Source organism: Pseudomonas sp. CCOS 191 (genome assembly GCF_001007005.1).
GTDB lineage: Bacteria > Pseudomonadota > Gammaproteobacteria > Pseudomonadales > Pseudomonadaceae > Aquipseudomonas > Aquipseudomonas soli.
The window spans coordinates 54,621-110,052 of record NZ_LN847264.1; the positions used below are offsets into that span (position 1 = coordinate 54,621).

Consider the following 55,432-nt stretch of genomic DNA (forward strand, 5'->3'; position numbering starts at 1 on the left):
TACCCACAGCGGGCCACGCATGTGCTGAGCCTGATTCGTCAGAGCCGGGGCGGTGAACTGTACGACAGCCGCTTCGGTGCGCGGATGCGCGGTGAAGGGGTGTTCGCGGACTTGCTGGCGCAGCGCTTTCGCAAGGCGGCCAGGCGGCTGGGGTTCGAAGGACGGGAGGAGTTGGCGCTTGATTGCAGCGCCTTCTGTCCTCCCGGTGCACAGATGGCGCTGTTCTAGCCAGCGGCTCGTTCAATCGGGAAGTCGAGCTCTATAAGTACAACTAAAGCAACCCAACAATTTCACTCATGAAGCTTGGCATCTGATGCTTTTTTGCTATTATCCAGTTCTCCCCTCGCCTATCCAGAACGCCCGTTCTAGAGCCTGCGCAATTAAGTTTCAGTTAAGTTTCCTACGCTAGCGTGAGTCATGAGTCAGCGGTGACTGTGATTATTTACCTGTGCGCGTCATCTAAATCCCCGCGTCACCCTGATCTTTCCCCGGTAACATGGAATTCACTTTCAAACCGTCCAGAGGATGAATCATGCCCGTCAAGGACCCATCCAAGGTTGTCCCGGCCGCACCCGCCGAAAGCGCCGATGCCGCCCTCAAGCATATCGTCGACGGCTTCCTGCGGTTCCACACCGAAGTCTTCCCCGAACAGCAAGAGCTGTTCAAGAAACTGGCCACCGCGCAGAAGCCGCGGGCCATGTTCATCACCTGCGCCGATTCGCGCATCGTCCCTGAGCTGATCACCCAAAGTTCGCCGGGCGACCTGTTCGTCACCCGTAACGTCGGTAACGTCGTACCGCCGTATGGGCAGATGAACGGCGGTGTGTCCAGCGCCATCGAGTACGCGGTGCTGGCCTTGGGCGTGCACCACATCATCGTCTGCGGTCACTCCGACTGCGGCGCCATGCGTGCGGTGCTCAACCCGCAATCGCTGGCCAAGATGCCGACCGTCTCCGCCTGGCTGCGCCATGCCGAAGTGGCGCGGACCGTGATCGAGGACAACTGCTCCTGCGGCAGCGAGCACGAAAGCATGCAGCTGCTGACCAAGGAAAACGTCATCGCCCAGCTGCACCACCTGCGCACCCATCCTTCGGTCGCGTCGCGCCTGGCGGCGGGCCAGTTGCACATCCATGGCTGGATCTACGACATCGAAACCAGCCAGATCGAAGCCTACGATGCCGCCAGCGACCGCTTCCTGCCGCTGACCGCAGGCGAGTCGATCCCTTCTGCCACACCGAGAGGCCGCTACTAAGCGACCCCAACACGCTGAACAAGCCTTGATTGCCGGCTGCACCCGATGGGTGCGGCGCGGCCTTCGCCTGCCTTGAATCTTCCTGAATGCCGTGCCGGCAGTCCCGCTGGCGGCCCACGCCTGCGCGTCGTTCAGGCTTCCCCGTGCTAGCGGCCAGCGGAATGGCCGTGAATCTAGAAAGGAGCTACATGGTGAACATGACACAGATAAAGGCGGCCCTGCCGCGTGAGTTGCTGGCTTCGGTGGTGGTCTTCCTGGTGGCCCTGCCCTTGTGCATGGGCATCGCCATCGCCTCGGGCATGCCGCCCGCAAAGGGGCTGATCACCGGGATCATCGGTGGCATCGTCGTGGGCTTCCTCGCCGGCTCACCGTTGCAGGTCAGCGGCCCGGCGGCGGGCCTGGCGGTGCTGGTGTTCGAGCTGGTGCGCCAGCATGGCGTGGCCATGCTCGGGCCTATCCTGCTGCTGGCCGGCCTGCTGCAACTGCTGGCCGGGCGCTTGCGCTTGGGCTGCTGGTTCCGGGTCACCGCGCCGGCGGTGGTGTACGGCATGCTTGCCGGGATCGGCGTGCTGATCGTGCTGTCCCAAGTGCACGTGATGTTCGATACAGCGCCCCAGCCATCGGGCGTGGACAACCTGCTGGGCTTCCCGGCGACGCTGGCCTCGGCGCTGCCGCTGGAAAGCGCAGGCGCCGGTTGGCAGGCCGGCGCGTTGGGCCTGGGCACCATCGCCATCATGTGGGGTTGGGAGCGTTTACGTCCGCAACGCCTGCGCTTCATTCCCGGTGCATTGCTCGGTGTGGCGGCAATGACCGCTGTCAGCTTGTGGCTGGCACTGCCGGTCAACCGCGTGCAGGTGCCTGCGGATCTGTCCGAGGCCATTGACTGGCTGCGCCCGGACGACCTGCTCAAGCTGGCCGACCCGACCCTGCTGGTGGCGGCCTTCGCCTTGGCCTTCATCGCCAGCGCCGAGACCTTGTTGTCCGCGGCGGCAGTCGATCGCATGCACAGTGGCCAGCGCTCGGATTTCGACCGAGAGCTGTCGGCGCAGGGTATCGGCAACATGCTGTGCGGCGTGCTCGGCGCATTGCCGATGACCGGTGTGATCGTACGCAGTTCGGCCAATGTCCAGGCCGGTGCGCAGACTCGCGCCTCGGCGATCCTGCATGGCCTGTGGTTGTTGGCGTTCGTCGTGGCGCTGAGCAGTGTGCTGCAGCAGATCCCGGTGGCCAGCCTGGCCGGGGTGCTGGTCTATACAGGCGTTAAACTGGTGGACTTGAAGGCTTTCCGTGGTCTTGGCCGCTACGGGCGGATGCCGATGTTCACCTATGCGGCGACGGCCCTGGCAATCATCTTTACCGACTTGCTGACCGGCGTGCTGCTGGGCTTTGCCCTGACCCTGCTGAAACTGGCGCTGAAGGCGGCCCGGCTGAAGATCAACCTGGTGGCGCTGGACGAGCCGGGGCACATGGAGCTTCGCCTTGGCGGCGCGGCCACCTTCCTCAAGGTGCCGGCGCTGACCCAGGTGCTGGATTCCGTGCCGGAGGGAACCACGCTGCACGTGCCGCTCGGCAACCTGAGCTATATCGACCATTCCTGTCTGGAGCTGCTGGAAGACTGGGGGCGCAGCGGCGCAGCCAAGGGCTCGCGGCTGGTGCTGGAGCAGCGGCGTCTGAAGCGGCGGGTCGAGGGAAGGTTGCGGACTACGGCGGGGGTTGGCGTCTAAGAGGGCCGCCTAGCGGCCCATCGCCGGCAAGCCGGCTCCCACAATGACGGCGCCGGTATCAAACCCTGCGTTGTACTTGTGGGAGCCGGCTTGCCGGCGATGAGGCCAGTCGAAACACTCTGGATTCAAGCTCAGGCCGACTGGCTCAACTCCACGCCCAGCCGGCGCGACAGGCATGGCCAGCGTTTCCAGGCCTCTCCGGTCTCCGGGTTCGACAGCTTGTCGCGATAGCGCTCCACTGACTCCACGGCGAAGCTCTCGTCATCGAGCATCTCGTCCACCGAGTGATGCACCACCTCATCCAGCTGGTTGGCGAAGGTCTCGCCGATCAGCTGGTGGGCGATCAGGTTGGCGACCGTGGTATCCACCGGAATCAGCGGCTGCTGGAAATGGCGGATATACAGGTCGTTGACCTCCTCGACCAGGCGATGCGCCAGGTAGGCCTCGTCCAACAGGCAATCCAGCCCGACCTGCCCCGCCATCACGCTCGGTGGCTGCAGGAAATAGGCCTCGGCAATCTTCAGCACCGGCTTGATCTGCGATTCGATGCCGGCCTCGAGGGCCACGGTGTGCGCGGCTTCGAGCAGTTCTGGAACCTCGTTGATATAGGCGCCGACGAAGCGGGCCAAAGTACCCTGGGCGTCCTGCTGGGGTAGGTGGATCGAAGGGTGCAGGTGTGGCAGTTGCTTCTCGAGACGGCTTTTCAGTTGGCCTGTGCGGCTCTCATGTTGATGGGCGTTTTCGATCTGCTCGCGTACAGCAGCGATGTTCATGACAACTCCAGGGACAAGGCGTTACAAACGGAAGACACTAAGTTAGCTTGCTTACGAGAATCGCTAAGACGCATTTGTTATATCTCTTAGGCACGTGTAGGAAATTGGCTATATCAATGTGCCATTATTGTGTCCCGGCCCAGTATCCATGCGCCTTTCAGCGCAAACGTTTGGTTGCGTGAAGATCATTTCGATCCCTGCGTTGCGCCCCATTCGTCGGTGTCTATACTCCGCTTGAAACGTGATTCGTTGATGAGGCCCGACTGCCTTAAGCAGGGGGCTCGGTCGTCGAAGCCAGGCAGTCTTGGCCACCGTTCCCCCCTTTGTCGTAGCAGGTCGTCCACGCCTCCGGGACTACAAGAACGATAAGGGGAACCCGCAATGATGCGACATCCACATGTCTGGATGGGCCTGTTGCTGTGGTCATTGTTTGGTCAGGCACAGGCAGCATGGACGGTGAACATGGCGCCCGGGGCGACGGAAGTCTCCCACGCGGTGTTCGACCTGCACATGACCATCTTCTGGGTCTGCGTGATCATCGGTATCGTGGTGTTCGGCGCGATGTTCTGGTCGATGGTCGTCCACCGCCGTTCCACCGGGCAGCAGGCCGCGCACTTCCACGAGCACACCTGGGTCGAGATCCTCTGGACCGTCGTGCCCTTCCTGATCCTCGTGGCCATGGCCATCCCGGCCACCAAGACCCTGATCGACATCTACGACGCCAGCGACTCGGACATCGATATCCAGGTCACCGGCTACCAGTGGAAGTGGCACTACAAGTACCTGGGCCAGGACGTCGAGTTCTTCAGCAATCTGGCCACCCCCGCCGAGCAGATCCACAACAATTCACCGAAGGACGAGCACTATCTGCTCGAAGTCGACCAGCCGCTGGTGCTGCCGGTGGGCGCCAAGGTGCGCTTCCTGGTGACCGCCGCCGACGTCATCCATTCCTGGTGGGTGCCGGCCTTCGCGGTCAAGCGTGATGCCATCCCCGGCTTCGTCAACGAAGCCTGGACCCGGGTCGAGAAGCCCGGGATCTACCGTGGCCAGTGCACCGAACTGTGCGGCAAGGACCACGGCTTCATGCCGGTGGTGGTCGAGGTGAAATCCAAGGCCGACTACGACACCTGGCTCGGCGAGCGCAAGGCCGAGGCGGCCAAGCTCAAGGAGCTGACCAGCAAGGAATGGACCCTCGAAGAGCTGGTGGCACGTGGCGACAAGGTCTACCACACCACCTGCGTGGCCTGTCACCAGGCCGAGGGCCAGGGGTTGCCGCCGATGTTCCCTGCCCTCAAGGGCTCGAAGATCGCCACCGGGCCCAAGGAAGCGCACCTGGGCATCGTCTTCCACGGCAAGCCGGGCACCGCCATGGCGGCATTCGGCAAGCAGCTTTCGGAAGTCGATATCGCCGCGGTGGTCACCTACGAGCGCAACGCCTGGGGCAACAACAAGGGCGACATGGTCACGCCGAAGGACGTGCTGGCGCTCAAGCAGGCCGAAGCGCAATGAGCCGGGCTACCCGCGGCAGTCAGTGGATTGCAGGAGACAGGACATGAGTGCAGTGATCGACGACCACGCCCACGGTCATGAACACGCCCACGGCCCGGCCAAGGGCCTGATGCGCTGGGTGCTGACCACCAACCACAAGGACATCGGCACGATGTACCTGTGGTTCGCCTTCACCATGTTCCTGCTCGGCGGCTCGTTCGCCATGGTGATCCGCGCCGAGCTGTTCCAGCCCGGCCTGCAGATCGTGGAGCCTGCGTTCTTCAACCAGATGACCACCATGCACGGGCTGATCATGGTGTTCGGCGCGGTGATGCCGGCCTTCGTCGGCCTGGCCAACTGGATGATCCCGCTGATGATCGGCGCGCCGGACATGGCCCTGCCGCGGATGAACAACTTCAGCTTCTGGCTGCTGCCAGCGGCGTTCCTGCTGCTGGTCTCGACCCTGTTCAGCCCCGGTGGCGGACCGAACTTCGGCTGGACCTTCTATGCCCCGCTGTCGACCACCTACGCCCCGGCCAGCGTGACCTTCTTCATCTTCGCCATCCACTTGATGGGCATCAGCTCGATCATGGGCGCGATCAACGTGATCGCCACCATCCTCAACCTGCGCGCCCCCGGCATGACCTTGATGAAAATGCCGCTGTTCGTCTGGACCTGGCTGATCACCGCGTTCCTGCTGATCGCGGTGATGCCGGTGCTGGCCGGCGTGGTGACCATGATGCTGATGGACATCCATTTCGGCACCAGCTTCTTCAGCGCCGCCGGCGGCGGTGACCCAGTGTTGTTCCAGCATGTGTTCTGGTTCTTCGGTCACCCCGAGGTGTACATCATGATCCTGCCGGCCTTCGGCGCGGTCAGCTCGATCATCCCGGCGTTCTCGCGCAAGCCGCTGTTCGGCTACACCTCGATGGTCTACGCCACCGGGGCGATCGCCTTCCTGTCGTTCATCGTCTGGGCCCACCACATGTTCGTGGTCGGCATCCCGGTGGTGGGCGAGCTGTTCTTCATGTACGCCACCATGCTGATCGCCGTGCCCACCGGGGTGAAGGTGTTCAACTGGGTCAGCACCATGTGGGAGGGCTCGCTGACCTTCGAGACGCCGATGCTGTTCGCCATCGCCTTCGTCATCCTGTTCACCATCGGCGGCTTCTCCGGGCTGATGCTGGCCATCGCGCCGGCGGACTTCCAGTACCACGACACCTACTTCGTGGTCGCCCACTTCCACTACGTGCTGGTGCCCGGGGCGATCTTCGGCATCTTTGCCTCGGCCTACTACTGGCTGCCGAAATGGACCGGGCACATGTACGACGAAACCTTGGGCAAGCTGCACTTCTGGCTGTCGTTCGTCGGCATGAACCTGGCCTTCTTCCCCATGCATTTCGTCGGCCTGGCCGGCATGCCCCGGCGCATCCCCGACTACAACCTGCAGTTCGCCGACTTCAACATGGTCTCGTCGATCGGCGCCTTCATGTTCGGCGCCACGCAGATCTTCTTCCTGTTCATCGTCATCAAGTGCATCCGCGGTGGTGTGCCGGCACCAGCCAAGCCCTGGGACGGTGCCGAGGGGCTGGAGTGGTCGATCCCTTCACCAGCGCCTTATCACACCTTCCAGACGCCGCCGGAAGTGAAGTAGGAGCTCGCCCATGGACGGCTTGTCGCTCAAACGCCTGGTCAGCCGCCTGCTGATGCTGACCGTGGTGATGTTCGCCTTCGGCTTTGCCCTGGTGCCGATCTACGACGTGATGTGCAAGGCCTTCGGCATCAACGGCAAGACCGGCGGGCAGTACGCGGGCACCCAGGTGAGCGACCCGACCCGTTCGGTGCGGGTGCAGTTCATGTCGACCAATGCCGGCGACATGAGCTGGGAGTTCCACTCCACCGCCGACCAGATCGAGGTCAACCCGGGGGCCGTGAACCAGATGATCTTCGTGGCCCGCAACCCGACCAACCAGCCCATGAGCGCCCAGGCCATCCCCAGCATCACCCCTGCCGAGGCCGCGGCGTACTTCCACAAGACCGAGTGCTTCTGTTTCACCCAGCAGGTCCTGCAGCCGGGCGAGCGCATCGAGATGCCGGTGCGCTTCATCGTCGACCGCGACCTGCCGGAGTCGGTGAAACACCTGACCCTGGCCTACACCCTGTTCGACATCACCGCTCGCCACCCCCCGGTCGCCCACGCCGCGACCGAGGGCGCCCGCTGAGGGAAGGAGATACATCATGGCAAGCCACGAGCATTACTACGTACCGGCGCAGAGCAAGTGGCCGATCATTGCCACGATCGGCATGTTCATCACCGTGTTCGGGCTCGGCACCTGGTTCAACGACCTCAAGGCCGGCCACCCGGAGTCCCACGGACCGCTGATCTTCTTCGTCGGCGCGCTGTTCCTGGCCTACATGCTGTTCGGCTGGTTCGGCGCGGTGGTCAAGGAAAGCCACGCCGGGCTCTACAGTGCGCAGATGGACCGCTCGTTCCGCTGGGGCATGAGCTGGTTCATCTTCTCCGAGGTGATGTTCTTCCTGGCCTTCTTCGGCGCGCTGTTCTACGTGCGGGTGCTGGCGGGGCCGTGGCTGGGGGGCGATGGGGCCAAGGGCGTGACGCACATGCTCTGGCCCAACTTCGAGTTCGTCTGGCCGCTGCTGCACACACCGGACCCGAAACTGTTCCCGCCACCGAAGGAAGTCATCGATCCGTGGCACCTGCCGCTGATCAATACCATCCTGCTGGTGAGTTCCAGCGTCACCGTGACCATCGCCCACCACGCCCTGCGCAAGGGGCACCGCGGCACGCTGAAGCTGTGGCTGGGGCTGACGATCCTGCTGGGGCTGGCGTTCCTCGCCCTGCAGGCCTACGAGTACCACGAGGCCTACAACAAACTCGGGCTGACCCTGGGCTCGGGCATCTACGGCGCGACGTTCTTCATGCTGACCGGGTTCCACGGCGCGCACGTGACCTTGGGCACGTTGATCCTGTTCGTGATGTTCTGCCGGGTGCTGCGCGGGCACTTCGAGCCGGACAAGCACTTCGGTTTCGAGGCGGCGAGCTGGTACTGGCACTTCGTCGATGTGGTGTGGGTGGGGCTGTTCATCTTTGTGTATGTCCTGTAGTGCGGCTTCGCGGGTGATCGCGGCTGAAGCCGCTCCTACAGGGATGGTGTGAATTCAGAAGGGGGCGTGCGATACCAGTTGCCCACTGATCAGGCCCCAGGCCACCAGGGCGATGGTCAGGGTGGCGAGGGCGACGCGCACGGTAAGGGCCTTGAGCAGGCGGGTCGACTGGTCGTCGTCCTTGACCAGGAACACCAGGCCACTGAACAGGCTGGCGATGGTGGCCAGCAGCATCAGGACAATTGCGGCCTTGAGCATGGCGAAACTCCGGGGGATGCGGTGATGGATACAAGTATAGCGCTCGACCTCACGAGGCCCTGGTGAAGCCGTTTCGCCCAGGCCTGATACCGACCCTGGTGGTGCTTGCGCTGCTGCCGGGGTTGATCGCGCTCGGCTGCTGGCAACTGCGGCGCGCCGACGAAAAGCGTGACCTGCTGGCTACCTACACCGAGCGCCAGATCGAGGCGCCGGTCACCGCTGACCGGTTGCGCCAGCTGCCGGATCCGGCGTTCTACCCCGTGCACCTGTATGGCCGGTTCGATGCCGGTCACAGCCTGCTGCTGGACAACCAGATGCGTGATGGCAAGGCCGGCGTCGAGCTGCTGCAGCCCTTCCACGACCAGGCCAGCGGCCTGTGGTTGCTGGTCAATCGCGGCTGGCTGGCGTGGCCCGACCGCCGCGTGCCGGTGCGCTTCGACACGCCGAGCCAGGCGCTGGCGCTGGACGCCACGGTCTACGTGCCACCGGGCAAGACCTTCCAGCTGCACCCGGACAACCCCGACGGCCAGTGGCCGCAACTGCTGACGGCAATCGAACCGGCCGGGCTCTGGCAGCAACTGGGCCGTGAGGGCTTTGCCCAGGAACTACGCCTGCAGCCAGGCCCTGCCGCCTACCGCCTGGACTGGCCGGTGGTCGCCATGGGGCCGGAAAAACACCAGGGCTACGCCGTGCAGTGGTTCGCCCTGGCCAGCGCGCTGGTCCTGCTCTACCTGTATTTCGGCTGGCATCACAACGACAAGGAGAACCGCCATGGCCGCCGCCACGAGTCCACTGGACGTGCCTGACCGCCGCAAGCCCCGCGGGCGCCTGCAACTGCTGTTGATCCTGTTCGTCGTGCTCGGGCCGATGATCCTTGCCACCAGCATGTACAAGCTCAAGTTCTGGGTACCGGAAGGTCGCAGCTATCACGGTGTGATGATCGGCAATGGCGAGGGCCGGGCCGATATCGGCATCGATGCCCAGGACGAGCGTTGGCAGCTGTTGGTCAGCGCCCCGGGCGCCTGTGTCGAGGAATGCCAGCAACTGGTGTACCTGGCCCGGCAGATCCAGGTCGGCCTGGGCCGCGATGCCAGCCGCGCCAGCCATGCCCTGGCGGCGGCCCAGCCGCTGGCCGCTGACTACCAGGCGCTGCTGGGCCGTGAGTACCCGCAGTTGCAACGCTACCCGCTGGACGCCCAGCGCTATATCCAGAAGGTCGGCGACACTGCCCCGCAACTGTGGATCGTCGATCCTCACGGCAACCTGGTGCTGCGCTACGACGCCAAGGTCAAGGGCAAGCATGTGCTGGACGACCTGCGTCACCTGCTCAAGCTGTCCAACATCGGCTAGGAGGCTGCCATGGCCAGACCCGGATTCCGCCTTGCTGTGTTCGCCACGCTGCTGGCGCTGCTGGTCGTGCTGCTCGGCGCCTACACTCGCCTGACTCACGCCGGTCTTGGCTGCCCCGACTGGCCGGGGTGCTACGGCTTCATCAGCGTGCCCAAGACCGATGCCCAACTGGCCCATGCCGAGCTGCACTTCCCTGAGCACCCGGTGGAAGAAGCCAAGGGCTGGGCGGAGATGGTCCATCGCTATTTCGCCGGCACCCTGGCGCTGGTGATCGCACTGCTTGCCTTCCAGGCTGTACGCCGGCATGCCCATGACGGCCAGCCCTACCGCCTGCCGGTGTTGCTGCTAGGGGTCGTGCTGGCCCAGGCGGCGTTCGGCATGTGGACCGTGACACTGAAACTGTGGCCCCAGGTGGTGACCGCGCACCTGCTTGGCGGTTTCACCACGGTGAGCCTGCTTTTCCTGCTATCCCTGCGTCTATCCCGGGCCTTTGCGCCCTTGCCGAAACTGCCGCTGAGCCTGCGACGGATCGCGGCGCTGGCGCTGTTGGTGGTGATCGGCCAGATCGCCCTGGGGGGTTGGGTCAGCGCCAACTACGCGGCGGTGGCCTGCATCGACCTGCCTACCTGTCATGGCCAGTGGTGGCCGGCGGCGGACTTCAGCAACGGCTTCCACCTGACCCAGCATGTCGGCCCCAATTACCTGGGCGGGCAACTGGACAGCGATGCGCGCACGGCGATCCATGTCAGCCACCGGCTCGGGGCAATGCTGGTGCTGGCGGTTCTATCGATGCTCGGCTGGAAGCTGCACCGCCATGGCCTGAGCGGCCTGGCGCGCCTGGTACTGCTGGCGCTGGCGCTGCAGTTAAGCCTGGGCATCAGCAATGTATTGTTCCACCTGCCGCTGGGCGTGGCTGTTGCCCACAATGCCGGCGGTGTGCTGCTGCTGCTGACCATGGTGCTGGTGAACTACCGCATCCGCGTGGTCGACAAGGTTCGCGTGGGCCATGGCTGGCGCCTGACCCCGGTGGTCGGGGGGCAACTCACTCATCACATGAGGAACGATTCGTGGCGACGGTTCTGAGCACGGAGCACCAGCGCGCCGGATGGCGCGACTATCTGGAACTGACCAAGCCGAAGGTGGTGGTGTTGATGCTGATCACCTCGCTGGTGGGGATGTTTCTCGCCACCCGCGCGGGGGTGGCCTGGAACGTCCTGCTGTTCGGCAACCTGGGGATTGGCTTGTGCGCGGGTGCCGCGGCGGCGGTCAACCACGTGGTCGACCGCCGCGTCGATGCGCTGATGGCCCGCACCCACAAGCGCCCGCTGGCCCAGGGCCGGGTCGCGCCCTTGCCGGCACTGCTGTTCGCCCTGCTGCTGGCCGTGGCGGGGATGGTTTTGCTGCTGGCGTTCACCAACCCCCTCACCGCCTGGCTGACCCTGGCCTCGCTGCTGGGTTACGCGGTGCTCTACACCGGTTTTCTCAAGCGAGCCACGCCGCAGAACATCGTGATCGGCGGCCTGGCCGGGGCCGCGCCGCCATTGCTGGGCTGGGTGGCGGTAAGCGGGCACCTGGGCGCCGAGCCGCTGCTGCTGGTGCTGATCATCTTCGCCTGGACACCGCCGCACTTCTGGGCCCTTGCGATTCATCGCAAGGAGGAGTACGCAAAAGCTGATATTCCCATGCTACCCGTTACCCATGGCGAGCGTTACACGGCCCTGCATATCCTGCTCTACACCTTGATATTGCTGGCCGTGAGCCTGTTGCCCTACGCCATTCACATGAGCGGCCCGCTGTACCTGGCCTGTGCCCTGGTGCTGGGCCTGCGCTTCCTGCACTGGGCCTGGGTGTTGTACCGTGGCACCCGGCCGCACGCGGCGATCAAGACGTTCAAGTACTCTATCGGCTACCTGTTCGCCCTGTTCATCGCGTTGCTCGTAGACCACTACCTGTTGCTGAACCTATGACCCGAACCCAGAAAACCGTCTTCATCCTCGTTGCCCTGGTCGCGCTGATCATGGGCCTGACCGTCAACAAGGTGCTCAACGACCGTGGTCAGTTGAACCCCACCGAACTGATCGATGCCGGCATCATCCTGCTGCCGCAGAGCCGTACCGTGCCGGACGTGACCATGACCGACCAGAACGGCCAGCCGCTGGTGCTGGACCAGCTCAAGGGCAAGTGGTCATTGCTGTTCTTCGGCTACACCTACTGCCCGGACATCTGCCCGACCACCCTGGCCCAGCTGCGCCAGGTGAAGAGCGAACTGCCCAAGGAGGCGCTGGAGCGTCTGCAGGTGGTGCTGGTGAGCGTCGATCCGAACCGCGACACGCCGAACCAGCTAAAGCAGTACCTGGGCTATTTCGACAAGGATTTCGTCGGGGTGGCGGGGTCGATCGAGGACACCCAAAAGCTGGCCAACGCCTTGAGCATCCCGTTCATCCCGGCCGATACCAGCAAGCCCGGGTATACCGTGGATCACAGCGGCAACCTGGCGGTGGTCGGGCCTGACGGGCGTCAGCGCGGGTTCATCCGCGCGCCGTTCAACAACCAGAAGCTGGTGGCGCAGTTGCCGGGGCTGGTCAAGCGCGATTGAGATATTTGGGCCTGCTGCGCAGGCCTTTCGCCGGCAAGCCGGCTCCCACAATCGTGCAGTCTCTGTGGGAGCCGGCTTGCCGGCGATAGGGCCTCGAAGCGACCCCAGGCTGCCGGCTTAGAACGCAGGAACCACAGCGCCCTTGTACTTCTCGGTAATGAACTGCTTCACCTCAGGCGAGTGCAGGGCCTGTACCAGCTTCTTCACCGCGTCCGCGTCCTTGTTGTCCTCGCGGGTCACCAGGATGTTCACGTACGGAGAGTCCTTGCCTTCGATGGCCAGGGCGTCTTTTTCCGGGTTGAGCTTGGCTTCCAGCGCGTAGTTGGTGTTGATCAGGGCGGCATCGACCTGGGTCAGCACACGCGGGATGGTCGCGGCTTCCAGTTCCCGGAACTTCAGGTTCTTCGGGTTCTCGGCGATGTCCTTGATGGTCGACAGGATGTTCGTGTTGTCCTTGAGCTTGATCACCCCGGCCTTGTCCAGCAGCAGCAGGGCGCGGCCGCCGTTGGTGGCGTCGTTGGGAATGACCACGGCGGCGCCGGAAGGCAGTTCGTCGAGCTTCTTGACCTTGGCCGAGTACACGCCCAGCGGCTCGATGTGCACGCCGGCGACGCTTACCAGGTGAGTACCCTTGGCCTTGTTGAACTCATCCAGGTACGGCTGGTGCTGGAAGAAGTTGGCGTCCAGGCGCTTTTCCGACACCTGCACGTTCGGCTGGATGTAGTCGGTAAACTCCTTGACCTTCAGTTCCACGCCTTCCTTCGCCAGCTGCGGCTTGACGAAGTTGAGGATCTCGGCGTGCGGCACCGGGGTGGCGGCGACCGTCAGGGTCTCGGCGTGGGCCGAGAAGGCCGCGACCGCGGCGACAACAGCAAGCAGCTTCTTCATTGATCACTCCTTGTGAGGGCCGCGACGGCCCCCGAACGGGTCGGCCGGGCCGACCCCATTGGGGTTACTTACGGGAAAAATGCACGACCAGCTTGTCGCCGATCATTTGCAGTACCTGGACCAGGATGACCAGCAGCACCACGGTGACGATCATCACGTCGGTCTGGAAGCGTTGGTAGCCGAAGCGGATCGACAGGTCACCCAGGCCACCGGCCCCGACCACGCCGGCCATGGCGGTGTAGGACACCAAGGTGATGGCGGTCACGGTGATGGCGGCGATGATGCCTGGCATCGCTTCAGGCAGCACGGCCTTGAAGATGATCTGGCGGGTGGTGGCGCCCATCGACTGGGTAGCCTCGATGATGCCGCGGTCCACTTCACGCAGGGCGGTTTCCACCAGCCGCGCGAAGAACGGCGTGGTCCCCACCACCAGCGGCGGGATGGCACCGGCAACGCCCAGCGAGGTGCCGGTGATCAGCACCGTGATCGGGATCATCACGATCAGCAGGATGATGAACGGCACCGAGCGCACGATGTTGACGATGGTCGCCAGCACGGCGTAGACCTTCTTGTGCTCGAACATCTGCCGTGGGCTGAACAGGAACAGCACGACGCCCAGTGGCAGGCCCAGCAGGATGATGAAGGCCAGCGAGATGAACAGCATGACCATGGTGTCGTTGGTCGCCTGCCAGATCTCGACCCAGTCGACGTTGGCGAAATAGCTGAGGATGTCCATCAACGCAGTACCTCCATATGTACGTCAGCCGCAGTGAAGCGGGCGAATGCCGCCTCCATGTCTCCACCGATCAGGGCAAGGGTCAGCTGGCCATAGGGAATGTCCTTGATGCGGTCGATGCGCCCGGCAAGGATGCTGTAGTCCACGCCGGTTTCGCGGGCCACGGTGCCCAGCAGCGGCGCGTAGGTGGCGCAGCCCTGGAAGGTCAGGCGCACGATGCGCCCCGGCACATGGGCGAAATCGTCACGTTGCTCGTTCTCGTCGACCTGCTCGTCTTCCTGGACGAAACGCTTGGTGGTGGCGTGCTGCGGGTGCAGGAACACGTCGGCCACCGGGCCCTGCTCGACGATCTGCCCGGCGTCCATCACCGCCACGCGGTCGCAGACCCGGCGGATCACGTCCATCTCATGGGTGATCAGCACGATGGTCAGCTTCAGCTCGCGGTTGATTTCGGCTAGCAGTTGCAGCACCGAGGCGGTGGTCTGCGGGTCGAGGGCGCTGGTGGCTTCGTCGCACAGCAGGATCTTGGGGTTGGTGGACAGGGCGCGGGCGATGCCGACGCGCTGCTTCTGCCCACCCGACAGTTGCGCCGGGTACTTCCTGGCATGCTCGGAAAGGCCGACACGGGCCAGCAGCTCGGTGACGCGCTTGTCGATCTCGCCACGCGAAAGCTCGCCCGCCAGCACCAGCGGCAGGGCGACATTGTCGGCAACGGTCTTGGAAGCCAGCAGGTTGAAGTGCTGGAAGATCATGCCGACCTGCTGGCGGAAGCGCCGCAGCTGGTTCGAGTCGAAGGCGGTGACGTCTTCACCGTCGACCACGATCTTGCCGCCGGACGGCTCCTCGAGGCGGTTGATCAGGCGCAGCATGGTGCTCTTGCCGGCACCGGAGTGGCCGATCAGGCCGAACACCTGGCCATCTTCGATGGTCAGGCTGGTCGGGTTCAGGGCCGGGATATCCCTACCGGCGACGCGGTAGGTCTTGTGGACATTTTGAAACTCGATCACTGAGCGAACCTTGTGGGGCGCATGGAATTTGGGTCAGCGGTTAGCCGGGGCGCGCATTTTAGCCTTTTCCCCTGCGTGTTCTTAGCATTTATTTCGTCACGCTCCAATCCAATCGGCATAACGCGACGGTCGGCAATCCGATTGAACGCATCCGACGGCGGCCCAGTCACTAATTGAACAAGCCCGAACGGGCAGCCTGATGACTGATGAGGAGAGCCGAAGATGCCCAGCAAGAAGCCCCAGGCGCCACAGCCCAGCCCTGTCGCCGGCACCGACACCCCGGACAAGGCCAACACCAACGCCAAGCTGCAGAGCATGGAGGCGTTTCGCAGCGACGCCAGCGGCCAGGCGCTGCGCACCAACCAGGGGGTGAAGGTTGCCGACAACCAGAACAGCCTCAAGGCCGGCGCCCGTGGGCCTTCGCTGCTCGAAGACTTCATCATGCGCGAGAAGATCACCCACTTCGACCATGAGCGCATACCCGAGCGCATCGTCCATGCCCGCGGGACCGGCGCCCATGGCTACTTCCAGAGCTACGGCTGCCATGCCGAGCTGACCAAGGCCGGTTTCCTGCAAGATCCCGAGAAAATCACCCCGGTGTTCGTGCGCTTTTCCACCGTGCAGGGCCCACGTGGCTCGGGCGACACGGTGCGCGACGTGCGCGGCTTTGCGGTGAAGTTCTACACCGATGAAGGCAACTTCGATCTGGTCGGCAACAACATGCCGGTGTTCTTCATCCAGGACGCGATCAAGTTTCCCGACTTCGTCCACGCGGTCAAACCCGAACCGCACAACGAGATGCCCACCGGTGGCTCGGCCCACGATACCTTCTGGGACTTCGTATCGCTGGTGCCGGAATCCGCGCACATGGTCATGTGGGCGATGTCCGACCGGGCCATTCCGCGCAGCCTGCGCATGATGGAAGGCTTTGGCGTGCATACCTTCCGGTTGATCAATGCCCAAGGCGTGGCCAGCTTCGTCAAGTTCCACTGGAAGCCGCGCCAGGGCGTGCACTCTGTGCTGTGGGACGAAGCCCAGAAGCTTGCCGGCAAGGACACCGACTACCACCGCCGCGACCTGTGGGAAGCGATCGAGACCGGTCATTACCCGGAATGGGAGCTGGGCGTGCAGATCGTGCCGGAGGCCGACGAGCACAAGTTCGACTTCGACCTGCTCGACCCGACCAAGATCATCCCCGAGGAGCTGGTGCCGGTGATCCCGCTGGGCAAGATGGTGCTCGACCGCAACCCGGACAACTTCTTCGCCGAAGTGGAGCAGATCGCCTTCTGCCCCGGGCATATCGTGCCGGGCATCGATTTCAGCAACGACCCGTTGCTGCAGGGCCGGCTGTTCTCCTACACCGACACCCAGATTAGCCGCCTGGGCGGACCGAACTTTCACGAGATCCCGATCAACCGCCCCGTCGCGCCCAATCACAGCAGCCAGCGCGATGCCATGCACCGCATGACCATCGACAAGGGGCGGGCCTCCTACGAGCCCAACTCGATCGATGGCGGCTGGCCGAAGGAAACACCGCCCGCCGCGCAGGATGGTGGTTTCGAGAGTTACCAGGAACGTATCGATGCAAACAAGATCCGCCAGCGCAGCGAGTCGTTCGGTGACCATTTCTCCCAGGCGCGGCTGTTCTTCCAGAGCATGAGCCCCCCCGAGCAGCAGCACATCATCAAGGCCTACAGCTTCGAACTGGGCAAGGTCGAGCGCGAGGCGATCCGGGCGCGGGAGGTGAACGAGATCCTGGCCAACATCGATCTCAAGTTGGCGGCAGCGGTGGCGGCCAACCTCGGGCTGCCGGCGCCGAAGGCCGGCACGGTCAAGGTCAAGGGCAGCAAGCCGGCGCAGTCAAAGGCCTTGAGCCAGATGAACCACCCTGGGGACATCGGCATCAGTGGGCGCAAGATCGCCATCCTGGTGGCTGGCGGCGTGGATGACGCGAGTGTCGACAAGGTGGTCAAGGCGCTGGAGGCGCAAAGTGCGCGCCCCATGCTGCTGGGACCGACGTCGGCACCGGTGAAGACTGCCGGTGGCAAGCAGCTGCCGGTGGATGCGTCGATGGAGGGCATGCCGTCGGTGATGTTCGACGGCGTGTGGGTGCCGGCGGGCAAGGCTTCGCTGGAGGCGCTGGAAAACAGCGGCGTGGCCAAGCATTTTCTGCTCGAGGCCTACAAGCATCTCAAGCCCATGGGCGTAGCCAGTGAGGGCAAGCTGCTGCTGAACAAGCTGGGGCTCAAGGAAGATGCGGGGCTGTTGCTGGGCGATGACCAGAAGGCGCTCGAGGGCTTCTTCAAGGCAGTCGAGGGGCACCGGGTGTGGGCGCGGGAGGCGGCGGCCGAAGCTATTCCTGCATAATCGGGGCTGCTTTGCAGCCCATCGCCGCGGTTCGTCGCCACGACAAGCCGGCTCCCACAGGTTGTAGGCGGACCCTGTGGGAGCCGGCTTGCCGGCGATGAGGCCTGACAGATTTATTGCTGATGAGGGATCAATACCACCTGCGCCGGCAATGAACGCTGGATCTCATGCTTCTGCTTCAGCTCGAAGCCACTGTCGAGCTTGCGCACCCGCTTCTCGAGCAGGGTCTTGAGCCAAGGCGCATCCTCGGTGCGCGGCACCTGGAACACTACCTCGCACTGATAACTCACCACGTCCGCCGCGATATCGTCCAGCTGGCGACGCATTGCGCGGCTATCGGTGGTTTTCAGCGCCACGACAGTGGTCGGCGCGGTCGGGTCGATCACCCGGGCCTTGGGCTTGGACTCGGCAGCCTTGAGCGCCGCTTCGGCCTTTTCCAGTTCGGCCTTGCGTGCCTGGGCCACGGCATCGCCGCCGGTCAGGGCTGGTGCTTGCGGCATCAGCGCCCGGGCGCGAGCCAATGCCGTGGCAGCGGCATTCACATCGCCCTTCTGCAGGACGATCTGGCTGCGGCGCAGGTAGGCCTCGGCCAGCTGGCGCTGATGCGGTTCGAGGCGGGCATCATCCGGCGCCTGGGCCTGCAAGGCGGCCAGTTGATCCTCGGCGGTGGCCAGCTCGTTGCTGGCGATGCTTTGCTCGAGCTGCTGCCAGGCATCGGGCTGGGCAGGCGCCACCGGCTGTTCGGCCGGCTTGCTGGAGCAGGCAGCCAGGAACAGGGAAAACGCGGCAACAAGCAGATAACGTGAGGCGAACGGCTTCATTCCTGCGACTCTCTATTTGCGCAAAAAGCGAGCAAGTCTACACCCAGGTGCGCACGCTCGAAAACAGGTCTTCTCAGACTCGAAACCTGCGAAAAGGTTGCAGGATGCGCCTGCGCGCACCCTGAAAATTCAGCGTTTCGGCAACGCCAGGCTCAGCAAGAATAGCACTGCCGCACAGACCACGATCGAAGGCCCGGCCGGGGTGTCCTTGAACCAGGACAGCGCCAGGCCCCCGCAGACCGCGGCAACCCCCAGCAGGCTGGCGCCCACGGCCATCTGCTCCGGTGAGCGGGCGTGACGCTGTGCCGCGGCAGCCGGGATGATCAGCAGCGAGGTGATCAGCAGCACACCGACGATCTTCATCGCCACCGCAATCACCACGGCGATCAGCAGCATCAGTGCCAGGCGCAGGCCGGTCACCGGCAAGCCTTCGACCATCGCCAGTTCCTCGTGCACGGTTACCGCCAGCAATGGTCGCCAGAACATCGCCAGCAGCACCAGCACCAAGGCGCTGCCGCCGAGGATCCAGGCAAGGTCGGTTGGGCTGATCGCCAGCAGGTCGCCGAACAGGTAGGCCATCAGGTCGATGCGCACATCGTGCATGAAGCTCAGCACCACCAGCCCCAGCGACAGCGTGCTGGGGGCGAGGATGCCGAGCAGGGTGTCCGAGGCCAGTGGCTGGCGCTGCTGCAGGGTCACCAGCAGGATCGCCAGCAGCAGGCAGCCGACGGTCACCGCCAGCGCCGGGCTGACATCCAGGGCGAAGCCCAGGGCCACGCCGAGCAGCGCGGCATGGGACAGGGTGTCGCCGAAATAGGCCATGCGCCGCCACACCACGAACGAGCCCAGGGGGCCGGCGACCAGCGCCAGCGATACACCGGCAAGCAGGGCGTAGAGAAGAAAATCAGCCATGCTTGCAGTGCTCTCCGTGAACATGGGCGCCGGGGGCGATCACCGAACCGTGCAGGTCGTGGCTGTGATCGTGATGGTGGTGATAGATGGCCAGGCTCGGGGCGTTCTGGCCGAACAGCTCGACGAAGGCCGGGTCGTTGCTGACCTGCTCCGGGTGGCCCGAGCAGCACACGTGGCGGTTGAGGCAGACCACCTGGTCGGTGGCGCTCATGACCAGGTGCAGGTCGTGGGAAACCATCAGCACGCCGCAGCCGTGGCGGTCGCGCAGGCGGGTGATCAGGTTGTACAGCTCGGTCTGGCCAACCACGTCGACCCCCTGCACCGGTTCGTCGAGTACCAGCAGCTCGGGCTCGCGCAGCAGCGCGCGGGCCAGCAGTACACGCTGCATCTCGCCGCCGGAGATGGTCTGGATCGGGCTGTCGATCACTTGCTCGGCGCCGACTTCCTGCAACGCCGCCAAGGCTGCCGCACGGTCTACACCGGGCACCAGGCGCAGGAAGCGCAGCACCGACAAGGGCAATGTGGCGTCCACCTGGATCTTTTGCGGCATGTAGCCGATGCGCAGCCTGGGCTTGCGCCACACCTTGCCGCGATGCGGCTTGAGCAGGCCCAGCACGGCGCGCACCAGGGTGGTCTTGCCGGCGCCGTTGGGACCGATCAGGGTAACGATCTGGCCCGGCGCCACCGCCAGGTCGATGCTGTCGAGCACCGCTTCGCCAGCGAAGCTGACACCGACCTGCTCGAGGCGGATCAGGGCATCGCTCATGCCTTGCCCCGGCAGTTGCCGCACAGGCCGACCACTTCGACGGTTTGCGTCTCGACCGCAAAACCCACGGCATTGGCGCTGCTGACGATGGCGTCGCTGATGCTGTTCTGCTCCAGTTCGATGGCCACGTGACATTCGCGGCAGATCAGGAACTGCCCCTGGTGCGCGTGCTCGGGATGGCTGCAGCCGATAAAGGCATTGAGCGAGGCGATGCGGTGCACCAGGCCGTTTTCCAGAAGGAAGTCCAGGGCGCGATAGACGGTCGGCGGCGCGGCGCGGCGGCCGTCCTGCTCGCTGAGCACGGCGAGGATATCGTAGGCGCCCAGCGGCTTGTGGCTCTGCCACACCAGCTCCAGCACGCGGCGGCGCAGGGCGGTCAGGCGCAGGCCCTGACGGTTGCACAGCGCGTCGGCCTCGGCCAGCGCACTGTGGACGCAATGGGAGTGATCGTGGGGACGGTGGGCCAGCGGCGTGATGGACATGGGCAGCGACGGTTCAGGATGGAGACGTTATTATGTTACCTGTTTCTGACGACCCGAGTATCCACCGTGTCCCGAATCCTTGCCCTCTTTGTCGCTTTCATCGCTTTTTCGGCGCACGCCGACGTGCGCGTGCTGACCAGCATCAAGCCCCTGCAGCAGATCGCCGCCGCCGTTCAGGACGGTGTCGGCAGCCCCGATGTGCTGCTGCCGCCAGGGGCCTCCCCGCACAACTATGCGCTGCGCCCCTCCGACGTGCGCAAGGTCGCCGATGCCGACCTGCTGTACTGGATCGGCCCGGACATGGAAGGTTTCCTGCCCCGCGTGCTGAAGAGCCGCGCCAGGCCGACCGTGGCCGTGCAGTCGCTGTCGGGCATGCAGTTGCGTCATTTCGGCGAGGACAGCCACTCCCATGACGAGGAAGACCACGACGATCATGACCACGACCACCGTCCGGGCAGCCTCGATGCACACCTGTGGCTGTCGTCGCTGAATGCCCGGGTGATCGCGACGAAGATGGCCGGTGACCTGGCAGCGGCCGACCCGGCCAATGCCCCGCGCTACCAGGCCAACCTCAAGCAGTTCGTCGAGCGCCTGGATGCCCTGGATGCGCGCATCAAGCAGCGTGTGGCGGGGATCGCCGGCAAGCCTTACTTCGTGTTTCACGAGGCGTTCGACTACTTCGAGGCCGCCTATGGCCTGAAGCACACTGGCGTGTTCAGCGTGGCGTCCGAGGTGCAGCCGGGCGCGCAGCACGTCGCCGCCATGCGCAAGCGCTTGCAGGCGGTGGGCAAGACCTGCGTGTTCAGCGAGCCGCCGCTGCGGCCGCGTCTGGCCGAGACGCTGACGGCCGGGTTGCCGGTGCGGTTGGCCGAGTTGGATGCGCTGGGTGGCACCGACAAGGTGGATGGCAAGGGCTATGAGCGCTTGCTGGAGAAGCTCGGTGGCGATCTGGTCGGCTGCCTGGAGCAGCTGTAGGAGCGGCTTCAGCCGCGAAACGGGCGCCACGCTGTGTGGCACCCGCTTCGCGGGTGATCGCGGTGTTATCGCCCTTTAGAGCGCGAACGGCAGCTTCAGCGCCACCTGCTGGCGTTGCGCCAGACGCACTTCGAACTCGCTAGGGTCATGGATCATCACGTCCATCCCGGCGAACGCCTGCGCCGCGATCAGGCGCGACAGCCAGAAGCGCACGCACGCCACCCGCAGCATCACCGGCCACAGCTCCGCTTCAGCGGCGGTGAACGGGCGCAGTGCCGCGTAGGCGCCCAGCAATGCCTGGGCGCGCGGCAGGTCGATACCACCCTGCTCGTCCAGGCACCAGTCGTTCACGGTGATGGCGATGTCATACAGCATCGGCCCGGAGCAGGCGTTGTAGAAGTCGATCAACCCGGTCAGGTGAGTGCCTTCGAACATCACGTTGTCACGGAACAGGTCGGCGTGCAGGTTGGCCTTGGGCAGGGCGAGGATCTGCGCTTTGTGCGCGGTGATTTCCGCCAGCGCCGGTTGCAACAGCCCGGTTTGCTCCTGGTTCAGGCTCGGCAGCAGTTCGGCGCCTGATTCCAGCATCCAGTCCAGGCCCCGGTCGGTGCGGCGCTCGATGATGCGCTCGCGGGTGGCCAGGTGAATGTGCGCCAGCAGCTCGCCGACCTGGGCGCAGTGCTGGTTGTTCGGCAGCTTGATGTGCTTGCCCGACAGTCGCGGCTGCAGCAGCGCAGGCTTGCCGCACAGTTCGCGCAGGCCATGCCCTTCGCGGTCGCGCAGGGCGTAGGGCACGGGCATGTCGGCATCGTGCAGCACGTCGAGCAGTTCGATGAAGAACGGCATGTCTTCAGCCGGCCCACGCTCGATCAGTGTGAGGACGAACTCCCCTTTTTCCAGGCTGACGAAGAAATTGCTGTTCTCGGTACCGGCGGCGATGCCCTGGAAGTCGAGCAGGCGGCCCAGCTCGTATGGCGCCAGAAAGGTTTCCAGCTCAGGCCGGGACACAGGGGTGAAGACTGACATGTTGAAGAATTGCCCATGCGGGCACTTCCGCCGGAAGTGCCTGGTTGATAAGAACGATACGCGTTACTAGCTTACCACTCGAAGATCTTCCAGGACGGAATCAGCATGTCCGGCTGGTCGGAACGAATGAAATTGCCTTCGGAGCCATCGGCGCGTACCAGGAAATAAGGCTTGCCGTTCTTCGGCGTGACCTTGATCGCATACAGGAAGCCGTTCTGACGGTACTCCTGGATGGTTTTATCGCCTTCCGTGCGAATGGTTACATCGGGATCGGCCGATGGGGCTTCGTCCGCCGCCTGGGTGACGACTGGCATGGTGGCCAGCAGACCGAGCAGTAACAGGCGATTGAGTGTGCGCATGATAACCTAGTCCTTTTGTCGTCATTGATCCGGCTATTCTAGCGCCGGACCCGTCGAAAAGGTTGATTCTCCTCATGAGCCAAGCGCCCCTCGTCCTGGTGGACGGTTCGTCCTACCTCTACCGCGCCTTTCACGCGCTGCCGCCGCTGACCACCTCCAAAGGCATGCCCACCGGCGCGGTCAAGGGCGTGCTGAACATGCTCAAGAGCCTGCGCAAGCAGTATCCGGACAGCCTGTTCGCAGTGGTCTTCGACGCCAAGGGCGGGACTTTCCGCGACGCCATGTTCGCCGAGTACAAGGCCAACCGCCCGAGCATGCCCGACGACCTGCGGGTGCAGGTCGAACCGCTGCACGCCAGCGTCCGCGCCCTGGGCTACCCGCTGCTGTGCGTCGAAGGCGTGGAGGCCGACGACGTGATCGGCACCTTGGCGCGCAGCAGCGCCGCCGCCGGCCGCCCGGTGATCATCTCGACCGGCGACAAGGACATGGCCCAGCTGGTGGACGGCCACGTTACCCTCGTCAACACCATGACCGGTAGCGTGCTCGACGTCGCTGGCGTGCACGAGAAGTTCGGTGTGGGTCCTGAACACATCATCGATTTTCTCGCCCTGATGGGCGATAAAGTCGACAACATTCCCGGCGTGCCGGGCGTTGGCGAAAAGACCGCCGTCGGCTTGTTGACCGGTATCGGTGGTGGCCTGAGCGATGTGTACCAGAACCTGGACAAGGTGCCGGGCCTGGCCATTCGAGGCGCCAAGACCCTCGCCGCCAAGCTCGAGGAGCACCGCGACGCGGCCTTCCTCTCCTACGAGCTGGCCACCATCAAGTGCGATGTCGAGCTGGATGTCGAGGTGGACGCCCTGGTCTGTGGCGAGCCGGACCGTGAAGCGCTGCTGGCTCTGTACGCCGAGATGGAGTTCAAGAGCTGGGTCGCCGAAGTCCAGCGCAGCGTGCCCCAGGCCAGTGATGGCGCCGCTGCCGCCGAGGCTCCTGTGGCCGAGAAGGTCGAGCCGAAGTACGAAACCATCCTCGACCAGGCTCGCTTCGATGCCTGGCTGGAAAAGCTGCGTCAGGCGCCGCTGTTCGCCTTCGATACGGAAACCACCGGCCTGGATGCCCAGCAGGCGCAGATCGTCGGCCTGTCGTTCGCCGTCGAGCCCCATGAAGCCGCCTATGTGCCCCTGACCCACGACTACGAAGGCGCTCCGGCCCAGCTGGACCGCGAGCGCGTGCTGCTGGCGCTCAAGCCGCTGCTGGAGGACCCGGCCAAGGGCAAGATTGGCCAGAACGCCAAGTACGACATCAACATCCTGGCCAACGGCAGCCCGGCCATCCATATGCGCGGCGTGGCCTACGACACCATGCTCGAGTCCTATGTGCTCGACTCCACCGCCACCCGTCACGACATGGACAGCCTGGCGCAGAAGTACCTGGACCACACCACCATCGGCTTCGAGGACATCGCCGGCAAGGGCGCCAAGCAGCTGACCTTCAACCAGATCCCACTGGACAAGGCCGGCCCCTACGCTGCCGAGGATGCCGACATCACCTTGCGTCTGCACCATGCGCTGCAGGCGCGCCTGGCCCAGACCCCCAGCGTGCTGCCGGTGCTGATGGATATCGAGATGCCGCTGGTGCCGGTACTGGCGAAGATCGAGCGCCAGGGCGCGCTGGTCGACGCCAGGCTGCTCGGCGTGCAGAGTGGCGAGCTGGGGGCGAAGCTGGTCGAGCTGGAGCGTGAGGCGTATGCGCTGGCCGGCGAGGAATTCAACCTGGGCTCGCCCAAGCAGCTCGGCGCGATCCTCTACGACAAGCTGGGCATGCCGGTGCTGAGCAAGACCGCCAAGGGCCAGCCGTCCACCGCCGAGGCGGTCCTGGATGACCTGGCCGAGCAGGGATACCCGCTGCCCAAGGTGCTGATGCAGTACCGCAGCCTGAGCAAGCTCAAGAGCACCTACACCGACAAGCTGCCGGGGCAGATCAACCCGCGTACCGGACGCATCCATACCTCGTATCAGCAGGCTGTGGCTGCCACCGGTCGCTTGTCGTCCAGCGACCCGAACCTGCAGAACATCCCGATCCGCACTGCCGAGGGCCGGCGCATTCGCCAGGCTTTCGTTGCCAGTCCCGGCTACAAATTGCTGGCGGCGGACTATTCGCAGATCGAGCTGCGCATCATGGCCCACCTGGCCAAGGACGAAGGGCTGCTGCACGCCTTCCGCAACGACCTGGACGTGCACCGCGCCACCGCCGCGGAAGTGTTCGGTGTCGCCCTCGAAGAGGTCACTACCGACCAGCGCCGCAGTGCCAAGGCGATCAACTTCGGCCTGATCTATGGCATGAGCGCTTTCGGCCTGGCCAAGCAGATCGGCGTCGATCGCAAGCAGTCGCAGGACTACATCGACCGCTATTTCGCCCGCTACCCAGGCGTGCTGGCCTATATGGAGCGCACCCGCGCCCAGGCCGCTGAAAAGGGCTTTGTCGAAACCCTGTTCGGGCGTCGCCTGTACCTGCCGGACATCAACGCCAAGAACCCGGCCTTGCGCAAAGGCGCCGAGCGCACCGCGATCAACGCGCCGATGCAGGGCACCGCGGCGGACATCATCAAGCGCGCCATGGTGGCGGTGGACAACTGGCTGACCGAGAGTGGGCTGGATGCGCGGGTGATCCTGCAGGTGCACGACGAACTGGTGCTCGAGGTGCGCGAAGACCTGGTCGAACAGGTGAAAGCCGAGATTCGCGTCCACATGAGCGGCGCGGCGCAACTGGATGTGCCGTTGCTGGTGGAAGCGGGCGTTGGCTCGAATTGGGACGAAGCTCACTAAACGCCGCGTGAAAGCTGTGTAGGATCTGCGGCGTAGTGTCGCGGATCCGGTGCAGGCCTCGGGCCTTAGATCGAGAGTTTCATGAAACTATCGCAAATAGTTTCCAGGGGCTCGGAACTAAACCGGTGAACCGCCACTCAGAGGTACTGAATGGCTGGTGAAGCCTTTCGATGCTCCTATGTTGTGTTAAGTGTTGGCAGATATCTGGACCCCGCCCTAGCGGTCCGGACTTGGACCCCGAACTTCCCCCTCCCCATACGAAGTCCGGGGTTTTTTTTGCCCGGAATTCAGGTGTTGCATCGGTCCTTGTAGGAGCGGCTTCAGCCGCGATCACCCGCAAAGCGGGTGCCACGTACCGAGGTGCTTGCTTCGGAGTTAAAGCCGCTTCTAGCAGGTTCCCTGGCGATTCAGGCCACCGGCTTGTCTTCCAGCTCCATCCAGTCCGCCAGCACGCGATAAGCCTCTTCCAGGCCCAGGCGCTTGGGCGCCGAGAACAGCTGGATGGTCGCGGTGTCGCCCCAGCCCTTGCGAATCTCCGACTGCACCTTGAGCAAGGTGTTCTTGCCAGCGCCGTGGGTCAGCTTGTCGGCCTTGGTCAGCAGGATGTGCATCGGCATGCCGCTGGCCTTGGCCCAGTCGAGCATCATCTTGTCGAAGTCGGTCATCGGATGGCGGGTGTCCATCATCAGGATGATCCCGCGCAGGCATTCGCGGCTGCCCAGGTAGGCTTCCAGGTGTTTCTGCCAGTGCTGCTTGAGCGGAATCGGCACTTTTGCATAACCGTAGCCTGGCAGGTCGACCAAACGCCGTTCATCGTCCAGACTGAAGAAATTCAGCAGCTGGGTGCGGCCGGGGGTCTTCGAGGTACGCGCCAGGCTGGCGTGGGTCAGGGTGTTGAGGGCGCTGGATTTACCGGCGTTGGAACGGCCGGCGAAAGCCACCTCGTAACCCTGGTCTTCGGGGCATTGTTCGACCTTGGCGGCGCTGAGGGCGAATTTGGCTTTCTGGCAGAGGCCGAGGATGGGGTTCTTGACTTGCATGGGATTTCCGATGTGGGTGTTGCCCAGCGCTGGAGGCGTAGGACCAGGCCTGGCAAGCGGTGTCGTTTCCGTTTGGCTGGCGGAAGTATATAATGCCCCAGTTTTTGTGTGCTCATTCGCCCAGCGAAGGCAATTGAGCATGGGGTGTCGAACAATAGCTCGCGCAACAGAACGCAGCGCGGCCCCCAACCCTGTCAGGTCGTTTCGCATGGCGAAATGGCTGCTTGCTGTCGGTATGTTCCTGCCGTTTTTCAGCGCACAGGCTACACAGGATCCCGAGGCGTTGTACAACCGCACGTGCGCGGCCTGTCACGCCGGACAACTGCCCCAGGCACCCAGAAGCGGTGACCGGGCGGCCTGGGAGCCAAGGCTGGCGCAAGGCATGGCGCAACTGGTGGTACATGTTACACAGGGTTTCAAGGCTATGCCGCCGCGTGGATTGTGCATGGACTGCAGTGCCGAGGACTACCGTTTGGTCATCCTTTGGATGAGCGGCAGTCCCGATACATAACATTTCACCCTTAGCCGTGTTGGATTAGCTGATGAACAAACTAGTCGTGAGTCTGCTGTTGACCATGGGGGTCGCAGGTGCGGCAACTGCTGCGGGACCCATCAAAGGCGATGCCGCCGCCGGCCAGGCCAAGACAGCTGTCTGTGGGGCCTGTCACAACCCGGACGGCAACAGCCTGGCACCGAACTTCCCGAAACTCGCCGGCCAAGGTGAGCCCTACCTGAACAAGCAGCTGCACGACATCAAGGACGGCAAGCGTACCGTGCTTGAGATGACCGGCATGCTGGCCAGTTTCAACGACCAGGACCTGGCCGACATCGCCGCTTACTTCGCCAGCCAGAAAGGCAGCGTGGGTGCCGCCGATCCGAAGCTCGTCGAGCGTGGTCGTGCCTTGTTCAACGGCGGCAACCTGGAGAAAGGCATGCCGGCCTGCACCGGTTGCCACTCCCCCAATGGTGCGGGCATCGCCCTGGCGAAGTTCCCGCACCTCAGTGGCCAGCACGCGCAGTACGTCAGCAAGCAGCTGACCGACTTCCGCGAAGGCAACCGCACCAACGACGGCGACGCGATGACCATGCGCACCATCGCCGGCAAGCTCAGCAACAAGGACATCGAAGCACTGTCCAGCTACATCCAGGGCCTGCACTGAATTACGCGTTAACACTCGGTTAATGCTTCAGCGCTAAAGATGAAAAGGGCAGCCCACGCTGCCCTTTTTTCTGTCCGTAGCCGTTACACTACAGAACTCGAGCCCTTCCCGACCTGTCCTACACAGGTCGCGTCGAGGCGACCAAAGACTGCTCAGGAGTAAAGCATGCGTAAACTGATTCTCAGCGCCGCGCTGGTCGCCGCCAGCGTATTCGGTATGGCCGCCGTACAGGCTGCGGAGCCTGTGGCCGGCAAGGAATATATCGAGCTGAGCAACCCCGTGCCGGTATCGGTGCCAGGCAAGATCGAGGTCGTCGAGCTGTTCTGGTATGGCTGCCCGCACTGCTACCACTTCGAACCGACCATCAACCCTTGGGTCGACAAGCTGCCCAAGGACGTCAATTTCAAGCGTGTGCCGGCCATGTTCGGTGGCCCCTGGGATGCCCACGGCCAGATGTTCCTGACGCTTGAAGCCATGGGTGTTGAGCACAATGTCCACAACGCGGTGTTCGATGCCATCCAGAACAAGCGCATGCGCCTGACCGACCCGAATGACATGGCTGACTTCCTGGCCACCCAGGGCGTGGACAAGGACAAGTTCCTCGCCACCTTCAACTCCTTCGCCATCAAGGGCCAGGTCAATCAGGCCAAAGAGCTGGCCAAGAAGTACGAAATCACCGGCGTACCGAGCCTGGTGGTCAACGGCAAGTACCGCTTCGACCTGGGTACCGCCGGTGGTCCGGAAGGCGTGCTGAACGTCGCCGACCAGCTGATCGCCAAGGAGCGCGCCGCTAAGTAAGCGGCGAATGCCATGGGCCGCTTTCGCTCAACCCGAAGCGTCGGCCTGCACCAGCCGCAGGTCAACGAACATCACCTGCAGGCCAGCGGCCTGCCGGCCGATGGTCGCCTGCGGCTGCTCAGTTTCAATATCCAGGTCGGTATCAGTACCGAGCGCTACCGCCACTATGTGACTCGCAGTTGGCAACACCTGCTGCCGCACAACGGGCGGGCCGGTAACCTGCAGAAGATCGGTGACCTGCTCAACGACTTCGACCTGGTGGCCTTGCAGGAAGCCGACGGCGGCAGCCTGCGCTCCGGCTTCGTCAATCAGGTGGAGCACCTCGCCCAGCTGGGGGCCTTCCCCTACTGGTACCAGCAGCTCAATCGCAACCTGGGGCGTTTCGCCCAGCACAGCAACGGCGTGCTCAGCCGTCTGAAGCCCCAGCACCTGGAAGACCATCCCTTGCCTGGCCCGTCTGGGCGAGGGGCGATCCTCGTGCGTTTCGGCGAAGGTGCCGACGCCCTGATCGTGGTGATGATGCACCTGGCGCTCGGCTCCAAGACGCGCGCCCGGCAGCTGGCCTACATCCGCGAGCTGATCGGCGGCTATCGTCACCAGATCCTCATGGGTGACATGAACACCCATGCCAACGACCTGCTCGACCATTCGCCCTTGCGTGATCTCGGGCTTGTCGCGCCCCAGGTCGAGGCCACTTTTCCCAGCTGGCGCCCCCAGCGCTGCCTTGACCACATCCTGCTCAGCCCGAGCCTCACGCTGGAGCGCGTCGAGGTGCTGGCACAGCCAATTTCCGATCACCTGCCCGTTGCTGTCGAGATCCGATTGCCTGATGCCCTGACTGTGGATACGCTGCCGGTCCTGAGTTAGTCCTGCCTGGGCGAATCCTGCACTCAAGTGTTGGGCTTTTCCGCCGAAATCCAGTGATTGCAGGACTAGATGCCACTACCCGTTGCGGATCCAGGCATGACCGAAGAAGCCGAGCGCTGGAAAGAAAAATACCTCAAGAGCATCGAGCAGCAGGAAAAGCTCGAGCGGCGCTGGGAAGCCCGCCTCGACCTGCTGCGTCGTGGCCTGGTGCGCAGCACCCTGGCGGCTGAAGGTAGCGACAAGACCGTTGACCTGTGCATGAAGGAAATGCGCGAGGTCATCCGCAGCGACAACATGGACGCCGGCCTCGCCGGGCTGATTCCGCGCCTGGAAAAAGCCGTGCTCGACTCCGAGCAGCGCCGCGAAACCCGCATGAACCAGGTCAGCGAGGCGCTGACCGCGCTGGTGACCCAGTTGCAGACCTTGCCGCTGCCGGGCGATGTGGCACGTCCGTTGAAAAAGCTGGCGAAGAAGCTCGACGGTGGCGTCAGCCAGTCCCGCGAGCTGCCGCCCTTGCTGGGCGAGCTCAGTGGTTTGCAGGGGCGCGCCCTGGATGCGGTGCAAAAGCCCGATGATGAAGCTCGCCCCGGGTTCCTGCAGCGCCTGTTCTGTGGCCGTGACGAGCCCCAAGGGGAATTGGCGACCGCACCTGTTGCCGTCGAGGCGACGTCGCCCGCACCGCGGCCAGCCGCGGCAGCCCCGGTCATCGCACCTGAGCCACAGCCCAGGGATGCCGACGAACTGCACGCCCTGGCACCTGCCCCTCAAGCCTTGCCCGAGGCGGCACAGGCAGTGGATGAAACGGTGCCCGTCGAGCTGCCTGAAACGGAAATCGAATTACCCGGCCCGGCGCTGGTTGAAACCACGCCGTTGGTCGTTGCCGATGCTCAGCCGGAGGCCGAGCCTTCGGTGGCTGCGGTTGTCGAACCTGTGCCCGAGCCTTTGACCGTCATCGAGACGGAGCAAGCCGCAACGGATGAGCCGGACACAGTGGCGGAGCTGGTCACCGTCGATGATGGCCCTTATGCCCTGCCCGATGCGGTCGAGCCGCCCTACAGCCAGGTTGCCGCCCATATCGAGCAGACTCTGATCGGCTTGCTCGATGACCTGAGCCTGCCCGAGCGCCACAAGGCTCAGGCCCTGGAGATGCGCGAGCGGGTTTCGCGGGGGCTGAACTGGTACGAGCTGATCCCGGTACTGGATGACCTGGCCGTGCTCATGCTGGCGATCACTGACAGCGGCCAGCATGAGTTCGAGGCTTACCTGCAGCAGCTCAACGAGCGCCTGGAAACCTTCCAGAGCCACCTGCACGAAGCCAGCGCCGGCCATGCCGACAACAGCTCCGCCGCCCGAGAGCTCGACAACCAGTTGCGCGAACAGGTCGATGGCCTGCAGAGCAGTGTGCAGGGTGCTGCCGATGTCGACAGCCTCAAGTATATCCTGGAGAACCGTCTCGAAGGCCTGCTGGTGACCATGGATGATCACCAGCACGAGCGTGACCGCCGTGAGCATGAGCTGGCCAGCCGCCTGCAAGGCCTCGCCGAGCGCGTGGCGAGCATGGAGCAGGAGGCCCTGGGCTATCGCGAGCATCTCGAGGAGCAACGCCAGAAGGCCATGATCGATCCGCTCACCGGCCTGCCTAACCGGGCGGCCTGGAGCGAGCAGGTCGAGCGCGAGGTGCTCGACTGGCAGGAAAACGGCGGCCACCTGGCCATGGCCATCCTCGACCTCGACCATTTCAAGCGCATCAACGATGGCTATGGCCACCTGGCGGGCGACAAGGTGCTGAAGATCGTGGCCGATCAACTGCGCAAGCGCTTGCGCGGGCGCGACTTCATCGCCCGTTTTGGTGGCGAGGAATTCGTCCTGCTGCTGCCACAGACTTCGCCACCGGCGGCGGTCCAGGTAGCGGAGGCGTTACGTGCGGCCATCGAAGCCTGCCCCTTCCATTTCAAGGGTGAGCGGGTGGTGATCACCACGTCCATTGGCCTCAGCGCATTCCGCTCCGGTGAGCGTGGCGACCAGGTACTCAAGCGAGCCGACGAGGCGCTGTACCGGGCCAAGGACGGTGGCCGCAACCGCGTCGAGCAGGCATAGATAGTTAACGCCCCGAAGCCCCCGGATCAATCGACACTTCTGGCCAGCGCTGACTCTCCAGCGCATCGCCAACTGATCGATTGTGAAAGGAGTTGAAGGATGAATGTAACCAAATGGCTCATGCTGGCCGTGCTCGGCCTGGTCTTCCAGACCAGTGCCATGGCCAAGGACATGCTGCTCACCGCGCATGTGGGGGCAGACGGCAAGGTACTGCGCCAGTGGCCGGAGTGGATCAGCCAGGTAGAGCGTCAGGCACAGGCCAACTACTTCACCCAGTACAAGCTGAAGCTCAATCCGCGCATCGTGCATCAGGACCCGGGTTTCTGCTCGGTGTCGCCGATCGATGCCAGCAGCTACGACCGGCAGATGCACGGCCAGGCCAAGGTGATCGGCAAACCAATGATCGAACGCCTGAGCGTGATGACCCAGCTGGTGGACATGAAAGGCGCCAGCGGCGACAACTCGCTGGAATTTCTGCTGATGTGCGTACGCTGAGCGTAACGTCGCCACAGGAGCACGTTATACTGTAGCGCTGTTGTCGCCTACTCAATGACGTGTTCCCCGCAATGAAAAGACTTTTCACCGCCCTGCTCCTGTTGGCCCTGGCAGGCTGTTCCAGTGGCCTGCGTATCGACCGCAGCCACCCCTCGGCCAATCAGGACAGCCGCATCCAGTTCGTCGTCGTGCACTACACCAACGCGTCGCTGGAGCGTTCCCTCGCCCTGCTGACCCATGGCGAGGTCAGCAGTCATTACCTCATCGGCGACGGCCCGGCCACGGTCTACCAGCTGGTGGACGAGAACCGCCGCGCCTGGCACGCCGGGGACAGCCAGTGGCAGGGCCGCACCTGGCTCAACTCCAGCTCCATCGGCATCGAGATCGTCAACGAGGGCTACACGGACACGCCGACCGGGCGCGTCTGGCACCCTTACAGCGAAGCCCAGGTGCAAGCGCTGATCGCCTTGCTCAAGGACATCGTCAAGCGCAACAACATCGATCCGCGCCACATCATCGGTCATAGCGACATCGCCCCGCTGCGCAAGCTCGACCCGGGCCCGCTGTTCCCCTGGAAGCGTCTGGCCGAGGCTGGCCTGGGTGTCTGGCCGGATGCGCCTTCGGTAGCGCGACAGCAGGCCTATTTCGAGGTCAATCCGCCGACCATCAGCTGGTACCAGCAACAACTGGCACGCTTTGGCTATGCCATCGACCAGACCGGTGAACTGGACGTGGCCACCCGGCATGTGATCGCGGCCTTCCAGATGCGTTTCCGCCCGCGGCTGTTCGATGGCACGCCGGATGCGCAGACCGCCGCGATGTTGCAGGTGCTTAACCGCAAGCGCTGACCCGAACTTTTCGGACGCTTGGCGCGCAAGCGGGCCAATTCACACGCCCAGCGGCTGCGCCAAGCTTTGATTCAGTTGCTATACCTTTGGTATTCAACTGGATGCCACGCATGCTTGCCCTCTTCACGACGGTGCGTCAAATTTTCCACCGCCCCTGGCTGTTGGCCGCGCTCGCGGCGTTGGCCAGCGCCGGGCTGTTGCTCGCGATCAGCGTAAACGTTGCCCTGCAACAGATGAAACAAAGTGAAAGCGCGCAGATGAATGCCCAGGGCGAGCGTTTTCTCGAGCGCCTGGAGCAGGTGTTCGGCCAGTTGCGCGAGGCCGTGGACCAGCTTCAGGCGCAGCCCCTGCGCGGCTGCGATCCATTGATGCTGACGCAACTGCAACAGGTGGCGCTGAAGTCGCGGTTCATCTACGAAGCGTCCTATGTGGAAGGTACGCGGGCCTGTTCCAACCGCGGCGAGGAGCGGATCATCGAGCCCTTGCGCAGCCCGGATATCCAAGGGCCGACCTACAGCTACTGGCTCAATACCACCACCGAGCCCAACGAGAACCTCGCGGCCCTGATGCTGGGCCGTGGCCGCTTCGTCGTCTCCACCTCCCGTGGCCACCTCACCGACGTCGTCGACCTGCCGCCCGGTGGCAGCCTGCTGGTGGTGCTGGATCGCGGTACCCGGGCCATCCCCGTGCTGGGCCCGACGCAACCCTGGCCACCGACCGCCGAATGGCCGCCCGCGCAGGGCAAATCGTTGATCGAGCTGCCCGACCGCTTGGTCTATCGCATGTCCACCAAATCCCCGGACTACCAGTTGGTGCTGATCGCGCCGAGGGCGAGCCTGCCATTGAAGCTCAATGGCCTGCTCTGGTTGCTGTTCCCTGGAAGCCTGGTATTGGCCGGTTGTATCGGCTGGCTGGTGCTGCAACTGATCCTGCAACGCCGCTCGATGAGCTCTGAGCTTCAGCATGCGCTGCGCCGTGGCGAGCTACAGGTGCTGTACCAGCCGATCTTCGAACTGGACAGCCGCCGCTGCGTCGGTGCCGAGGCCCTGGTGCGCTGGCGCCGCCCGGACGGCAGCCTGACAAGCCCGGAGCTGTTCATTCCCCTGGCGGAGAACACCGGTCAGATTCGACAGATCACCGACTTCGTCCTGCAACGGGTGCTCGAACAGCTGGGGCAGTTGCTGCGGGCCAACCGCCAGCTCTATATCTCGGTCAACCTGGCGGCCTGCGACGTCATGGCGCCGCGTATAGGCCGGGTGGCGGCGCGGTTGCTGGCGCACCATCGTGTCGCCCCCAGCCAGATCGCCTTCGAGGTGACCGAGCGTGGCCTGATCGATGTGGTGGTGGCGCGGGACAACCTGCAGGCCCTGCGCGCCGTCGGGCACCAGGTGCTGATCGATGACTTCGGTACTGGCTATTGCAGCCTCGCCTACCTGCAGACCCTGCCGGTGGACTGCCTGAAGATCGACAAGTCGTTCATCGATGCCCTGGGCCATGACGCCGCCAGCAGCGGCGTGGCGCCGCACATCATCCGCATGGCCCACGACCTGCACCTGCGGGTGATCGCCGAAGGCATCGAGTGCGAGGACCAGGCGGTGCTGCTCAACAGCGAGGGGGTCAACTACGGGCAGGGCTGGCTGTTCGCCCATCCGCTGAATGCCCGTCAGTTTGCCGAGCTGATTACCCGCGGACGGCGGGTGGCGGGGCGGCGGATCGATGATGAGCCTTGAGGTATGTTTCATTCTCATTCTGGCATTTCGAATGCGGGTGAACTGTTGCCGTGACCTTCTACCTGCTCAGTATTAATGTTTTGTGTTGCGAGCGTGTGTGCCGGTACCTGATAAAAATGCTAGTTGTGCTGGTTCTTTTTCTGCAAGTAAAGTTGGCTTGCGTTTTCGGGCTATTTATTTTCGAGGTGCTATCATGAGAGAAGATGAAGGATTAAAGGCTCCTAATGAGTGGAGAGTGATAGTTAAAAGTATCGAAACTATGTTTTCTTACGATCATTCTCGCATTAGTTATTTGAAGATTATCGGAACAGACGAGGACGACAAAGGGTTCGAGATCAAAGTGAGTTCACCAATGCTGCAGGCAGGGGCGTGGGCAGCATTCAATGCTTTGAAATCCAATCTTTCGGTGAGAGTTGAGTTAGCAGTTATTGATGGGGATAATGAGCTTTACATGATGTCTGTGACTTAACTAACGTGCATTCCTAGCGCGGCGCCCCTGACGAGGGGCGTCGTATATCCCACCATTTTACTTGTTGCCCATCGAGAGGCGTGCTGATTGCTCACGCTTCTTACTTGGGGGCGATTGAAAGTTTCCCTTTCCCCTTGAATTTCATCGCCCCAGCGGGTTTGCCATCGGTGGAAGTAAGATTGGCGGTGCAGTAATCAAACAGGCAACGCCATATAGAACTGCGTCCCCTGCCCCGGCCGTGAGAACACGCCCATCCGCCCGCCATGCAGCTGCACGATCTCCTTGCACAGCGCCAATCCCAGACCCGCCCCGCCCTTCTTGCGCCCGACCTGCACGAACGGCTCGAAGATCCGCCCCTGCTGGCCATAGGCGATGCCCTCACCGTTATCCTCGACGCTGATGATCACCCGCTCGGCATGCCGTCTGGCATGCAGGCGGATACGCCCGCCGGAGCCGGTGTGGCGAATGGCGTTGTGCAGCAGGTTGTCCAGCACGCGGTCGAGCTGGACGACATCAGCCTGGATACGTGGCAGCGGTGGTTCCAGCTCGCGGATGATCTCGATCTGCTTGCCCGAGGCTTGTTCGACGAAGCGCGCCTGGGCGCGCTCGAACAGTTCCTCCAATGAACAGGGGGCCAGTTCCAGCTTCTGCAAGCCGCTTTGATAGCGGGAGAAGTTGAGCAGGTCGTTGATCAATTGAGTGAGGCGCTGCATTTCCTCGGCAATGGTTTCGAGCAGGTCGTTCTCCCGCGCTTCGGGCGGGAAGCTGACACGTTCGCGCAACAGCCCGAACGCCATGTGCATGCCCGTGACGGGTGTGCGCAGCTCATGGGAAGCACGCAGTACGAATTCGCTGCGTACCCGTTCGAAAGCGCGTTGTTCGGTGACATCGTGCAGCACCATCACCGCGCCGAGAATGGGTCCTTCGGGGTGGCTGACCGGGGTCAGGCTATAGGTCAGCAGCCTGGTCTCTTCATCCACCTCCAGGCTCAGGTCCTCCGGCAGCCGGTCCAGGCTGCCGCCGCGCAGCACCTGGCGCAGCTGTTGTTCCAGCTCGGGGCGTTGCAGGGCTTCGGCCAGGCTTGCGCCGAGGCGGCTGGGATCCCAGCCGAGCTGGCGCTGGGCCACCGGGTTGAGGTGCTCCAGTCGCCCTTGCCGGTCGATGATCAGCAGGCCATCGTCGATGCTGTCCAGTACCGCCTGCAGGCGCTGCTGGCCAGCCTGCAGCTCATCGACATTGGTGGCCTGGTGCTTGCGCAGGGCGTCGGCCATCAGGCCGAAGCGGCGGGTCAGCAGGTTGAGTTCGGTGGCCTGGGTCACCGGCAGGGTGACGTCGAAGTTGCCCTGGCCGACCTGGTCGGCGGCCTTGGCCAGCGCCTCGATCGGCTGGCCAAAGCGGCGCGCGATGTTGTGCGCGGTGATGAAGCCGAGGACCAGCACGACGAGGCCCATCAGGCCGAGCAGGCCACTGATAAGCAAGGCGTGGTCGCGCGATGCCTCCTCGCTGCGGGTGATGTGCTCCAGGGCCTGGCGGTGCGAGTCGAGCAGGTCGGTGCGCACCTGGTTGAAGGCGGCGCCGAGGGGCTGGTCCACACCCATGCTGCGAGCGGGCGCCGGACTCTGCCGATAGGCCTGGACGAATGCCTGGTAGTTGCTGGCGGCCTTGCTGAAACCGGTACGCTCGCCGCCTTGTTCCAGCCCCTGCTTGAGCAGTGTCTGGAACTGATCCTGCAGGGTGACGAGGGTGCTTGGGGCGGTGTCCTCGTCGAGGATGAGGTTGAGCTGCTCGCCCAGGTTCTGGCGCAGCTTCAGGGCCAGCTCCAGGGTCTGGGTGGTGTCCTGCACCACGCGCTGCTGCAGCGCTGCCATCTGCAGCACACTGAACAACCCCAGCAGCAAGCCCAGCAAGGCCACGGTGACCAGCGCCGAGATGCTCAGGAACAGCCGCGTGCGCAGCTTCATCGGCCATTTCATAGGTTGTACTGCTTGCGCTTGCGGTACAGGGTGGAGGCGTCGATACCCAGGGTCTTGGCGGCTTGGTCGAGGGTGTCGCTGGTGGCCAGTACCGCGCCGATATGGGCACGTTCCAGCTCGTCCAGGCTCAGCGCCGCACCCACCCGGGGTGCGTTGCCGGCGGGTTGCTCAGCCATGCCCAGGTGGCTGATCTCCACACGTTCCTGTGGGCAGATGATGCTGGCGCGCTCGATCACGTTGCGCAGTTCGCGGATGTTGCCCGGCCAGCGGTAGTTCAGCAGCGCCGCGCGCGCTTCGTCGCTGAAGCCACGGGCCGGGCGCGAGTACTCCTTGACGAAGCGCGCCAGGAAACGGTCGGCCAGGGTCAGGATGTCTTCACTGCGCTCGCGCAGGGGGGGCAGGTGCAAGGTGATCACGTTCAACCGGTACAACAAGTCTTCGCGGAAACGGTTCTCGCGCACCATCTCGTCGAGGTTGAGGTTGGTGGCCGCGAGGATCCTTACATCTGCCCGTCGCGTGACCGGGTCACCGACCCGCTCGTACTCCTTGTCCTGGATGAAACGCAGCAACTTTGGTTGCAAAGTGAGGGGAAAATCACCGATCTCGTCAAGGAACAGCGTGCCGCCATCGGCCTGGCTGACTCGCCCCAGGGTACTTTCGCTGGCACCGGTGAAGGCGCCACGAGTGTGTCCGAACAGCTCGCTTTCCATCAGCTCGGCATTCAACGAGGGGCAGTTGATGGTCACGCAGGCCTTGCGTGCGCGCTTGCTCCAGCCATGGATGGCGCGGGCCAGTTCGCCCTTGCCGGTACCGGACTCACCGAGGATAAGGATGTTGGCATCGGTGGTCGCCACCTGGCGGGCGGTTTCCAGCACCGCCATCATCGCCGGGCTGTGGGAGTCCAGGCCGTCCTTGGGCTTGCGTACTTCACCCTCGAGGGCCTCCAGGCGCGCCGACAGCTGGCGCACTTCCAGCTGCTTGGCCGTGGCCAGGCGCAGTTGGTCGGGGCTGCAGGGCTTGACCAGGTAATCGGCGGCGCCGGCCTGGATGGCGTCCACCGCGGTATCGATGGCCGAGTGGGCAGTGACGATGACCACCCGCATCCACGGCGCCTGGATGCGCATTTGCGCCAATACATCCAGGCCGTTGTCCTCGCCCAGGCGCAGGTCGAGGAAACACAGGTCGAACACCTGGCGCTGCAGCAGGGTCTCAGCCTGGGCGGCGCTGTTGGCGGTCGCCACGCTGTAGCCCTCGTCCTCGAGGCAGTAGCGGAAGGTACGCAGGATGGCGGACTCGTCGTCCACCAGCAGAATGCGGCCTTGGTTGTCCTGGGCTGATTCCATTTCCTGCGCTCCTTTGGGATTGATCTCAATTAGTGTCGGAAAAATCGGGCAAGTTGCATGGTCGATTCTGATTGATTCTGTCCCATGCATGCTAGCCGCATGCCTTCATGATGGCTAAGTGGCTGATAAATCTGAAGTTGATTGTGGGCAAATAGCTGGCATGGCGGTTGCGAGAGTCATGGGTTGAGTGATGCGAAAGGAGGTTTTGTGATGTCTATTTACCCTCGAATGGCCGTGCTGGCGGCTTGTGTGTTGTCGGTCATCGCCCAGGCACAGGCTGATCCTGTGCAGGACGCGCGCCTCGAAGGCGCCCTGCAGACGGCGATGTCCCTCAACGCCATGCTCAACGCCTTCCCTATAAAGGTAGAAGTCGATGGCCGGCGGGCCCGGCTTTCGGGCGAAGTGGAGAACCCGGTGGAACGCATGCTGGCCGAACAGGTGGCCCTGGCCACGCGCGGGATCGAGCAGGTGGATAACCAGTTGCGGATCGACCCAGGCCTGGTGGACAGACCCCTGGAATTGCGTGCCTACGCCCAGCGTCTGGAAGACGCCACCCTCGGCGCGGTGGTGCGCGCACGGCTGCTGTGGAGCCGGGTTACCGAGAAGGCCGCTATCGAGGTGGAAAGCCGCGAAGGCGTGGTGACCCTGCGCGGCAAGGTGGACAGCCCTGAGGCCAAGGAGCTTGCCGGGGTGCTGGCGCGTACTACCGATGGCGTACATCTGGTCAACAACCTGGTCAGCCTGGATAGCACGGCCTTGGCCAAGGCCCGGGAAAAGCCTGTCGATGCCCCGACAGGCCCGCAGCCCAGCGACAGCTGGATCGTCGACAAGATCCAGGCCAGCTACCGCTTCAGCCGCAACCTGGACGGGCTGAACATCAAGGTAGCCAGTGAAGAGGGCCTGGTCAGGCTATCGGGTGAGGTGGTCAGCAGCGAGCAGAAAGCCATTGCGGTGGACGTCGCGAGGCAGATCGTCGGGGTGCGCGGCGTAGACGCCGATCTGTTGAAGATCGCCACCAAGGTAGAGGGCTGATCGTGCAAATCGCACGAGCCCTTGTAGGCGCATCGTGCAGGATACGTCCTTCACTGGTATGCGAATATTACATAAATCATTGATTTAAAAGGATTTATTTAGAGTTTCATGGCTGGCATGCAGGCTGCACTGATCTTCCCAAGAACGGATAACAAGTACTGCAGGAGGAGCCGGCATGAATCGCCCCAACGTCAACCGCACGCAGAGCGCTGTAGTACCCCTGCAGCAGCTGCTGTTCCTCGGCATGGCCCTGCTGCTGACCTTGGCGGTCGGCCTGTTCCATCACAGCTGGCAGACCGCCCGGCTGGCCGAGCAAGTGGCGGCGCAGACCGCGCTGTTGACGCAACTGCGGGCAACGACCCACGCCAGCACCTTGGTCAAGGCCGCCCAGCCACTGCCCAGTGCCGATACTGCCCCTGCCGTTCTTGACCGCGTCGAGCCCCAGCAACGTTGGGTGTTCTGACACTGCTGACCGATTTCGTACAAGAAAAGGAGAAACATCATGCTGAGTTGGGCTATCACCTTCCTGATCATCGCCATTATTGCCGCAGTCCTAGGCTTTGGTGGTATCGCCGGCGCTGCGACCGGTATCGCGAAGATCCTGTTCATCGTCTTCCTGGTGCTGTTCGTTGCCTCCTTCTTCTTCGGCCGCGGTAGAGGTTGACGACCATGAGCAGGATGCTCCCGAAAGCCTTGGCCGTCGCACTGCTGCTGGGCAGTGGTGCGTCGGCGCTGGCCGCCAATGACGGCCAGGTCCGGGTCAACCAGTTGCTTGGCTCGGACCCCGAATACCAGAAGACCTGGCAGAAGACGATAAGGAAAGAAGAGCGCTTGCCGGAATGGGTGATCAACCTCAGCGGCAGCTCGGCACAGCAGATGTCGGCGGTGACCGAGGACGGCGACCAGTATCTGGTTGGTCCGCTCTGCGAATCCGACGGCAATTGCACCTACAAGCGCCTGGTCGTGGCCTTCAGCTGGGACAAGGATGAAGCCTACGGCATGCTCGTGGAAGTGCCGGAGGGCCTGCCCGCAGACAAGTCGCCGACCCGCCATGCGGACTACCGCTGGTTGGGCAAGCCGGACGAAGGCATGAAAGCTTTGCTGCAGGAGCAGCTCAAGCGTGACCCGAACTGGTACTGACCAGCGGTCGCGCACTGTAACGCTATAGAAGCTGAACCTTTTTATCTTTCAGGCTTCTATGATGCGCCGCCCCGAGGAGGGACGGCGCATGACCAGGGGGCCGGGCCGTTCTGACTGTTGCAGGGTCGGAGTGGCCTAGGGGTACAGGGAGTGCCTCCATCATGGGCCGGGTCAGGAGAGGGTGGCATCGGAAGTTGCAGGTCGATCGGGTCGGGTTGAGGACGTGACCGATCTGGCTTCCGAAGCGCCTGTAGGGATTTATCTATCCATACGAGCGACTTTTCACTTCAGACACATTTTGTCGCTACCGTATATCGAAATTTTTTTAGTTGTCCGACAGGTCAGCCGGTGTGGCATTTCAGCCATTCGGATTGTCGAACACGCCATCAAACTCCCTTCTTTCATACCTGCAAATCTGCCGAAAAATGGCGCATTGGCCTTGTTCGGAAATCCGAACGTTGAAAATCAAGGCTTTGGCGATGCTCGATTTCGGCTTCTGGTCTCATGCCGATTCGGCATGGGGTAGTCGTTTCCGGCATTAGACTGCCCCTGCCCACGTCGCAATAGTTGCCGCCTTTTTCCTTGGCCCGAGCGCCAGAAATGCTCGCTCGCGGTGTCCTTACAGAGGGCCCGGAACGGAACATACAGCCGCCCAGAAGCTTTGAAGCGCTCTGGAACGCGACTTTCCGTCAGGTGCCCGTGACCACTACAACAAAGGGTAATGACATGAAGAAGGCAAAACTGAGCCTCGCCTGGCAGATCGTCATCGGTCTGTTGCTGGGCGTTGCAGTCGGCGCGCTACTGAATCATTTCAGTGCAGAAAAGGCATGGTGGATCAGCAACGTCCTCCAGCCGGCCGGCGATATCTTCATTCGCCTGATCAAGATGATCGTCGTCCCGATCGTGATTTCGTCGCTGATCGTGGGCATCGCCGGGGTAGGCGACGCGAAGAAACTGGGCAGTATCGGCCTGAAGACCATCATCTACTTCGAGGTGGTGACCACCATCGCCATCGTCGTCGGCCTGGTCCTGGCCAACGTGTTCCACCCGGGCGCCGGCATCGACATGAGCACCCTGGGCACCGTCGACATTTCCAAGTACCAGGCCACCGCGGCCGAGGTGCAGCATGAGCACGCGTTCATCGAGACCCTGCTCAACCTGATCCCGTCGAATATCTTCGCGGCGCTGATGCGTGGCGAGATGCTGCCGATCATCTTCTTCTCGGTGATGTTCGGCATGGGCTTGTCGAGCCTCAACGCCGATCTGCGCGAGCCGCTGGTGCGTACCTTCCAGGGCGTGTCGGAGACCATGTTCAAGGTCACCCACATGATCATGAACTACGCGCCGATCGGTGTGTTCGCCCTGATCGCCGTGACTGTCGCCAACTTCGGCTTCAGCTCGCTGCTGCCGTTGGCCAAGCTGGTGCTGCTGGTGTACTTCGCCATCGCCTTCTTCGCCTTCATGGTGCTGGGCCTGGTGGCTCGCCTGTTCGGCTTCTCGGTGATCAAGATCATGCGCATCATGAAAGATGAGCTGATCCTCGCCTACTCCACCTCCAGCTCCGAGACCGTGCTGCCGCGCGTGATCGAGAAGATGGAGAAGTACGGTGCGCCGAAGTCGATTTGCTCGTTCGTGGTCCCGACCGGCTACTCGTTCAACCTCGACGGTTCGACCCTGTACCAGAGCATCGCGGCGATCTTCATCGCCCAGCTGTACGGCATCGACCTGTCCTGGAGCCAGCAGCTGCTGCTGGTGCTGACCCTGATGGTCACCTCCAAGGGTATCGCCGGCGTGCCGGGCGTATCGTTCGTGGTACTGCTGGCCACCCTGGGCAGCGTGGGCATCCCGCTGGAAGGCCTGGCCTTCATCGCCGGTGTCGACCGCATCATGGACATGGCCCGTACCGCGCTGAACGTGGTCGGCAACGCCCTGGCCGCAGTGGTCATCGCCAAGTGGCAGGGTATGTACGACGCCGAGAAAGGCGAGGCGTACTACAAGTCGCTGGTGCTGGAAAAAGGCAAGAAAGAGGCCGTGGTGGCGGGCAAGACCGTCAACCAGTAAGCCGCTGAGCTGAACGAAGAGCCCCGACTTGTCGGGGCTTTTTGTTGTCTGGAAGTTGACCGCAGCCGTGTTACCCACACTGGCCCCATCGCCGGCAAGCCGGCTCCCACACGGGTATCGCAAATCCCTGTGGGAGTCGGCTTGCCGGCGATGGGGTGCGAAGCGCCCCCAACAGCGCGCACGTTGATTGCGCTATCATTCGGGCATTTTTCACGGGGGAACACACGGATGCTCAACGGCCTCTGGCTCGGCTTTTTCCTGATTGCGGCCATCAGCGCCCTGGGCCAATGGCTGGTGGGCGGCAATGCCGGCATTTTCGCCGCGATGGTCGAGAGCATCTTCGCCATGGCCAAGCTCTCGGTAGAGGTGATGGTCCTGCTGTTCGGCACCCTGACCCTGTGGCTGGGTTTTCTCAAGATCGCCGAGAAGGCCGGCATCGTCGAATGGCTGGCCAAGGTCCTCGGGCCGCTGTTCGCCCGGCTGATGCCGGAGGTACCGCCGGGCCACCCTGCCCTGGGCCTGATCACCATGAACTTCGCGGCCAACGGCCTGGGCCTGGACAACGCCGCCACGCCCATCGGCCTGAAGGCCATGCGCTCGCTGCAGGAGCTCAACCCCAGCAGCACCACGGCGAGCAACGCGCAGATCCTGTTCCTGGTGCTCAACGCCTCGTCGCTGACGTTGCTGCCGGTGACCATCTTCATGTACCGCGCCCAGCAAGGCGCACCTGACCCAACCATGGTGTTCCTGCCGATCCTGCTGGCCACCAGTTGCTCGACCCTGGTCGGCCTGCTGTCGGTGGCGGTGATGCAGCGCCTGCGCCTGTGGGACCCGGTGGTGCTTGCCTACCTGATCCCCGGCGCGCTGTTGCTGGGTGGCTTCATGGCTTTTCTCGGCACGCTGTCGGCGGCCGCACTGGCCAGCCTGTCTTCGATCCTGGGCAACCTGACGCTGTTCGGCGTGATCATCCTGTTCCTGGTGATCGGCGCGTTGCGGCGGGTGCAGGTGTACGAGGCCTTCGTCGAGGGCGCCAAGGAGGGTTTCGACGTGGCCAAGGGGCTGTTGCCCTACCTGGTGGCGATGCTGGTGGCCGTGGGCGTGTTGCGTGCCTCCGGCGCCCTGGAGCTGGCCCTGGACGGCATCCGCCACGCGGTGACCTGGATGGGCCTGGATACGCGCTTCGTCGAGGGCCTGCCCACGGCGCTGGTCAAGCCGTTCTCCGGCAGCGCGGCGCGGGCGATGCTGATCGAGACCATGCAGACCCAGGGCGTGGACAGCTTCCCTGCGCTGGTGGCGGCGACCATCCAGGGCAGCACCGAAACCACCTTCTACGTGCTGGCGGTGTACTTCGGCGCGGTGGGTATCCAGCGCGTGCGGCATGCGGTGGGCTGCGCGCTGCTGGCCGAGCTGTCCGGGGTGATCGCGGCGATCTTCGTCTGCTACTGGTTCTTTGCCTGAGCCTGGCTGACGGTCCAGTCGATCACCTGGCGCGCCAGCTGGTCGCTGGCCGTGCCGAAGCCGGCGACCACCGCCGGCACTTGCTGGCTGCCTAGCGGCTGGCGTACCTCGAAGCGTTTACTCGCGAGGATGCGCTGGCTGCGGCCCTGCACTAGCCGGGCATCGTAGCGAATCACCACCTCCACCGCCCCGCCTGGGCGGTACTCGCTCTGGAACGCCTGCAGTTCGCCACCCAGCTCGTAGTCCGCCTGCAGGTTGCTGTCGTCGGCACTCAGGCGCTGCACTCGGCCATCGCGCTGGAAGCCGTCGAGCAGGCGATTGCGCACCAGCATCGGCGTCGGGTCGCTCCAGCGGGCGCCCTTGTAGCTGCTGATCACATCCCCCTGGGGAATGACCGCGATACGCGGCCCGGCCAGGGCTTCGCTGGCCAGTGGCTTGTTCAGGCGCAGCGACCAGTCCAGCGGCGCGGCACTGCGGGCGGTCTGGCTCACCGGCAGGCGATAGATATCCACAGGCTCGGACTGCGGCAGGATCGAGCAGGCCGTAGCCAGGCTCAGGGCGGTAACGAGTGCGGCCAGGCGCAGCGACAGCTTCATGGCTGGAACTCCTTGTTGTTGTCGCGGCCCAGCAGGTAGCCGCTGGGGTCGGCTTCCAGGCGCCGGGAGATGCCCTTGAGCGAGTTGAGGGTCTCGCGCAGTTCGCGGATTGCCGGGGCGATCTGGTTCAGGCCTTGGGCACCGTCGTCCAGGGACTGGCGATTGTCCTGCAACAGGCTGTTGATGGTCGCGGTGCTTTCGGCCAGCGACTGCATGGCCTGCTCGGCGCTGCCGATGGCCTGCTTGCCCTGGGTGCCCAGCAGTCCGTTGGCATTGCGCATCAGGGCCTGGGTCTCGGCCAGGGTGGCATTGGCCTGCTTGCCGACCTGAGCCAGCTGTTCGATGGCCTCGGAAATCCCGCCTTTCTGGTTGGCGAAGGCGCCGGTGGTCTGCTCGAGGTTGGCCAAGGTATTGCTGAGGCGCTCGATATTGCTCGAGGAGAACATCTGGTTGGCGTTGTGCAGCAACAGGTTGATGTTGGTCACCAGGTCGCTGCTGTCGTTGAGCAGGCGCGAGATTGGTGAAGGCGAGGCGACGATCACCGGCAGCTTGCCGTCCTTGCCCTTGAGTTCCGGGCTTTGCGGCGTGCCGCCGCTGAGCTGGATGAACGAGTTGCCGGTCACCCCCGCCAGGGTCAGCTTGGCCTGGGTGTCCTCCTTGACCGGCGTGTCGCCGCTAAGGCGCACGCGAGCCAGGACCCGGCGCGGGTCCTTCGGGTCCAGGCGCAGGCTGCTGACATCACCGACCTTGATGCCGTTGTACTGCACCGGGCTGCCGCGGGACAGGCCCGAGACCGCCTCGTTGAACACCACTTCGTAGTCCTTGAAAGCGTCGTCGACACTGGACTTGGTCAGCCACAGGCCGAACAGCATGGCGCCCGCCACCACCAGCACGGTGACCAGGCCGATCAGGACATGATGAGCTCGGGTTTCCATCGTTCAGCGCTCCTGGCGGGCGCGCAGGGCGGCGTCTTCGGCCGCCCGGCCACGCGGGCCGTGAAAGTATTCGTGAATCCAGGGATCAACGGTCTGCTCGACCTCGGCCAGGGGCCCGGCTACCAGCACCTTCTTCTGCGACAGCACCGCCACCCGGTCGGTAATGGTGTAGAGGGTGTCCAGGTCGTGGGTGATGAGGAACACCGACAGGCCCAGGGCGTCGCGCAGGGTAAGGATCAACTGGTCGAAGGCGGCGGCGCCGATCGGGTCGAGGCCGGCGGTGGGCTCGTCGAGGAACAGGATGTCCGGGTCCAGGGCCAGGGCTCGGGCCAGGGCGGCGCGCTTGATCATGCCGCCGGACAGCGAGGCCGGGTACTTGTCGGCAGCGCTGATCGGCAGCCCGGCCAACGCCAGCTTGACCCCGGCCAGGTGCTCGGCGTCGGCCCGTGACAGCCCGGCATGCTCGATCAGCGGCAGGGCGACGTTCTCGGTAACGGTCAGCGAGGAGAACAGTGCGCCCTTCTGGAACAGCACGCCGAAGCGGCGTTCGACCAGCGAGCGCTGGTTTTCGTCGAGCGTGGCCAGGTCCTGGCCGAATACCTTGACCGTGCCTTCATTGGGCCGGCGCAGGCCGACGATGCTGCGCAGCAGCACCGACTTGCCGCTGCCCGAACCGCCGACCACGGCGAGGATTTCACCGCGGTACAGGTCCAGGTCGAGGTTCTCGTGCACGCTCTGGCTGCCGAAGCGGTTGCACAGGCCCCGGGCTTCGATCACGGCTTCAGTCACCAGCCCATCTCCATGAAGAACAGTGCGGCCACCGCGTCCAGCACGATGACCACGAAGATCGATTGCACCACGGCGGAGGTGGTGTGGGCACCCACCGACTCGGCGCTGCCGCTGACCTTGAAGCCTTCCAGGCAGCCGATGGCGGCGATCAGGAACGCGAAGAACGGCGCCTTTGCCATGCCCACCAGGAAATGCTGCACGCCGATGTCGCTCTGCAGCAGCGAGAGGAACATGGCCGGCGAGATGTCCAGGGTCAGGGCGCAGACCACCGCGCCACCGATCATGCCGCAGAGCATCGCGACGAAGGTCAGCAATGGCAATGCGATCAACAGTGCCAGCACTCGGGGCACAACCAGCAGCTCGATTGGGTTAAGGCCCAGGGTGCGAATGGCGTCGATCTCTTCGTTGGCCTTCATCGAGCCGATCTGCGCGGTGAACGCGCTGGCGGTGCGCCCGGCCATGAGGATGGCGGTCAGCAGCACGGCGAACTCGCGCAGGAAGGAGAACGCCACCAGGTCGACGGTGAAGATCGTCGCGCCGAAGTCGGCCAGCACCGTGGCGCCCAGGAAGGCCACCACAGCGCCGACCAGAAAGGTCAGCAAGGCGACGATGGGCGCGGCGTCCAGGCCGGTCTGCTCGAGGTGCGCGACCACCGGGGTGACCCGCCAGCGATGCGGCTGGAACAGGCGCAGGAACAAGGTCTGCAGGATCAGGCCGATGAAACCCAGCACCTGGTTGGTGTCCTGCCACAGCTGGTCGACGGCGCGGCCGATGCGCGCCAGCAGGAGCAGCAGCACTGGCTGCTCCGGTTCCTTGACCGGGATGCAGTAGTCCTGCACCGAGCAGTAGACGTTCTTCAGCAAGGCCCGGCTGGCATCGGGGAGTTCGTCGCTGCAACGCGACAGGCGTTCGGAGCCCAGCAGCTCGGCCAGCAGCGAGGCGCCGGCGGTGTCCAGGCGGCCCAGCTGGCTGAGGTCGACCTGGGTGTCATCGCCGTACTGGCTGCCCAGGCGCTCGCATTCGCGCTTGAGCTCGGCGTAGTGGGCCAGGGTCCAGTCGCCGACGATGCGCAGGCGGGTGGGCTGCTGCTGGGTGTCCAGGGTAGCGCTCGGGGCGGTCATAGGCTCCATGCATCTGACTGGGGAATCGGCGACTCAGATCATAGCCCATCGCGGGGCAAGCCCGCTCCCACCAGATTCATGGCGTGGGAGCGGGGTTGCCCGGCGATCTTGTCAGGAGTCCACCACCTTGAACCGCAACACTCCGATCACCTGCCCGTCCTCGGTCAGCACCCTCACCTGCCACTTGCCCACCGGGTTGGGCGGGAAGTTCTGCTTGTGGGTCCAGGCGCGGTAGCCCTCCTTGCGCCCGCCGTGGATGTCCAGGGCGATACGGTCGACCTCTTTGCCGTCGAGCTGCCACACATGGTAGATGCGCTCGTTCAGCCCGCGCGGCGCGTTGATGGCAGTGTAGGCATACAGCCCGCCACTGCGGATGCGGCTGGCCGCCACTTCCTCCAGCGACGCGCCCGGCTGACGGTTGAGCACCTCGGTGCTGATCGCCACGTCGGTCATCCACAGCGTGGCCGGCGGCACCCAGGAGCGCAGCAGCCAGCCGCCGCCGCCCACTGCCAGGGTCACCAGCACCAGGGCCATGCCTCGGCGCCAGTTGTTGATCGGGAAGCTGCTGGCCAGGCTCGGGAACGACAGCGCCATGGCGGCGATCAGTGCCAGCTTGAAGCTTTGCGCGGTGGTCAGGTGCAGGATGATCGGCAATGCCGTGAGCATGGCCGCGAACAGCGTCAGGGTGTGCAGCGCCAGGAACAGCCAGCGCCGCGGCGCCAGCCACTTGTGGTACAGCGGGTCGACGATCGAGATCAGCCCCGCAGCACCGAGCAGGCCGGTGAACACCAGCTGGCCGCTGTTCCAGGTGGTGGTGATGAAGAAGAACGGCAGGACGAAGAACAGGCTTTCCTGGTGGATCATCTGCGTCGCGAAGCGCAGCAACGGTTGCGGGATCTCGCGCTTGAAGGTGCGGGCGAACAGCTCGGTGAGGGTGTTCTCCAGCATCAGCCAGACCCAGCTGACCAGCATCGCGATGGCGATCCACCTTGCCAGGCCGGCCTGGCGGTCGACCAGGATGAAGCTGCCGATCCCCGAGAGGAAACCGTAGAGCGCGATGATGCCGGGGTAGCGCTTGAGCAGCTCGATGATGCGCAGGATGAAGCTGGGGAGTGGGGGCATGGGTTTACAACAGGAAAAGGCGTGTTCGAGGCGTCGTGGGAGCGGGCTTGCCCCGCGATGACCTCATCGCGGGGCAAGCCCGCTCCCACGCAGACGCTGTTGGCCGACAGGATACCGCCGAATCAAGGCTCCCGTGTAGCACCACTGGGGCGATTGGCCACCACGCGGCGCCGGCGGACCAGCCCCGCGGCCAGGATCAACCCCAGCAACAACGCCACCAACCCATACAGCTCGTCATACCCCAGCAACGGCTTCTCGATGCGCAGGTATCCCGGCTCCTTGAGCAGCTCGCGCAGCGCCGCATCGGCCTGTTTCAGGCTGACCTGGCGAAGCTCTCGCACCGGGTCGGTGAAACGCCCGTCCTCGTAGGCGTTGAGCGCCCCCCAGTAGTAGTCGGCGAGCGCCGCGTTGCCCTGGGTGGTCCAGCTCTCCCGGGCAATCGTCGCCTCCTTGATGCGGGCGAAGGTGTCCGGGTCCAGGCCATGCTTGCGCAGGTGGTCGAACAACTGCTCGAGTACCTTGAGTGCCTTGTCGAGGTCCTGGCGCTCGAGGTCGGCATTCAGGCTGAGCAGCCCGCTGTCGCCAAAGCTCTCGCGTTGTGCCGACGGCCCGTAGGACAACCCGTGGCGCAGGCGCAACTGGTCGTACAGCGCCCAGTCCAGGTAGCGCGACAGCAGCTCGAGGGTCTGGTCATGCCCCTCCTCCAGGGTCGGCTCGATGAACAGCCAGTGCAACTTGACGCTGTCGCCCAGCCAGCCGCGGGTCAGGTCGCGGCGCTGCTCGGCCTGCTGGCTGATGCTTTCGAGGTTGCGGCGCTCTTCGGGCTCGGTCGCCGGCAGCTCGCCAAAGGTGCGTTCCAGGTAGGCTGGCAGCAGGCGGTCGAGGCCGCCGACGACGATCAGCGACATGTTGTTGGCCACATACCAGTGCTCGCGCAACTGCTGGACCTGTTCCAGGGTCATGTCGTCGAGGTTGGAGCGCTCGGGGCATTTCAGGCCCAGTTCGGTGGCCAACTGGTCGCTGGCTGGGTGGCCGATGTCCTGGCGATCGAGCCAGCGCTGCAGGCGGCCGTAATGGCCACCGTCCTCGCGTTCGATGATCTTTCTCGCGGTGGCCAGCGCCTTGGCGTCGATGCGGGTGTCGCGGACCACCGCCAGCAGCAGGTCGAGCACCTTGCGCTGGTTGCGCGCCGGGGCTTCGATGACGAAGGTGGTGTCGGCGCTGCTGGTGAAGGCGTTCCACTCCCCGCCCAGGGCCTGGATGCGCTCCTCCAGGCCGCCCTCGCCCGTTTCGTCGATACCGCTGAACAGCAGGTGCTCGAGCAGGTGTGGCAGCTCGCGCTGGTCACAGTCGAAGTCGTCCAGGCCCACGCCTACCACCAGGCGGATCGACACATGGTCGCGCTCGTAGCCGGACTTGAGGATCACCTGTAGGCCGTTGGGCAACAGGTAGCCCTCGACCCGCGAGCGGTCGAGGGCGAGCGTGGGCAGGCTGCAGATCAGCAGGCAAACGAACAACAGGCAACGCATAGGCGAGCTTCGGTCTCCGGGGTGTCTTGGCTCAAGGCTGACGGGCTTCGTCCGGCACGCTGTCGAGCATCAGCCCGCCGGTGTCGGTGCCGCCCAGTACCACATAGGCACTGCTGCAGAACAAAGAGTTCAAACGCTTCATGTCGGCAATGAGCTCCAAGTGTAGCGAACTGGTCTCGATACTCTGCACCACTTTACGTTGCAGGCGGCTGACATGGGCGTGGGCCAGGCGCCGCTCCTGGGCGCGGAAGCGACGTTTCTCGCGCAGCAACTGCTGCGCGCTCTGCGGGTCGGCGCTGAGGAACACCGACAGGCCCAGGCGCAGGTTGGCCAGCAATTGCTCCTGCAGGCCGGTCAACTCCTCCAGGCCGACCTGGGAGAACTCCCGGCGCTGCGAGGTTTTCTGCTGCTGCACCTTGCGCAGCATGCGCTCGATCAGGTCGCTGGCCAGCTTGAGGTTGATCGCCACCTCGATGATCTCTGCCCAGCGCCGGTTGTCCTGCTCGGCGAGGTCTTCACGGGGCATCTGCGCCAGGTACAGCTTGATGGCGTTGTACAGCGCCTCGGCATCCTCCCCGAGGGCCCGGACCTGTTGCGGCAAGGCTGTCTGGGTGCCGCGCAGGGCGCCAAGCATGGCCTCGAGCAGGCTGTCGACGATATCGCCCAGGCGCAGGGTCTCGCGCACGGCGTTGACCAGCGCCAGGCTGGGGGTGTTCAACGCGGTCGGGTCCAGGTGGCGTGGCTGGTGGTGGCCATTGCCGTTGTCGCGTTCGGGCAGCAGGTAGCTGCACAGGCGGCCCATGGGCATCACCGTTGGCAGCATCAGCAGGCAGCGCAAGGTGTTGTAGAGCAGGTGGAAGCCGATCACCAGCTCTTGCGGGCTGAAGCTCAGGCTGTCCATCCAGGCCACCAGCGGGTGCAGCACCGGGATGATCAGTAGCAGGCCGACCACCTTGTACAACAGGCTGCCCAGCGCCACCCGGCGCCCGGCGCTGTTCTGCAGGCTGGTGGTGAGGAAGGCCAGCAGGCCGCTGCCGATGTTGGCGCCGATCACCAGGCCGATGGCCACCGGCAGGCTGATCACTTCGGCGCCCGCCAGGGTGGCGGTGAGCAGCACGGCGGCCAGGCTGGAGTAGGAAATCATGGCGAACAGCGCGCCGATCAGGGCGTCGAGGAGGATATCGCCGGTGAGCGAGGCGAACAGCACCTTCACCCCTTGGGCGTGGGTGATCGGCGCGGCGGCGTGGACGATCAGTTGCAGCGCCAGGATGATCAGGCCCAGGCCGATGCCGACGCGGCCCAGCTGGCCGGCGCGGGTCTGCTTGCGCGAGAGGAAGAAGATCACCCCGAGGAAGATCAGCAGCGGCGACAGCCAGGACAGGTCGAAGGTCAGCACCCGCGCCATCAGCGCGGTCCCGACGTCGGCGCCGAGCATGATCGCCAGGGCCGGGGTCATGGCCATCAGGCCCTGGCCGACGAACGAGGTGACCAGCATGGCGGTGGCGTTGCTGCTCTGCACCATGGCGGTGACCAGGATCCCGGCGATGAAGGCCAGCGGGCGCTTGTTCATGTTCTGGCCGAGCACGCGGCGCAGGTTCGAGCCATAGACCCGCAGGATGCCGGTACGCACGATATGGGTGCCCCACACCAGCAATGCCACGGCGGAGAGCAGATTGAGCAGGGTCAGCATGGTCGGGCCCCCTTTTCTTCTATGCCCCTGGGCGGGGCCAATGGGTGCAGCGGTGAGCCTGGCCCGGGGGTGGGCTGTTTTTTCCAGTGCTCACTGAAGCTTTAGTTGTTTTGCCTGGCTGGCGCCAGCTTGGCATGGGTGAAACGTATTTGAAACATGCCCTGGCCTCATCGTCGGCAACAAAAAAGGCCCCGAAGGGCCCTTTCGCTACCGCGCTTCCTGGGCTTATTGACCCGGGATGTCCTTGCGCAGTTTCACTGGATCATGCTCCTTGCCCTTCTTGCGTGCCATCGCCGTGCGCATGCGGATGTTGATCGTCTCCACCGCCAGCGAGAAAGCCATGGCGAAGTAGACGTAGCCCTTCGGCACATGCACATCGAAAGATTCGGCGATCAGCACGGTACCTACGACGATCAGGAACGAAAGCGCGAGCATCTTCAGCGACGGGTGCTTGTCGATGAAGTCGCTGATGGTGCCGGCGCAGAGCATCATCACCAGTACCGCGACGATGATCGCGGCGATCATCACCGGCACGTGGGAGACCATGCCCACCGCGGTGATCACCGAATCCAGGGAGAACACGATGTCGATGATGGCGATCTGGATGATGGTGTAGAAGAACTTGCCGCCCGCGCCTTTCGGCTCGTCAGGGTTCTCGTCCTCGCCTTCCAGGCCGTGATAGATCTCCTGGGAGCTTTTCCACAGGAGGAACAGGCCACCGAAGAACAGGATCAGGTCGCGCCCGGAGATACCCTCGCCCAGCACATGGAACAGGTCGTCGGTCAGGCGCATGACCCAGGTGATCGACAGCAGCAGCATGATCCGCGTGACCATGGCCAGGGCCAGACCGAAGATCCGCGTGCGCGGTTGCATGTGCTTGGGCATGCGGCTGACCAGGATCGAGATCATGATGATGTTGTCGATCCCGAGCACGATCTCAAGCGCGGTGAGGGTGAAAAAGGCAACCCAGATTTCCGGGCTGGTCAGCCATTCCATGTGTATTCCTTCGAGCGGTAAAGGCAAAGCGCCCTGATGGCGGGCGCTTTGCGGTTGGATGAGGCGCTTGTATTACAGACTGCTGAACAGCGGGAAAGTCCCCAGTGCCAGTGCGCCGAACATTATGCACAGGCACACCAGCACTGCCCACTTGAGGGTGAAGCGCTGGTGATCGCCGAACTCGATGCCGGCCAGGGCAACCAGCAGGTAGGTGGAGGGTACCAGCGGGCTGAGCAGGTGTACCGGCTGCCCGACGATCGACGCGCGGGCCATTTCCACCGGGGTGACGCCGTAGTGGCTGGCGAACTCCGAGAGTACCGGCAGCACGCCGTAGTAGAAGGCGTCGTTGGACATGAAGAAGGTGAACGGCATGCTGACCAGTGCGGTGATCACCGCCATGTAGGGGCCGAACGCTTCCGGGATCACCGCCAGCAGGCTCTTGGACATGGCATCGACCATGCCGGTACCCGACAGGATGCCAGTGAAGATGCCGGCGGCGAAGATCAGCCCGCTCACGGCAAGCACGCTGGAGGCGTGGGCGGCGATGCGGTCCTTCTGCTGCTGCAGGCACGGGTAGTTGACGATCATGGCGATGCTGAAGGCGATCATGAACAGCACCGGCAGCGGCAGCACGCCGGCGATCAGCGCGACCATCAGCGCGGCGGTCAGGGCGCCGTTGAACCACAGCAGCTTGGGCCGGCGGGCTTCGGGGAACTGCGACACGCTGATTTCGCTGTGGTCGATGTCGTCGGTCGGCAGGTGCAGTTCACCGAGGCGGGCACGTTCACGCAGGCCGTACCAGTAGGCGATGGCGAGGATCGCCAGCACACCGAAGGCCATGGCCGGGATCATCGGCACGAAGATGTCCGAAGGGTCCACGTGCAGGGCGCTGGCGGCGCGCGCGGTAGGGCCGCCCCACGGCGTCATGTTCATCACCCCGCCGGCGAGGATGATCAGGCCGGCCATGATCCGCGGGCTCATGCCCAGGCGGCTGTACATCGGCAGCATGGCGGCGCAGCAGATCATGTAGGTGGTGGCGCCGTCCCCGTCCAGGGACACCACCAGGGCCAGCACCGCGGTGCCGACCGAAACTTTCAGCGGGTCGCCCTTGACCAGCTTGAGGATCTTGCGCACGGCCGGGTCGAACAGGCCGGAGTCGATCATCAGGGCGAAGTAGAGAATGGCGAACATCAGCATTACGCCAGTGGGCGCGAGCTTGCTGATGCCCTGCAGCATCATCGGGCCGATGTCGCTGTAGAAGCCGCCGAACAGGGCGAACAGGATCGGTACCAGGATCAGCGCGATCAAGGCCGACAGGCGCTTGGTCATGATCAGGTACATGAAGGTGATGACCATGGCGAAGCCGAGGAAGGTCAGCATGGCGGTACTCCAGGCGTGGCGCGGCGAAAGGAAGGACGATTCGGGCGGATCAGCGCGTCAGGCGCTGCGCGAGGAGCAGGCGGAGGGGGACTGCGAAAAGGCGGGCACAGGAAAACATCAGAATCACCATTGTTGTTGTTGATTGGGCCGGGGCGCGGAAGTTTCCGGGTGCCCTGGCTGGCCGGTCTGCTGCCGGTGGTGGCGCTATCCTATGTGGGCAAGCTTTCAGCCAGCTTTCGGCTGGTGCCAGGCGACGGGAGGTCGTTTCGATGGTGGATGTCGTGGAAGGCGGGTGCCATTGCGGTGCCCTGCGTTATCGCTTGGCGGGCGCCCTGGGCGATGTCGCCCATTGCCATTGCTCGATCTGCCGGCGGGTCAGCGGGGGCACTCTGGTGACCTGGGTCACCCTGCCCTTCGAGGCTTTCCAGTGGTTGGCGGGCTCACCGCAGCGCTACATGGCGCCGGAAACCTGTAGCCGCTATTTCTGTGGCAGTTGCGGGGCGCACGTGGCGCTGGTGACGACCCATAGCCCGGATTCGATCGATGTGACCGTGGCGACGCTGGATCACCCGGAGCGGGTGCCGGCCAATCGGCATATCTGGGTGGAGAGTCGGTTGCCGTGGTTGCAGGTGGATCAAGGGTTGCCGGAGGAGGACGAGGAAAACCTGTAGGGCATTGTGCTGCTTCTTCTGGCCCTATCGCCATGTACTAGGGCAGCTGCAACCCCCCGGCTGCCTTGTGCAACGCCCTCAGATGCTCGCCCACCTGCTTGATGTTGGCCTCCACCGCCTTGATTTCCCGGCCCCGCTCAGGCCCCAGCAGCGCCCTCACCTGCTGGTCGAGGTCGGTGCTCAGGCGCAGCAGCTGCGCCTGGCGCTCGCTGCTCACCTGCTCCAGTTGCTTGCGCTCGTCCGGCTGCGGCAGGCCGTACCCCCCTGCCCCGAGCAACTCCGCCGGGCGGCTGAGGAAGCCGCTGTTGGCCAGCATTGCCTGCAAGGTTTCGTTGGCCTTGTCGAAACTGCCGTCCTTGAG

The 55,432-nt window shown here is 64.0% G+C and carries 55 protein-coding genes (2 of these 55 only partly in view); 31 read left to right on the forward strand and 24 right to left on the reverse strand.

All coding sequences use genetic code 11. The features are described 5' to 3' along the window. From CCOS191_RS00270 to CCOS191_RS00280, 3 genes are all read left to right on the forward strand, one after another. Nucleotides 1–228: the 3' portion of a PA0069 family radical SAM protein gene (locus CCOS191_RS00270; RefSeq protein ID WP_046853602.1), read on the forward strand. It extends 828 nt beyond the left edge of the window; 228 of the gene's 1,056 nt are visible here — the last part of the coding sequence; the start codon falls outside the window, past its left edge; its stop codon occupies nt 226–228. A gap of 304 nt (nt 229–532) precedes the next feature. After that, a complete protein-coding gene (locus tag CCOS191_RS00275; RefSeq protein ID WP_023628961.1) occupies nt 533–1,252 on the forward strand; it encodes a carbonic anhydrase in 720 nt (239 codons plus the stop codon). Nucleotides 1,253–1,440: 188 nt separating this feature from the next. Further along, nucleotides 1,441–2,976, forward strand: coding sequence for a SulP family inorganic anion transporter (locus CCOS191_RS00280; protein WP_442963657.1), 1,536 nt, complete (start codon nt 1,441–1,443; stop codon nt 2,974–2,976). 131 nt (nt 2,977–3,107) lie between these two features. Here the strand turns inward: CCOS191_RS00280 and CCOS191_RS00285 are convergent, their stop codons facing one another. Continuing rightward, entirely contained in the window at nt 3,108–3,749 is a 642-nt protein-coding gene (locus CCOS191_RS00285; RefSeq protein ID WP_046853603.1) for a hypothetical protein, read from the reverse strand. A gap of 381 nt (nt 3,750–4,130) precedes the next feature. Here CCOS191_RS00285 and coxB point away from each other — a divergent pair, with 381 nt between their 5' ends. The 4 genes from coxB to CCOS191_RS00305 are packed head-to-tail and all read left to right on the forward strand — an operon-like array spanning nt 4,131 to nt 8,363. Then, on the forward strand, nt 4,131–5,258 hold the full coding sequence (coxB, locus tag CCOS191_RS00290; protein ID WP_046853604.1) for a cytochrome c oxidase subunit II: 1,128 nt from the start codon (nt 4,131–4,133) through the stop codon (nt 5,256–5,258). A gap of 43 nt (nt 5,259–5,301) precedes the next feature. Further along, nucleotides 5,302–6,891: a cytochrome c oxidase subunit I gene (gene ctaD, locus CCOS191_RS00295; RefSeq protein WP_046853605.1), complete on the forward strand. Its 1,590-nt coding sequence runs from the start codon at nt 5,302–5,304 to the stop codon at nt 6,889–6,891. A gap of 10 nt (nt 6,892–6,901) precedes the next feature. Further along, nucleotides 6,902–7,459 (forward strand): cytochrome c oxidase assembly protein, encoded by a 558-nt coding sequence (locus CCOS191_RS00300; RefSeq protein ID WP_038707108.1) that lies wholly within the window; start codon nt 6,902–6,904, stop codon nt 7,457–7,459. A 16-nt stretch (nt 7,460–7,475) separates the two neighbouring features. Then, the gene (locus CCOS191_RS00305; protein ID WP_031314487.1) at nt 7,476–8,363 is read left to right on the forward strand and encodes a cytochrome c oxidase subunit 3; all 888 of its coding nucleotides are present in this window, start codon (nt 7,476–7,478) and stop codon (nt 8,361–8,363) included. 54 nt (nt 8,364–8,417) lie between these two features. On the opposite strand, the gene CCOS191_RS00310 is transcribed toward CCOS191_RS00305, so the two are convergent. After that, a complete protein-coding gene (locus tag CCOS191_RS00310; protein ID WP_023628968.1) occupies nt 8,418–8,621 on the reverse strand; it encodes a twin transmembrane helix small protein in 204 nt (67 codons plus the stop codon). A 62-nt stretch (nt 8,622–8,683) separates the two neighbouring features. Between CCOS191_RS00310 and CCOS191_RS00315 the strand changes: the two genes are divergently transcribed. Genes CCOS191_RS00315 through CCOS191_RS00335 form a run of 5 tightly spaced genes read left to right on the forward strand, consistent with a single transcriptional unit; the run spans nt 8,684 to nt 12,567 of the window. Beyond that, nucleotides 8,684–9,427 carry an SURF1 family protein gene (locus tag CCOS191_RS00315; RefSeq protein WP_046853606.1) on the forward strand — a complete coding sequence of 248 codons (744 nt, stop codon included), beginning with the start codon at nt 8,684–8,686 and terminating at the stop codon, nt 9,425–9,427. Continuing rightward, complete coding sequence (locus CCOS191_RS00320; protein WP_046853607.1) at nt 9,393–9,971, forward strand: hypothetical protein; 579 nt, start codon at nt 9,393–9,395, stop codon at nt 9,969–9,971. The genes CCOS191_RS00315 and CCOS191_RS00320 overlap by 35 nt, the downstream gene beginning before the upstream one ends. A gap of 9 nt (nt 9,972–9,980) precedes the next feature. Continuing rightward, a complete protein-coding gene (locus CCOS191_RS00325; RefSeq protein WP_046853608.1) occupies nt 9,981–11,054 on the forward strand; it encodes a COX15/CtaA family protein in 1,074 nt (357 codons plus the stop codon). Further along, entirely contained in the window at nt 11,039–11,938 is a 900-nt protein-coding gene (gene cyoE, locus CCOS191_RS00330; RefSeq protein ID WP_046853609.1) for a heme o synthase, read from the forward strand. The genes CCOS191_RS00325 and cyoE overlap by 16 nt, the downstream gene beginning before the upstream one ends. Continuing rightward, a complete protein-coding gene (locus CCOS191_RS00335; RefSeq protein ID WP_028688687.1) occupies nt 11,935–12,567 on the forward strand; it encodes an SCO family protein in 633 nt (210 codons plus the stop codon). The genes cyoE and CCOS191_RS00335 overlap by 4 nt, the downstream gene beginning before the upstream one ends. Nucleotides 12,568–12,684: 117 nt before the next feature. Here CCOS191_RS00335 and CCOS191_RS00340 read toward each other — a convergent pair whose 3' ends face one another. The 3 genes from CCOS191_RS00340 to CCOS191_RS00350 all read right to left on the reverse strand — a co-directional run bounded on the left by CCOS191_RS00340 (nt 12,685) and on the right by CCOS191_RS00350 (nt 15,198). Then, nucleotides 12,685–13,455 (reverse strand): MetQ/NlpA family ABC transporter substrate-binding protein, encoded by a 771-nt coding sequence (locus CCOS191_RS00340; protein WP_046853610.1) that lies wholly within the window; start codon nt 13,453–13,455, stop codon nt 12,685–12,687. Between the two features lie 64 nt (nt 13,456–13,519). Then, nucleotides 13,520–14,191, reverse strand: coding sequence for a methionine ABC transporter permease (locus tag CCOS191_RS00345; protein WP_023632566.1), 672 nt, complete (start codon nt 14,189–14,191; stop codon nt 13,520–13,522). Further along, nucleotides 14,191–15,198, reverse strand: a complete 1,008-nt coding sequence (locus tag CCOS191_RS00350; protein ID WP_046853611.1) for a methionine ABC transporter ATP-binding protein — start codon at nt 15,196–15,198, stop codon at nt 14,191–14,193. Before CCOS191_RS00350 ends, CCOS191_RS00345 begins: the two co-directional genes overlap by 1 nt. Nucleotides 15,199–15,420: 222 nt before the next feature. Between CCOS191_RS00350 and katE the strand changes: the two genes are divergently transcribed. After that, nucleotides 15,421–17,565, forward strand: a complete 2,145-nt coding sequence (katE, locus tag CCOS191_RS00355; protein WP_046853612.1) for a catalase HPII — start codon at nt 15,421–15,423, stop codon at nt 17,563–17,565. A 113-nt stretch (nt 17,566–17,678) separates the two neighbouring features. Here katE and CCOS191_RS00360 read toward each other — a convergent pair whose 3' ends face one another. The 4 genes from CCOS191_RS00360 to zur form a co-directional block, all read right to left on the reverse strand. Continuing rightward, the gene (locus tag CCOS191_RS00360; protein ID WP_046853613.1) at nt 17,679–18,386 is read right to left on the reverse strand and encodes a PA5502 family lipoprotein; all 708 of its coding nucleotides are present in this window, start codon (nt 18,384–18,386) and stop codon (nt 17,679–17,681) included. Nucleotides 18,387–18,515: 129 nt separating this feature from the next. Then, nucleotides 18,516–19,298 carry a zinc ABC transporter permease subunit ZnuB gene (znuB, locus tag CCOS191_RS00365; RefSeq protein WP_046853614.1) on the reverse strand — a complete coding sequence of 261 codons (783 nt, stop codon included), beginning with the start codon at nt 19,296–19,298 and terminating at the stop codon, nt 18,516–18,518. Then, nucleotides 19,291–20,064 (reverse strand): zinc ABC transporter ATP-binding protein ZnuC, encoded by a 774-nt coding sequence (gene znuC, locus CCOS191_RS00370; protein WP_023633007.1) that lies wholly within the window; start codon nt 20,062–20,064, stop codon nt 19,291–19,293. The genes znuB and znuC overlap by 8 nt, the downstream gene beginning before the upstream one ends. Beyond that, nucleotides 20,061–20,546: a zinc uptake transcriptional repressor Zur gene (gene zur, locus CCOS191_RS00375; protein WP_046853615.1), complete on the reverse strand. Its 486-nt coding sequence runs from the start codon at nt 20,544–20,546 to the stop codon at nt 20,061–20,063. Before zur ends, znuC begins: the two co-directional genes overlap by 4 nt. 18 nt (nt 20,547–20,564) lie before the next feature. Here zur and CCOS191_RS00380 point away from each other — a divergent pair, with 18 nt between their 5' ends. Next, nucleotides 20,565–21,521: a zinc ABC transporter substrate-binding protein gene (locus CCOS191_RS00380; RefSeq protein ID WP_082120338.1), complete on the forward strand. Its 957-nt coding sequence runs from the start codon at nt 20,565–20,567 to the stop codon at nt 21,519–21,521. Between the two features lie 75 nt (nt 21,522–21,596). On the opposite strand, the gene CCOS191_RS00385 is transcribed toward CCOS191_RS00380, so the two are convergent. Both CCOS191_RS00385 and CCOS191_RS00390 read right to left on the reverse strand, forming a co-directional pair. Continuing rightward, nucleotides 21,597–22,547, reverse strand: coding sequence for a homoserine kinase (locus CCOS191_RS00385; RefSeq protein WP_046853617.1), 951 nt, complete (start codon nt 22,545–22,547; stop codon nt 21,597–21,599). 71 nt (nt 22,548–22,618) lie between these two features. Then, nucleotides 22,619–22,906 carry a DUF2782 domain-containing protein gene (locus CCOS191_RS00390; protein WP_046853618.1) on the reverse strand — a complete coding sequence of 96 codons (288 nt, stop codon included), beginning with the start codon at nt 22,904–22,906 and terminating at the stop codon, nt 22,619–22,621. A gap of 74 nt (nt 22,907–22,980) precedes the next feature. Here CCOS191_RS00390 and polA point away from each other — a divergent pair, with 74 nt between their 5' ends. After that, nucleotides 22,981–25,731, forward strand: a complete 2,751-nt coding sequence (polA, locus tag CCOS191_RS00395; RefSeq protein ID WP_046853619.1) for a DNA polymerase I — start codon at nt 22,981–22,983, stop codon at nt 25,729–25,731. 407 nt (nt 25,732–26,138) lie between these two features. On the opposite strand, the gene yihA is transcribed toward polA, so the two are convergent. Further along, nucleotides 26,139–26,771 (reverse strand): ribosome biogenesis GTP-binding protein YihA/YsxC, encoded by a 633-nt coding sequence (yihA, locus tag CCOS191_RS00400; protein WP_046853620.1) that lies wholly within the window; start codon nt 26,769–26,771, stop codon nt 26,139–26,141. 208 nt (nt 26,772–26,979) lie between these two features. Here yihA and CCOS191_RS00405 point away from each other — a divergent pair, with 208 nt between their 5' ends. The 9 genes from CCOS191_RS00405 to CCOS191_RS00445 all read left to right on the forward strand — a co-directional run bounded on the left by CCOS191_RS00405 (nt 26,980) and on the right by CCOS191_RS00445 (nt 35,235). Further along, complete coding sequence (locus CCOS191_RS00405; RefSeq protein WP_031314666.1) at nt 26,980–27,282, forward strand: c-type cytochrome; 303 nt, start codon at nt 26,980–26,982, stop codon at nt 27,280–27,282. Between the two features lie 31 nt (nt 27,283–27,313). Next, nucleotides 27,314–27,931, forward strand: coding sequence for a c-type cytochrome (locus CCOS191_RS00410; RefSeq protein WP_046853621.1), 618 nt, complete (start codon nt 27,314–27,316; stop codon nt 27,929–27,931). Between the two features lie 165 nt (nt 27,932–28,096). Continuing rightward, nucleotides 28,097–28,729 carry a thiol:disulfide interchange protein DsbA gene (gene dsbA, locus CCOS191_RS00415; RefSeq protein WP_046853622.1) on the forward strand — a complete coding sequence of 211 codons (633 nt, stop codon included), beginning with the start codon at nt 28,097–28,099 and terminating at the stop codon, nt 28,727–28,729. Nucleotides 28,730–28,741: 12 nt separating this feature from the next. Next, complete coding sequence (locus tag CCOS191_RS00420; protein WP_046853623.1) at nt 28,742–29,596, forward strand: endonuclease/exonuclease/phosphatase family protein; 855 nt, start codon at nt 28,742–28,744, stop codon at nt 29,594–29,596. 96 nt (nt 29,597–29,692) lie between these two features. Beyond that, nucleotides 29,693–31,693, forward strand: coding sequence for a GGDEF domain-containing protein (locus CCOS191_RS00425; RefSeq protein WP_046853624.1), 2,001 nt, complete (start codon nt 29,693–29,695; stop codon nt 31,691–31,693). Nucleotides 31,694–31,792: 99 nt separating this feature from the next. Beyond that, complete coding sequence (locus tag CCOS191_RS00430; RefSeq protein WP_046853625.1) at nt 31,793–32,188, forward strand: hypothetical protein; 396 nt, start codon at nt 31,793–31,795, stop codon at nt 32,186–32,188. Between the two features lie 71 nt (nt 32,189–32,259). Further along, the gene (locus CCOS191_RS00435) at nt 32,260–33,036 is read left to right on the forward strand and encodes an N-acetylmuramoyl-L-alanine amidase (RefSeq protein WP_046853626.1); all 777 of its coding nucleotides are present in this window, start codon (nt 32,260–32,262) and stop codon (nt 33,034–33,036) included. A 110-nt stretch (nt 33,037–33,146) separates the two neighbouring features. Further along, nucleotides 33,147–34,766, forward strand: coding sequence for an EAL domain-containing protein (locus CCOS191_RS00440; RefSeq protein WP_046853627.1), 1,620 nt, complete (start codon nt 33,147–33,149; stop codon nt 34,764–34,766). Between the two features lie 193 nt (nt 34,767–34,959). Then, complete coding sequence (locus CCOS191_RS00445) at nt 34,960–35,235, forward strand: hypothetical protein (protein WP_156177493.1); 276 nt, start codon at nt 34,960–34,962, stop codon at nt 35,233–35,235. Nucleotides 35,236–35,429: 194 nt separating this feature from the next. Here the strand turns inward: CCOS191_RS00445 and CCOS191_RS00450 are convergent, their stop codons facing one another. Both CCOS191_RS00450 and algB read right to left on the reverse strand, forming a co-directional pair. Further along, nucleotides 35,430–37,208: a KinB sensor domain-containing domain gene (locus tag CCOS191_RS00450; RefSeq protein WP_046853629.1), complete on the reverse strand. Its 1,779-nt coding sequence runs from the start codon at nt 37,206–37,208 to the stop codon at nt 35,430–35,432. Continuing rightward, nucleotides 37,205–38,551: a sigma-54-dependent response regulator transcription factor AlgB gene (gene algB, locus CCOS191_RS00455; RefSeq protein ID WP_046853630.1), complete on the reverse strand. Its 1,347-nt coding sequence runs from the start codon at nt 38,549–38,551 to the stop codon at nt 37,205–37,207. The genes CCOS191_RS00450 and algB overlap by 4 nt, the downstream gene beginning before the upstream one ends. Before the next feature lie 210 nt (nt 38,552–38,761). On the opposite strand from algB, the gene CCOS191_RS00460 reads away from it, so the two are divergent. The 6 genes from CCOS191_RS00460 to CCOS191_RS00485 all read left to right on the forward strand — a co-directional run bounded on the left by CCOS191_RS00460 (nt 38,762) and on the right by CCOS191_RS00485 (nt 44,242). Next, nucleotides 38,762–39,583, forward strand: coding sequence for a BON domain-containing protein (locus tag CCOS191_RS00460; RefSeq protein WP_046853631.1), 822 nt, complete (start codon nt 38,762–38,764; stop codon nt 39,581–39,583). A gap of 175 nt (nt 39,584–39,758) precedes the next feature. Next, nucleotides 39,759–40,046, forward strand: a complete 288-nt coding sequence (locus CCOS191_RS00465) for a hypothetical protein (RefSeq protein ID WP_046853632.1) — start codon at nt 39,759–39,761, stop codon at nt 40,044–40,046. Nucleotides 40,047–40,085: 39 nt separating this feature from the next. After that, a complete protein-coding gene (locus CCOS191_RS26920; RefSeq protein WP_008092060.1) occupies nt 40,086–40,247 on the forward strand; it encodes a DUF1328 domain-containing protein in 162 nt (53 codons plus the stop codon). 5 nt (nt 40,248–40,252) lie between these two features. Further along, nucleotides 40,253–40,723: an inhibitor of vertebrate lysozyme family protein gene (locus CCOS191_RS00475; protein ID WP_046853633.1), complete on the forward strand. Its 471-nt coding sequence runs from the start codon at nt 40,253–40,255 to the stop codon at nt 40,721–40,723. Nucleotides 40,724–41,449: 726 nt separating this feature from the next. Continuing rightward, nucleotides 41,450–42,784: a glutamate/aspartate:proton symporter GltP gene (gene gltP / locus CCOS191_RS00480; RefSeq protein ID WP_023629390.1), complete on the forward strand. Its 1,335-nt coding sequence runs from the start codon at nt 41,450–41,452 to the stop codon at nt 42,782–42,784. Between the two features lie 228 nt (nt 42,785–43,012). Continuing rightward, entirely contained in the window at nt 43,013–44,242 is a 1,230-nt protein-coding gene (locus tag CCOS191_RS00485) for a nucleoside recognition domain-containing protein (protein WP_046853634.1), read from the forward strand. Here CCOS191_RS00485 and CCOS191_RS00490 read toward each other — a convergent pair. The 9 genes from CCOS191_RS00490 to CCOS191_RS00530 form a co-directional block, all read right to left on the reverse strand. Continuing rightward, complete coding sequence (locus CCOS191_RS00490; RefSeq protein ID WP_046853635.1) at nt 44,224–44,838, reverse strand: ABC-type transport auxiliary lipoprotein family protein; 615 nt, start codon at nt 44,836–44,838, stop codon at nt 44,224–44,226. The two genes, CCOS191_RS00485 and CCOS191_RS00490, sit on opposite strands and share 19 nt — an antisense overlap. Then, nucleotides 44,835–45,773: an MlaD family protein gene (locus tag CCOS191_RS00495; protein ID WP_046853636.1), complete on the reverse strand. Its 939-nt coding sequence runs from the start codon at nt 45,771–45,773 to the stop codon at nt 44,835–44,837. The genes CCOS191_RS00490 and CCOS191_RS00495 overlap by 4 nt, the downstream gene beginning before the upstream one ends. A gap of 3 nt (nt 45,774–45,776) precedes the next feature. After that, nucleotides 45,777–46,562 carry an ABC transporter ATP-binding protein gene (locus CCOS191_RS00500; RefSeq protein ID WP_046853637.1) on the reverse strand — a complete coding sequence of 262 codons (786 nt, stop codon included), beginning with the start codon at nt 46,560–46,562 and terminating at the stop codon, nt 45,777–45,779. Continuing rightward, a complete protein-coding gene (locus CCOS191_RS00505) occupies nt 46,559–47,692 on the reverse strand; it encodes an ABC transporter permease (RefSeq protein WP_046853638.1) in 1,134 nt (377 codons plus the stop codon). Before CCOS191_RS00505 ends, CCOS191_RS00500 begins: the two co-directional genes overlap by 4 nt. Before the next feature lie 102 nt (nt 47,693–47,794). Next, on the reverse strand, nt 47,795–48,805 hold the full coding sequence (locus CCOS191_RS00510; RefSeq protein ID WP_046853639.1) for a DUF5924 family protein: 1,011 nt from the start codon (nt 48,803–48,805) through the stop codon (nt 47,795–47,797). Between the two features lie 122 nt (nt 48,806–48,927). Further along, on the reverse strand, nt 48,928–50,334 hold the full coding sequence (locus tag CCOS191_RS00515) for a M16 family metallopeptidase (RefSeq protein ID WP_046853640.1): 1,407 nt from the start codon (nt 50,332–50,334) through the stop codon (nt 48,928–48,930). A gap of 31 nt (nt 50,335–50,365) precedes the next feature. Continuing rightward, on the reverse strand, nt 50,366–52,024 hold the full coding sequence (locus CCOS191_RS00520; protein WP_046853641.1) for a Na/Pi cotransporter family protein: 1,659 nt from the start codon (nt 52,022–52,024) through the stop codon (nt 50,366–50,368). A 225-nt stretch (nt 52,025–52,249) separates the two neighbouring features. Continuing rightward, nucleotides 52,250–53,020: a TerC family protein gene (locus CCOS191_RS00525; protein ID WP_046853642.1), complete on the reverse strand. Its 771-nt coding sequence runs from the start codon at nt 53,018–53,020 to the stop codon at nt 52,250–52,252. 72 nt (nt 53,021–53,092) lie between these two features. Next, nucleotides 53,093–54,400: a CitMHS family transporter gene (locus tag CCOS191_RS00530; RefSeq protein WP_046853643.1), complete on the reverse strand. Its 1,308-nt coding sequence runs from the start codon at nt 54,398–54,400 to the stop codon at nt 53,093–53,095. A 269-nt stretch (nt 54,401–54,669) separates the two neighbouring features. On the opposite strand from CCOS191_RS00530, the gene CCOS191_RS00535 reads away from it, so the two are divergent. Continuing rightward, nucleotides 54,670–55,071, forward strand: a complete 402-nt coding sequence (locus CCOS191_RS00535; RefSeq protein WP_046853644.1) for a GFA family protein — start codon at nt 54,670–54,672, stop codon at nt 55,069–55,071. Between the two features lie 37 nt (nt 55,072–55,108). On the opposite strand, the gene CCOS191_RS00540 is transcribed toward CCOS191_RS00535, so the two are convergent. Next, nucleotides 55,109–55,432, reverse strand: partial view of a DUF7844 domain-containing protein gene (locus CCOS191_RS00540; protein WP_046853645.1) — the 3' portion only. The gene runs 1,635 nt beyond the window's last position; 324 of the gene's 1,959 nt are visible here — the last part of the coding sequence; its start codon lies beyond the right edge, outside the window; its stop codon occupies nt 55,109–55,111.

Coding starts and splice junctions, on each gene's coding strand:
- CCOS191_RS00420 (WP_046853623.1), top strand. CDS start 28,742: ATGGGCCGCTTTCGCTCAACCCGAAGCGTCGGCCTGCACCAGCCGCAG.
- CCOS191_RS00465 (WP_046853632.1), top strand. CDS start 39,759: ATGAATCGCCCCAACGTCAACCGCACGCAGAGCGCTGTAGTACCCCTG.
- CCOS191_RS00435 (WP_046853626.1), top strand. CDS start 32,260: ATGAAAAGACTTTTCACCGCCCTGCTCCTGTTGGCCCTGGCAGGCTGT.
- CCOS191_RS00380 (WP_082120338.1), top strand. CDS start 20,565: ATGGAGACGTTATTATGTTACCTGTTTCTGACGACCCGAGTATCCACC.
- CCOS191_RS00535 (WP_046853644.1), top strand. CDS start 54,670: ATGGTGGATGTCGTGGAAGGCGGGTGCCATTGCGGTGCCCTGCGTTAT.
- yihA (WP_046853620.1), bottom strand. CDS start 26,771: ATGCAAGTCAAGAACCCCATCCTCGGCCTCTGCCAGAAAGCCAAATTC.
- CCOS191_RS00510 (WP_046853639.1), bottom strand. CDS start 48,805: ATGCCCCCACTCCCCAGCTTCATCCTGCGCATCATCGAGCTGCTCAAG.
- CCOS191_RS00300 (WP_038707108.1), top strand. CDS start 6,902: ATGGACGGCTTGTCGCTCAAACGCCTGGTCAGCCGCCTGCTGATGCTG.
- CCOS191_RS00515 (WP_046853640.1), bottom strand. CDS start 50,334: ATGCGTTGCCTGTTGTTCGTTTGCCTGCTGATCTGCAGCCTGCCCACG.
- CCOS191_RS00460 (WP_046853631.1), top strand. CDS start 38,762: ATGTCTATTTACCCTCGAATGGCCGTGCTGGCGGCTTGTGTGTTGTCG.
- CCOS191_RS00450 (WP_046853629.1), bottom strand. CDS start 37,208: ATGAAATGGCCGATGAAGCTGCGCACGCGGCTGTTCCTGAGCATCTCG.
- CCOS191_RS00280 (WP_442963657.1), top strand. CDS start 1,441: ATGGTGAACATGACACAGATAAAGGCGGCCCTGCCGCGTGAGTTGCTG.
- CCOS191_RS00495 (WP_046853636.1), bottom strand. CDS start 45,773: ATGGAAACCCGAGCTCATCATGTCCTGATCGGCCTGGTCACCGTGCTG.
- katE (WP_046853612.1), top strand. CDS start 15,421: ATGCCCAGCAAGAAGCCCCAGGCGCCACAGCCCAGCCCTGTCGCCGGC.
- ctaD (WP_046853605.1), top strand. CDS start 5,302: ATGAGTGCAGTGATCGACGACCACGCCCACGGTCATGAACACGCCCAC.
- CCOS191_RS00410 (WP_046853621.1), top strand. CDS start 27,314: ATGAACAAACTAGTCGTGAGTCTGCTGTTGACCATGGGGGTCGCAGGT.
- CCOS191_RS00430 (WP_046853625.1), top strand. CDS start 31,793: ATGAATGTAACCAAATGGCTCATGCTGGCCGTGCTCGGCCTGGTCTTC.
- CCOS191_RS00310 (WP_023628968.1), bottom strand. CDS start 8,621: ATGCTCAAGGCCGCAATTGTCCTGATGCTGCTGGCCACCATCGCCAGC.
- polA (WP_046853619.1), top strand. CDS start 22,981: ATGAGCCAAGCGCCCCTCGTCCTGGTGGACGGTTCGTCCTACCTCTAC.
- CCOS191_RS00285 (WP_046853603.1), bottom strand. CDS start 3,749: ATGAACATCGCTGCTGTACGCGAGCAGATCGAAAACGCCCATCAACAT.
- zur (WP_046853615.1), bottom strand. CDS start 20,546: ATGTCCATCACGCCGCTGGCCCACCGTCCCCACGATCACTCCCATTGC.
- znuB (WP_046853614.1), bottom strand. CDS start 19,298: ATGGCTGATTTTCTTCTCTACGCCCTGCTTGCCGGTGTATCGCTGGCG.
- CCOS191_RS00340 (WP_046853610.1), bottom strand. CDS start 13,455: ATGAAGAAGCTGCTTGCTGTTGTCGCCGCGGTCGCGGCCTTCTCGGCC.
- CCOS191_RS00490 (WP_046853635.1), bottom strand. CDS start 44,838: ATGAAGCTGTCGCTGCGCCTGGCCGCACTCGTTACCGCCCTGAGCCTG.
- CCOS191_RS00335 (WP_028688687.1), top strand. CDS start 11,935: ATGACCCGAACCCAGAAAACCGTCTTCATCCTCGTTGCCCTGGTCGCG.
- CCOS191_RS00320 (WP_046853607.1), top strand. CDS start 9,393: ATGGCCGCCGCCACGAGTCCACTGGACGTGCCTGACCGCCGCAAGCCC.
- CCOS191_RS26920 (WP_008092060.1), top strand. CDS start 40,086: ATGCTGAGTTGGGCTATCACCTTCCTGATCATCGCCATTATTGCCGCA.
- CCOS191_RS00530 (WP_046853643.1), bottom strand. CDS start 54,400: ATGCTGACCTTCCTCGGCTTCGCCATGGTCATCACCTTCATGTACCTG.
- CCOS191_RS00525 (WP_046853642.1), bottom strand. CDS start 53,020: ATGGAATGGCTGACCAGCCCGGAAATCTGGGTTGCCTTTTTCACCCTC.
- algB (WP_046853630.1), bottom strand. CDS start 38,551: ATGGAATCAGCCCAGGACAACCAAGGCCGCATTCTGCTGGTGGACGAC.
- CCOS191_RS00275 (WP_023628961.1), top strand. CDS start 533: ATGCCCGTCAAGGACCCATCCAAGGTTGTCCCGGCCGCACCCGCCGAA.
- CCOS191_RS00505 (WP_046853638.1), bottom strand. CDS start 47,692: ATGGAGCCTATGACCGCCCCGAGCGCTACCCTGGACACCCAGCAGCAG.
- CCOS191_RS00385 (WP_046853617.1), bottom strand. CDS start 22,547: ATGTCAGTCTTCACCCCTGTGTCCCGGCCTGAGCTGGAAACCTTTCTG.
- CCOS191_RS00360 (WP_046853613.1), bottom strand. CDS start 18,386: ATGAAGCCGTTCGCCTCACGTTATCTGCTTGTTGCCGCGTTTTCCCTG.
- CCOS191_RS00405 (WP_031314666.1), top strand. CDS start 26,980: ATGGCGAAATGGCTGCTTGCTGTCGGTATGTTCCTGCCGTTTTTCAGC.
- coxB (WP_046853604.1), top strand. CDS start 4,131: ATGATGCGACATCCACATGTCTGGATGGGCCTGTTGCTGTGGTCATTG.
- znuC (WP_023633007.1), bottom strand. CDS start 20,064: ATGAGCGATGCCCTGATCCGCCTCGAGCAGGTCGGTGTCAGCTTCGCT.
- CCOS191_RS00325 (WP_046853608.1), top strand. CDS start 9,981: ATGGCCAGACCCGGATTCCGCCTTGCTGTGTTCGCCACGCTGCTGGCG.
- CCOS191_RS00485 (WP_046853634.1), top strand. CDS start 43,013: ATGCTCAACGGCCTCTGGCTCGGCTTTTTCCTGATTGCGGCCATCAGC.
- CCOS191_RS00390 (WP_046853618.1), bottom strand. CDS start 22,906: ATGCGCACACTCAATCGCCTGTTACTGCTCGGTCTGCTGGCCACCATG.
- CCOS191_RS00345 (WP_023632566.1), bottom strand. CDS start 14,191: ATGGACATCCTCAGCTATTTCGCCAACGTCGACTGGGTCGAGATCTGG.
- CCOS191_RS00475 (WP_046853633.1), top strand. CDS start 40,253: ATGAGCAGGATGCTCCCGAAAGCCTTGGCCGTCGCACTGCTGCTGGGC.
- gltP (WP_023629390.1), top strand. CDS start 41,450: ATGAAGAAGGCAAAACTGAGCCTCGCCTGGCAGATCGTCATCGGTCTG.
- CCOS191_RS00520 (WP_046853641.1), bottom strand. CDS start 52,024: ATGCTGACCCTGCTCAATCTGCTCTCCGCCGTGGCATTGCTGGTGTGG.
- CCOS191_RS00305 (WP_031314487.1), top strand. CDS start 7,476: ATGGCAAGCCACGAGCATTACTACGTACCGGCGCAGAGCAAGTGGCCG.
- CCOS191_RS00440 (WP_046853627.1), top strand. CDS start 33,147: ATGCTTGCCCTCTTCACGACGGTGCGTCAAATTTTCCACCGCCCCTGG.
- dsbA (WP_046853622.1), top strand. CDS start 28,097: ATGCGTAAACTGATTCTCAGCGCCGCGCTGGTCGCCGCCAGCGTATTC.
- CCOS191_RS00425 (WP_046853624.1), top strand. CDS start 29,693: ATGACCGAAGAAGCCGAGCGCTGGAAAGAAAAATACCTCAAGAGCATC.
- CCOS191_RS00445 (WP_156177493.1), top strand. CDS start 34,960: ATGAGAGAAGATGAAGGATTAAAGGCTCCTAATGAGTGGAGAGTGATA.